Below are 57297 nucleotides of genomic sequence, written 5' to 3'. Positions count from 1 at the left end.
GGTGGTGGTGAACCAGAAGAACCGGTCCGCCGGGCCCAGGTCGTGGTGCAGGGCGAGCATCTTCAGGTGCTCCAGCAGGATGCCCCCGTGGCCGTGCACGATCGGCTTGGGCAGCCCGGTGGTGCCGGAGGAGTAGAGCACGTAGAGCGGGTGGTCGAACGGCACCGGGGTGAAGGCCAGCGGCTCGTCGGTCTCCGCCGCCAGCTCGGCCCAGGAGAGCGCCCCCTCCGGCGGCGTACCGGCCGGGTCGAGGTACGCGATGCCGACGGTGTGCGCCAGCGACGGCAGGGCGGCCCGGATCGCGGCCACCTCCCCGCGCCGGTCCACCGGCTTGTCGCCGTACCGGTAGCCGTCGACCGCGACCAGCACCTTCGGCTCGATCTGCTGCCAGCGGTCGGTGACGCTGCGGGTGCCGAACTCCGGCGCGCAGGAGGAGAAGATCGCGCCGAGGCTGGCGGTCGCCAGCAGCAGCACGTACGTCTCGGGGATGTTCGGCGCGTACGCCGCGACCCGGTCGCCGGGGCCGACGCCGAGCCGGCGCAGCCCGGCCGCCACCCGGCGGACCTGCTCGCGCAGCTCGGCCGCGGTCAGGGTGACCGCCGGGCGGGTCTGCCCGTGCGCGATCACCACCGGATCGTCGTCGCCCCGGCCGGGCATCCGCAGCACGTTCTCGGCGTAGTTGAGCGTGGCGCCGGGGAACCAACGGGTGCCGGGCATCGCCGGGTCGGTCAGCGTGGCGGTCGGCGCGGTGTGCGCGACCACCTCGAAGTAGTCCCAGATCGACCGCCAGAACGCCTCGAGGTCGGTGACCGACCACTGCCAGAGCGCGTCGTAGTCGGCGAACTCCAGCCCCCGGTGCTCGGCCAGCCACCGTAGGTAGTCACCGATCCGGGACCGCTCGCGCACATCGGCCGGCGGCGTCCACAGCACGTCACCCACTGCTCCACCCTCCCTGCGGCCCACACGACACTGTGACATGGGCCGTGCCGCCATCTTGCCCTACCTCGCAGCGCCATTCTCCGCACCGGGTGCCGCCCAGGGGGCATGGCCGGCCCACACGCCCGACCCGGCGGGTATGTGGACCGGCGTCAGCCGGCGCGGTGGGCCTGGATCGCCCGACGCTTGGCCAGCCGGTGCGCCCGGCGGATCTCCGCCTCCCGGAACCGCCGCTCGTCCTCCGGGGTCTCCGGCAGCACCGGCCGGACCGCCCGCGGCGCGCCGCCCACGTCCACCCCCACGAAGACCAGGTACGCGGTGGCCACCCGGACCGGCTCGTCCTCGGCCGAGTCCCAGCGCTCGGCGACCACGCGCACCCCCACCTCCATCGAGGTGTTGCCGGTCCAGTTCACCTGGGCGTGCGCGTGCACCAGGTCGCCCACCCGGACCGGCTCGGAGAAGACGATCTCGTCGATCGAGGCGGTGACCGCGGTGCCGCCGCTGTGCCGCGCCGCGGCCGCTCCGGCCACGTCGTCGACGAACTTCATCAGTACCCCACCGTGCACGGTCCCGTACAGATTGACATCGACCGCGGTCATGATGCGGCTGAGCGTGACCCGGGAGTACGACGTCGGCTTGCCCGCCGGCACGGTGGAGGGATGATCTGTCATGCCGAAAACGGTACGGTGCGCGGATGCGACATCTCTGGAGCTTCCTCGCCGGGTTGGTGGTGGCGCCCGTCACCTGGGGGCTGGTCACCCTCGGTCAGGACGGGTCTGGACGTACCGTGCACCGCTGGGTGGAGATCGGTACGTACAGCACGCCCAACCTGATCGAGCCGGCCGTCTACCTCGGCGTCGCCGGCATCCTGCTCGGCCTGCTCGGCACGCTGCGCTTCTCGCCGCTCGGTGCGCTCGTCGCCGGGCTGCTGCTGATCGCCCCGTACGTCGGGATGTTCATCGCGCCGTTCACGGTCCGTGACTGGATCCCTGACGGCTGGAAGGTGCTCGGCGACCCGCTGCCGCTGCGCCAGCCGGTGGAGAACGGCACGCTGTTCCTGATCGGCGTGCTGCTGCTGATGGCGGCGCTCAGCGTGCAGCGCTGGCGGCGGTGGCCGGCGGCGACGGCACCGGCCGAGGCGGAGCTGACCTCGGCCGCCAAGCCGGCCGAGAGCACCTTCGGCCTCAGCGACTGGCCGCCGTCCGGCGCCCGGGACACCACCCCGCCCACCCTCGGCTATCCCGACCCGACCCCCACCGAACCGCTGCCCCGCCGGAGCACCGGCGAGTCGCCGTGGTCCGCGCCACCGCGCGCCACCACCCGACCGGAGGGCACGACCGAGATCCGCTGACCGTCGCGGGCGGGCCGGTGACCCCGGCCCGCCCGCCCTAACGGTTCCGCCCGGTCAGCCCTTGAGCAGCTGGCGGGCCATGACGATGCGCTGCACCTGGTTGGTGCCCTCGTAGATCTGGGTGATCTTGGCGTCCCGCATCATCCGCTCGACCGGGTAGTCGCGGGTGTAGCCGTAGCCGCCGAGCAGCTGCACCGCGTCGGTGGTGATCTCCATGGCGGCGTCCGAGGCGAAGCACTTCGCGGCCGCGCCGAAGTAGGTCAGGTCCGCGTCACCGCGCTCGGACTTGCCGGCCGCCGTGTAGGTGAGCTGCCGGGCCGCCTCCAGCTTCATGCCCATGTCGGCGAGCATGAACTGGATGCCCTGGAACTCGGCGATCGCCTTGCCGAACTGCTTGCGCTCGCTCACGTACCCCTTGGCGTAGTCCAGCGCGCCCTGCGCGATGCCGACCGCCTGGGCGGCGATGGTGACCCGGGTGTGGTCCAGGGTCTTCATCGCGGTCGCGAAGCCGGTGCCGTCGGCGCCGATCATCCGGTCCGCCGGGATCCGGACGTTGTCGAGGTAGACCTCGCGGGTCGGGGAACCCTTGATGCCCAGCTTCTTCTCCGGCGCGCCGAAGCTGACCCCGGCGTCGGACTTCTCCACCACGAAGGCGGAGATGCCCCGCGAGCGGGCTGTGGGATCAGTCACAGCGAAGACCGTGTAGTACTCGGAGACCCCGGCGTTGGTGATCCACCGCTTCACGCCGTTGAGCACCCAGTGATCGCCGTCACGCACCGCACGGGTCGTCATCGACGCGGCGTCGCTGCCCGCCTCCGGCTCCGAGAGGCAGTACGAGAACATCGCGTCGCCCGCCGCCACCGGTGTCAGGTACTTCCGCTTGAGCTCCTCCGAACCGGCCAGGATCAGCGGCATCGTGCCCAGCTTGTTGACCGCCGGGATCAGCGAGGACGAGGCGCAGGCCCGGGCCACCTCCTCGATCACGATGGCCGTGGCCAGCGCGTCCGCTCCGGCGCCGCCGTACTCGACGGGGATGTGCGGGGCGTGGAAGTCGGCCGCCCGCAACGCGTCGTACGACGCCTTCGGGAACTCACCGGTCTCATCCGCCTCAGCCGCGTGCGGGGCCACCTTGGCCGCACAGACCTCACGGACCGCCTCCCGGATCGCCTCGTGCTCCTCCGGCAACCGGTAGACGTCGAACGACTGCTCTGCGGCCATGTTGGCCCCTCCCCTTCACCGCTATCATGCCCAGTCTGTAGCGCCTGAGAACCGCCGACCGCGCAAAGTGCAGGATAGCGACCGGGGTTCTGGTGCTCCCTACCGCCGCGTAGGCTCGTGCGTGACAGGCGTCGACGCCGACCGGCGACCACAGAACGTCCCCCCAAACCGGTGCCCGGCCAGGCGCCGCAGCCGAACGCGACGCAAGGAAGCGCCGCCAGTGCGAGCGGAGAAACAGGCGTGACGATCCCCTACCCGAACACCCAGCCGGTGCCGGCCATCGCCGCGGTGACCCCGCCATCCGGCGCGGCCCGGCCCCGGGTGACCTTTCTCGGCACCGGCTACCTCGGTGCGACGTACGCCATCTGCTACGCGGAGCTCGGCTACGAGGTGCTCGGCTTCGACGTCGACGCCGACAAGATCGCCAAGCTGAACGCCGGCGAGGTGCCGATCCACGAGCCCGGCCTGGACGAGCTGCTGCGGCGCAACCTCGCCGCCGGCCGGCTGCGGTTCAGCACCGACATCGCGGAGACCGCCGAGTTCGGCGACGTGCACTTCATCTGCGTGGGCACCCCGCAGCGCGCCGACGGCATGGGCGCCGACCTGTCGTACGTCGAGCAGTCGGTGACCAGCCTGGCCCAGCACCTGACCCGCAAGGCGCTGATCGTCGGCAAGTCCACCGTCCCGGTCGGCACCGCCGAGTGGGTCGAGCAGCTGGTCGGCAAGCACACCCCCGCCGACCTCGGCGTCGAGGTGGCGTGGAGCCCCGAGTTCCTCCAGGAGGGCTTCGCCGTCGACGACGTGCTGCGCCCCAACCGGATCGTGGTCGGCGTCAAGAGCGAGTGGGCCAACGGCATGCTCTACGCCGCCCACAAGGGCGTCTTCGACCTGGCCGCCACCGAGGACCGCGAGGTCCCCCTGGTGGTCACCGACTTCGCCACCGCCGAGCTGGTCAAGGTCGCCGCGAACGCCTTCCTGGCCACCAAGATCTCCTTCATCAACGCGATGGCCGAGGTCTGCGAGGCCGCCGGCGGCGACGTCACCCAGCTGGCCCGCTCGATCGGGTACGACCCCCGGATCGGCAACCGCTTCCTTCAGGCCGGTCTGGGCTTCGGCGGCGCCTGCCTGCCCAAGGACATCCGGGCCTTCCAGGCCCGCGCGCAGGAGCTCGGTGCCGGCGAGGCGCTGCGCTTCCTGCACGAGGTCGACCTGATCAACCTGCGCCGCCGGACCCGGGTGGTCCAGCTCGCCGCCGAGCTGCTCGGCCGCCGCTCCGGCCCGGCCGGGCCGGACCTCTCCGGCACCCGGATCGCCGTGCTCGGCGCCACCTTCAAGCCGAACACCGACGACGTCCGGGACGCCCCGGCGCTCGCGGTCGCCTCGCTGCTCGGCAAGGCCGGGGCCGACGTGCACGTCTTCGACCCGCAGGGCACCGAGAACGCCCGCCGGGCGGTGCCCGAGCTGACGTACGAGGAGGCCATCACCGACGCCGTCAGCGGCGCCGACCTGGTCTGCGTGCTCACCGAGTGGGCCGAGTTCCGCAACGCGGACCCGGTCGCCCTGGGCGAGCTGGTGCAGGGCCGGAAGGTGGTCGACGGGCGCAACTGTCTCGACTCCACACTGTGGACCCAGGCGGGTTGGGAGTACCGCGGCATGGGCCGCCCCTGACCCCGACCCGACGCGTACGGCCGGCCGTGGAGCTGCTCCACGGCCGGCCGCTTCTTTTTGTTGCCCCCGACGCGGCGGCAACTGTCGAAATCCGCGCCCGGTCAGGGCATGCTTCGACAGTGGAGGTCCACACTGCGGGCCGGCCGGACGGAGGGGTGTCGTGCAGACCTTCAGATGCGCCTCGTGCGGGCGGGAGATCAAGCCGGCCATCATCTGCCCGCACTGCGGGGCCGACCAGCCGCAGTGGGCCGAGCACCTGGCGGAGATCGAGCGCTCGATCGCGGAGATGAAGGCGCGGGACGCCGAGATCGCCCGCGAGCAACGGCAGATCGCCGCCAAGATGCAGGCCGCCCTCTTCCAGCGGGACATCCTCGCGCACGCCGGTGAGGAACGCATCAAGCAGGCCACCCGGCCCCGCCGGGTGCTGCGCCGCCGGACGGGCCGCCGCCCGCCGACGGCCGCCACCGGCGCGCCGCCCCGGGTGCCCCGGCAGGGCACCCCGCCACCCGGCCCGGACGACCTCCCACCGCCGCCGCCCCGGTCCACCGCGCACTGGCTCGACGTGGACGACCCGGAGCACCCGCCGGAGGCCTCCTCCCGCGAGGTGCAGAACATCCCCCTGGGGCTCGGCGCGCTGCTGCTCGGCGTGGCCGCGGTGGTCTTCGCCGCGGTCGCCACCAGCTCGATGGACGCGTTGGCCCGGCTGGGCGTGCTGCTGGTCGCGACGGTGCTGATGCTGCTCGCCCCGCCGGTGCTGGCGCGCCGCGGCCTCACCTCGACCGCCGAGACGATCGCCGCGGTCGGCCTGCTGCTGGTGCCGCTGGCCGGGTACGCGCTCTGGGCGGTCGACCGGATCGGCGGCGGCGCCTCGGGCGCGGTCTTCGCCGGGTCGATCTTCCTGGTGACCACCCTGGTGTCCTTCGGGTACGCCCGCGGGACCGGGCTGCGCGCGCCGCGCTTCGCCACCGTGCTCGCCGCCCAGCCGGTGCTGCCGCTGCTGGCGTACGACCGGATCACCGGGCCGACCGGCTGGGCGCTGGCGCTGACCGCGGTCGCCGTGGTCGACCTCGCCCTGGCCCGCTCGGCGGTGGTCGTCGAGCGGCCGGTCCGGCGCAACCTGCCCACCCCGCCACCGGCGACGCCACCCAGGCAGCGCGCCGCCGAGGGCCGCCCGGAGGGGGACCCCGAGGAGCCCGCCGAGGTGCTCGGCGCGGAGGCGCCGGATGCCCCGGCGCCCGGACCGGTCCGGCCGGTGCCCTGGCTGGGCGAGCTGACCTGGGTGCTGCACGGTGCGGCGGTCGCGGTCGCCCTGGCGTACGCGGTCACCGCGCTGCTGCGCGCCGACACGGTGCCGGTCGCCACCGGCACGGGCGCGGTGCTGCTGCTCGCCGCGCTGGTGGGGCTGGCCGGGACGCTGGTGCTGCGTCGAGCGCCGCTGCCGGACGTCGGCGCCGGCATCGTCACCCTCGCGGTGATCGGCGCGCTGGGCCGGATCGCCTCGGTCGCCTTCCCCGGCCGGTCGCTGCTGCTCATCGCGGCGGTGATCACGCTCACCGGGCTGGCCGTGCGGGCCGTACCGGAGGCGGCCCGGCGCGGGCCACAGCTCGCCTCGGCCGTGGCCCTCACGGTCAGCGGCCTGGTGGTGGCCGGCGGCGCGCTGCGGGCCGGGCTGGCGCCGGTCCGGGCGGCGCTGCCCGCCTGGGCGGCGGACCTGGACCGGTGGCACGCCACGCTGGCGGCGGCGGTCGGCCCGACCGGCTGGCAGCTCGCCGCGAGCGCCTTCCTGCTGACCGTCGCCGCGGTGGTCGCCCTGCCACCGGAGATCCGGCGCGAGTTCGCGGTGCTCGGGGCAGCGCTGACCGCGCTCGCCGTACCGGCCTCGCTCGGTCTGGGTTGGACGGCCGCGCCCTGGCCGATGCTGCTGACCGCGGTGGGCGTCGGCGTGCTGGGACTCTCCGCGGACAGCGGACGTTCCGCCGTGGTGCACGCGGTCACCGCGACCGGGTTGGGCCTGTTCGGCGCCGGGGCGGCGCTCTCCCGCCCGGCGCTGACCGCCGCCGCGCTGACCACGCTCTTCCTGACCGGCGCGCTGGTCTCGCTCGCGCCCCGGCTGAGTATCGCCCCGGCCGCGGCGGAGACGGTCTCCGGCTGGGCCGCCGGCGGGGCGGCGTTCGCGCTGCCGGGGGCGGTGGCCGCGTTCGTCGCCGCCACGGTGCCCACCGACCCGACGCCCACCCCGGCGAGCCTGCGCGAGGTCACCGTCCCGGTGCTCGCCGCGAGCTTCCTCGGCGTCTGCGTCACCCTCGGCTACGCCGCGATCCGCCAGGTGGCGCAGCGGCACCTCAGCCTGCCGCACGCCGTGGGGACCGGGCTCGGCGCGCTGGCGGTCGCCGCGGCCGCGTTCGGCGCGCCCGGCACTACCAGCGCCGACGCCTGGGTGGGCGCGCTGCTGCTCGTCGCCGCGGTGCTGCTCTTCCTCGCCCCGTCCATCGACCGGGGTCGCCGCCCCGACCTCTCGTTGGACGGGTCCGACCTGGCCGCCGCCGCGACCACCGTGGCGCTGATCGCCACCCTGGCCCGGATCGCCGCCGTGCTCGCGCCCGGTGGGCAGCTCGTGGTGGCGGCCGCGCTGGTGCTGGTGGTCGCCGTCGCGGCGCGGGCGATGCCCGAGGAGTGGCGGCGCGGACCGATCCTCGGCATCACCGTCGGCGGCACGCTGATCGGCCTGATCGCCGGCTGGACCGCGTTGCGCGGCGGGGTCGGCGTGCTGGCCACCCCGGGGCCGATCTGGGCCGGCGACCTGACCGGCTGGCCGGCCGCGCCGACCGGCGGGGCGACCTGGCAGGCGCCCGTCGCGCTGGCGCTGCTGGCCGTCGCCGCCGGCATCCTGCTGCCGACGCCCTGGAAATACGACGTGGCGGGCGTCGCCGTCGTGCTGGCCACCATCGGCACCCCGGCCGCCTTCGACCTGCCCTGGTGGTCGCCGGTGCTGGTGGGCGCCACGGTCGCCACGATCTTCGGCATGGCGGCGGTCGCGGCGATCGACCCACGGGCGGCGCTGTCCCGGGCCACGGTGGCCGGGGTCGTCGCCCTGCACGCGGCCGGCGCCGGGCTGGTCCGGCCGTGGACCACCGCGCTGGCGCTCGGCAGCATCGCGCTGATCGGCGTGGTGGTGGCCGCCCTGGCCCGGAGCCTCGCGCCGCCGCTGGTGGAGGACATCGAGACCGACGGGATGCCGCCGCACCTGGTGCAGGTGGGCGGCGCGGCGGCGGGCGCCGCCCTGCTCGCGCTCCCCGGCGCGGTGGCGGCCCTGGCCGCCGAGTTCGAGCATTCCCCGCAGGTGGTGGTCACCGCCGCGCTGGCCGCGTCCAGCCTCGGCCTGGCCGCGGTGGCGGTGGTCCGCCGGCAGGTCCCGCAGTACCTGCCGTACGTGAGCGTGGCCGTGGTCGGGGGCGCGACGGTCAGCGCGGTGGCCGCGATCGTCACCGGCCTGCCCTCCGGGGTGTACGCGGCCGCGGCGGCGCTGCTCGGCGTGCTCGCCGAACTGGTCCGGGCGGCCACCACCCCGCCGACCGGCTCGGCCCGGCCGGTACGCCGCTGGTCGGTGCTGCTGGACGGGGCGCTGCGCCGGTTGCCGGACGACGGGGCGGAGCGGCGCTGGCGGGTCAGCCCGGCGGCCGGGGCACTCGCCGCGGCGGTGCTGCCCACCACGCTGGCGCTGGTGACGCTCGCGCCGCCGCTGCTGGTAGCGCTGGTCGAGCCGTTCCGGTCGCTGTCCCGCGTCTGGCAGGGGCCGCCGCCGGAGCTGCTCACCCCGCCGGCGGACGCGATCGACCCGACACACGTGCTGACCGCGCTGCTGCTCACCGTGACCGCCGCGCTCGCCGCCACCGGGTTCAGCGGCGGCCGGCGGTCCCGGGCCGTGCCGGTGGTGCTGCCCGGCGCCGCGGTCACCCTGCTGATCACCCCGGTGGCGCTCGGCCACGGCTGGCCGGAGAGCGCGCTCGCCGGGCTGATGGTCTTCACCATCTCGATGCTCGGGCTGGCCCTGACCCCGCCACCGCCGCTGGTCGAGCCGGCGCGGTCGCTGCGGGTGGCCCGGGTGCTGGTCTTCGCGATCGGGCTGGCCGCCGGTGGCGCCGGGCTGGCCGGCAGCCTCGCCACCCGGGAGCTGACCCTCTTCACGCTGGGCGGGGCGGTCGGCGTCGGCGTGGTCGCCGCGCTCTTCGGCACCACGCAGCGGGCCCGCATCCTCGGCTGGCTCTTCGCCTCGCTGATGGCGCAGCTCTTCGTGCTCACCCTCGGCCTGGTGGTCGGGCTGGCCGCCGTCTGGTCCGCGTTCGGCGTGCTGGCGGTGGGGGCGGCGCTGCAGGTCTTCGCCGCCACGCTGCCCCGGCTGCGCCGCCCGGAGGCGTACCGGGAGGCGGCCACCGTGGAGTGGAGCGGGTACGCCGCCGCCCTCATCGCGCTGGCCCTGGCCTTCGACTCCCCCCGGCACATCGCGGCGCTGCTGGCCGCCTGGGGCGCCGTCCTCGGGGTGGCCGCGGGCCGGCCGGGCCGGCGGCCGGTGGAGCGGCGGATCCTGTTCTGGGCGGTGGTGGCCTGCGAGATCAGCGCCTGGTGGATCATGATGCGGGTGGCCGACGTGGCGCTGCCCGAGGCGTACACGCTGCCGTTCGCCGCGCTCGCCCTGGTGGTGGGGGTGATCGAACTGCGCCACCGGCCGGACCTGTCGAGCTGGATCGCGTACGGACCGGCGTTGGTGGGCGCGTTCGTGCCGACCCTGGCCATCGTGCTGGCCACCGATTCCAGCATGCTGCGGCAGGTGCTGCTCCTGCTCGGCGCGGTGGCGGTGCTGATCTTCGGCTCGACCAGCCGGCAGCAGGCGCCGGTGATCGTGGGCGCCACGGTCACCGCGATCGCGGCGGTGCACGCGTTGTTCAGCCTCGGGCCGTGGCTGGTGCTGATCCCGTTCGGCTTCGTGCTGCTGGTGCTCGGGGCGAGCAACGAACGCCGCCGCCGCGCCCAGGAGCGCCTGCAGACCGCCCTGCGCGGCATGCGATGAGTCGGAGGGCCATGCGGCGTGACTGCCGTGTTGCGCAGAGCGGGCTGGCCGGGACCGTGAGCGCGGCGGGCCGGCCGGGACCGTGAGCGCGGCGCGGCGGGCCGGCCGGGACCGTGAGCGCCGGCAGGGCGGTCCCGGGCACGGCGGTGGACCTGGCTGGGTGGGTCAGCCGAGGGAGGCGCGGAGCGCGGCGTCCTTCTCGGCGACCAGCTCCGCCAGGCCCGCCTGGTAAGCGGCCATCCGCTTCAGCAGCGCCGGGTCCGAGGCGGCCAGGATGCGCACGGCGAGCAGCCCGGCGTTGCGGGCGTTGCCGATCGACACGGTGGCCACGGGCACGCCAGCCGGCATCTGCACAATGGACAGGAGCGAGTCCATCCCGTCGAGATACTTGAGCGGCACCGGCACGCCGATCACCGGCAGCGGGGTGACCGAGGCGACCATGCCGGGCAGGGCGGCGGCGCCGCCCGCACCAGCGATGATCACCTTGAGGCCGCGGTCGGCGGCGTTCCGGCCGTACTCGATCATCTTGACCGGCGTGCGGTGCGCCGAGATCACCGCGACCTCGTACGGCACCTCGAACTCGTCCAGCACCTCGGCGGCGGCCTTCATGGTCGGCCAGTCGGAGTCGCTGCCCATGATCACTCCGACGGTGCTCACGCTGGCCTTCCTCTCGTTCGCGACTGCGGGGCTCGCAAGCTCACTCCTCGCGCTCACTGTGTCCCTCGCGCAGCCAGCGGGCGGCCCGCGCGGCCCGCGCCCGTACGTCGTCCAGGTCGTCCCCGAGCACCGTGACGTGCCCGATCTTGCGGCCGGGGCGCACCTGCTTGCCGTACAGGTGCACCTTGGCGCCCGGCTCGGCGGCGAAGAGGTGGTGCAGCCGCTCGTCGATGGAGATCCCGCCCGGCTCGCCGCCGAGCACGTTCGCCATCACCACCACCGGCGCGGTCAGCGAGGTGTCCCCCATCGGGTAGTCGAGCACCGCCCGCAGGTGCTGTTCGAACTGGGAGGTCCGGGCGCCCTCGATGGTCCAGTGCCCCGAGTTGTGCGGACGCATCGCCAGCTCGTTGACCACCAGCCCGGTGGGGGTCTCGAAGAGCTCCACCGCGAGCAGGCCGACCACGTCGAGCGCGGTGGCCAGGTCGATGGCGAGCTGCTGGGCGGCGACGGCCAGCTCCTCGGGCAGGTCCGGAGCGGGAGCCAGCACCTCCACGCAGATCCCGTCCCGCTGCACGGTCTCCACCACCGGGTACGCGGCCACCTGGCCGAACGGCGAGCGCGCGACCTGCACCGCCAACTCCCGGCGCAGCGCCACCCGCTCCTCGACGATCAGCGAGGTGCCCCCGGCCAGCAGGGTCGAGCCCAGCTCGGCGGCCTGCGCCGCGTCGTCGATCAGCCAGACGCCGCGTCCGTCGTAGCCGCCCCGGGCCGCCTTCAGCACCACCGGCCAGCCGACCTCGTCACCGAAGGCGACCAGGTCGGCCGGCTCGACGACCGGTCGCCAGGCCGGGTTCGGCGCGCCCAGCTCACCGAGGCGCTCACGCATCACCCGCTTGTCCTGCGCGTGCAGCAGCGCGTCGGCCGGGGGGAAGAGCTTCACCCCCTCGGCGGCGAGGGCGCGGATGTGCTCGGTCGGCACGTGTTCGTGGTCGAAGGTGACCACGTCGCAGCCCTTGGCGAAGGTGCGCAGCGCCGCGAGGTCGGTGTGGTCGCCGTACTGGACGTCGGCCGCTACCAGCGCGGCGCCGTCGTCGGGGGCGAGCGCCAGCACGCGCAGCGACTGGCCGAGGGCGATCGCGGCCTGGTGGGTCATCCGGGCCAGCTGACCGCCGCCCACCATGCCGACAACAGGCAGTCCGGTACGGGAATCCATAGCGCCGCCAGCCTATCGGGGCGGGCGCCGGGCCTGGCCCGGAGGGCGGGATCATCCCGCCGCGCGTACCACGACCCGGCGGGGGGCGCGGGCCAGCTCCCGGGCGGTACGCCGGGCGATCAGCACCGAGCCGATCGCTGTGGGCGCGAGCCAGGCGACCAGGTTGCCGTCGGTCATCTGCACGGCGAAGCCGGTCACGAAGGCGATCACGGTGCTGCCCATCAGGTTCAGGTGCCACACCCGCCAGCCCCGGCCGCCGAGGCCCCACGGCCGGCGGCGGGCGAACCAGAGCCCGCCGAGCAGCCACCCCAGGGTCAGCACGCCGAGGATCGCCAGCCCCCAGAGTCGGGCGGGGTCGAGGGCGAAGAGCCCCAGCGCGCTCAGGCTGAGACCGACGGCGGCCACCGCGTAGACGCGGCCGAGCAGGGTGTGCCGGCCGCGACGCTTGGGGGCGAGGAGGATCGGCAGCGCGAGCAGCAGCCCGGTGGTACCGCTGACCGCGTGGATGAGGACGAGAACGGTGTGCATGACCCCTCCCCGCGACCTCCCACTGTGGGAGGTCGATGGCTTCATCGTGCGACCTGACACAATGGGATGTCAAGCGAATACGCGAAGGAGCACACCCCCATGCCGGACCGGCCGTTGAACGCCACCGCCGCCTCCCTGCTGGGCTTCCTGCACGACGGCCCGATGACCGGCTGGGACCTGGTGACGGTCGCCGAACAGCGGATCGGCGCGTTCTGGTCACTCACCCAGAGCCAGGTCTACCGGGAGCTGAGCGCGATGGCCGCCGCCGGACTGGTCCGGGCCGGCGAGCGCGGCCGCCGCGACCGCCAGCCGTACGAGATCACCGAGGCCGGCCGGGCCGCCTTCGCCGAGTGGGCCGCGCGGCCGCCGGCCGAGGAGACCATCCGGTTCCCCCTGCTGCTCACCGTGCTCTTCGGCCGGCACCTGCCGGCGGACCGGATGGCGGCGTTCCTGGCGCAGCACCGGGCGGCGCACGCCGATCGGCTGGGCGGCTACGAGCAGGTCGCCGCCGCGCTCCCCGAGGACGCGGACACGGTCGACCCGTACTCGGTGGCCACCCTGCGCTTCGGGCTGGCGTACGAGCGGGCGGTGCTCGACTGGTTCGACGCGCTGCCGCCCGCGCTGCGCGACCCCGCCACCGAGCCGCGGAACACGCCCGGCACGGAAGGCCGCCCGACCGGCGACGCGGAGGATTGACGGCCACGCCGGGCTGGGATGATCAGCTCATGACGACCCGCGAGACGTTGCGCGCACTGCCCGTGCTGGCCCACCAGATGCCGTCCTTCGACCCGGCCGGCGCGCCGGCGGAGCCGATGACGCTCTTCGCCGACTGGCTCACCGAGGCCGTCGCCGCCGGCGTGGACGAGCCGCACGCGATGACCCTGTCGACCCTCGACGCCGACGGCGCTCCGGACGCCCGGGTGCTGATCCTCAAGGACCTCGACGCGACCGGCTGGCACTTCGCCACCAGCGCGATCAGCGCCAAGGGTCGCCAGCTCGCCGCCGACCCCCGGGTCGCGCTCACCTTCCACTGGCGGGAGCAGGGCCGCCAGGTCCGGGTCCGCGGCACCGCCCGCGCCGCCGACCCGGCCGTCTCCCGGCGGGACTTCCTGGCCCGGCCGGAGGGCTCCCGGATCGCCACCCTGGCCGGCCGGCAGAGCGCCGTCCTCGCCGACCGGGCCGAGCTGGACCGGGAGCTGGCCGACGTCCGCGCCCGGCTGGCCGCCGACCCCGAACTGGTCGCCGAGTCGCACACCGTCTACGCCGTCGTGCCGGCGTCGGCGGAGTTCTGGCAGGCCGACCGGGAACGCCGGCACGTCCGGCTGCGCTACCGCCGCGCCGAGGGCGGGTGGGAGCGCGAGCTGCTCTGGCCGTGACCGGCCGCCGGGTCAGCCCAGCTGGGCGACCAGGTCGTCGACCGAGGTGACCGGCCGGTCGCAGACGAAACCCCGGCAGACGTACGCGGTGGACCTGCCGTTCAGCGCCGGCCGGTCGGCGAGCAGCGGGACGCCCGGCTGGTCGGTGCGGCCGGCCACCGTCACCGCGCCGGGCGGGGCGTACCGGTGCGCCGCGGCGACCAGCGGGTCATCGGCCGGGTCGTCGGTGACCACCGCGATCTCGTACGGCCCGGAGAGCAGCGCCTCGCCGACGGTGGCCGCGTAGCCGGTGAACCGGGCGTGCCGGCCGACGATCGGCGCGACGGTCGACAGGGCCGCCTCGGCGGCCTCCCGGTACCGCACCTCACCGCTCAGCGCCGAGTACGCCACCAGCGCCGCGACGACCGCCGACCGCCCGGACGGGGTGGCGTTGTCGGTCGGGTCGGCCGGCCGGGTGACCAGCCGCTCGGCGTCGTCGGCGGTGTCGAAGAACCCGCCGTCGGGCGCGGCGAACCGGGCCAGCGCGACGTCGAGGAGCTGGCTGGCCAGCTCCAGCCAGCGCCCCTCGCCGGTGAGCTGGTGCATGGCGCAGAACGCCTCGGCCACGCAGCCGTAGTCCTCCAGCACGCCGGCCGGCTCGCCGACCACCCCGTTCCGGGAGACCCGGCGCAGCCGCCCGTCCACAAGGTGCACCTTCGCCAGGTGCTCGGCGGCGTCCCGCATCGCACCGTCGGCGACGATGGCGACCCCGTCCATCAGGTTCGCGTCCTCGTCGTCGGGGGACGCGTAGACGGCGGCGACCTGGAGGAACTCGGCGATCGCGGTGATCGCCAGGCCGTTCCAGGCGGCCACCACCTTGTCGTCGCGGGCCGGCTGCGGGCGGGCGTCCCGGGCGGCCAGCAGCCGCCCGACCACGCCCTGCCAGCGTGCGCGCACCGCCGGGTCGGCGTCGTCGACGTCCCGGGCCAGCCGCAGCACGCTCATGCCGTGCTCAAAGGTGCCCTCGTCGGTGACCGCGAAGAGGTCGGCGGCCCAGCGGCCGTCCTCCTCGCCGAGCGCCTCGACGAGCTGGGCCGCCGTCCAGGCGTAGGTGAGCCCCTCGACGCCCTCGGTGTCGGCGTCCAGGGCGGAGGCGAAGCCCTCCCCCGGCTTGTGCAGCTCGTCGGCGAGGAACCGGGCGGTGTCCCGGGCCACCCGTCGGGCCAGCCGGTCGCCGGTGAGCCGCCAGAGCTGGGTGTAGACCCGCAGCAGCAGCGCGTTGTCGTAGAGCATCTTCTCGAAGTGCGGCACGGTCCAGTGCGCGTCGACCGAGTAGCGGGCGAAGCCGCCGGCGAGCTGGTCGTTGATGCCGCCGCGGGCCATCGCCTCGCAGGTGTGCCGGACGATCTCCAGGCTCTGCGCGGAGCCGGTGCGCTGGTGGTGGCGGAGCAGGAAGAGCAGGTTCATGTGCGGCGGGAACTTCGGCGCCCCGCCGAAGCCGCCGTTGGTCCGGTCGTACTCGGAGGCGAGCTGCGCGGCGGCGGCGTCGAGCAGTTCGGCGGTGAACGGGGCGGTGAGGCCCCCGACGGCCTGGGCCCCGCCGATCGCCTCGACCACCGCCGCGCCCTGCTGGAGCACGGCCTCCCGCTGGTCCCGCCAGGCGGTGGCGACGGAGCCGAGCAGCCGGATGAAGTTCGCCCGGGGGAAGTAGGTGCCGCAGAAGAACGGCGTGCCGTCCGGGGTGGCGAAGACCGTCATCGGCCAGCCGCCCTGGCCGGTCATCGCCTGGGTGGCGGTCATGTAGACGGCGTCGACGTCCGGCCGCTCCTCCCGGTCCACCTTGATCGAGACGAAGTCGTCGTTCATGAGCTGGGCGACGCCCTCGTTCTCGAACGACTCGTGCGCCATCACGTGGCACCAGTGGCAGGCCGCATACCCGACCGAGATGAGCACCGGGACATCCCGCCGCTTCGCCTCGGCGAACGCTTCCTCGCACCACGGCCACCAGTCGACCGGGTTGTCGGCGTGCTGGAGGAGGTACGGCGAGGTGGCGTTGGCGAGTCGGTTCACCCGACGACCATATCCAGCGCGCTTCGGCGACGCTGCCGGAGCGGACCGGTCGAGCCGGGACCGCAGCCCCGGCCCGACCGGCTCCGGTCACTTGGTGAGGGTGACCGCCGAGGTGCCGCGCCGGGTGAACTCGCGGAGAGTCCCGAACGACCACGTCGGTGACCGCCTCGGCCGTGCCGCGCTCGAACCGGACGTCGGAGGGGTAGGAGCCGGCCGACCAGGGCACCTGCTGACCCGGGGCGCACGGGACGGAGGTGGACGACCCCGCCGGGGCGGTGCCGGTGAGTCAGGAGGCGCCGTCGGCGCGGAGCGGGAAGACGTTGCCGGGGGCGGTGTCGAGCAGCGACCCGAGGACGGCGTTGATCTTGTCCGCCGGCATCGGCTTGAAGAAGTGGTAGCCCTGCGCCGCCGTGCAGCCCAGCTCGGCCAGGGCGGTCCGCTGCTCGGCGGTCTCCACCCCCTCGGCGACCACCCGCAGCCCCAGCTCGTGGGCGAGCCCCACAGTGGTCCGGACGATCGCCGCCGCCTCCGGCGAGTCGGCCATCCGGATCACGAAGGAGCGGTCCACCTTCAGCTCGTCGACGGCGATCCGGGTGAGGAAGGTCAGCGACGAGAAGCCGGTGCCGAAGTCGTCGACGGCGAGCTGCACCCCCATCGACCGCAGCGTGGCGAGCACCTCGTCGATGACCTCCAGCTCGCTCATCACCACCGTCTCGGTGATCTCCAGGACCAGCCGGCGCGGCGGCACCTGGTGCCGGCGCAGCGCCTCGCCGATCTCCGCCGGCAGCCGGGGATCGAGCAGGCTGCGCGCCGACAGGTTCACCGAGATCGGCAGGTCCAGCCCCTCGCGGGCCCAGTCGGCGGCGACTGCGAGGGCCTTGTCCAGCACGTACCGGGTGAAGGCGCCGAGCTGCTCGCTGTTCTCCACGGGGCGGATGAAGTCGGACGGGCCGAGCCAGCCGCGGCGCGGGTGCCGCCAGCGGATCAGCGCCTCCACCCCGGTCGGCGCGCCGGTGGCCAGGTCCACCGCCGGCTGCAATGCCAGCACCAGCTGATCGTCGGCCGCAAGCGCCTCCCGCAGCTCCGCGAGGAGCGCCAGGTGGTCGGTGCTCGCGGCGTCCCGGGAGCTGTCGTACGCGGCGACGCTGCCGCCGCCCTCCTTCGCCTGGTACATCGCGATGTCGGCCCGGCGCAGCAGCTCGGTCAGATCGGCGGTGCCCGCGTCGGCGACCACCACGCCCACCGAGACCTCGACGGACATCCGTACGCCCGCCACCTCGGTCGGCGCGGCGAGCCGCTCGGCGATCTCCCGGGCCTGCCGCAGCGCGTACGCCATCGGCGCGGCGCGGTCGCCGACCACCGGGACCGCGGTCAGCAGCAGGGCGAACTCGTCCCCACCGAGCCGGCCGAGCAGGTCACCGGGGCGGGCGAGGGCCGCCAGCCGGTTGGCGGTCAGCCGCAGCAGCTGGTCGCCGGCCGCGTGCCCGAGCGTGTCGTTGACCTCTTTGAACTGGTTGATGTCGAGCAGCAGCAGCGCCACCGGGTGGTCGTGGGCGAGCTGGCGCAACGCCTGGTCGCCCTGGTCGAGCATGGCGGCCCGGTTGACCAGCCCGGTGAGCTGGTCGTGCGCCGCCGCGTACAAGGAACGCTCGGTGACCAGCCGCAGCTCACGGTGCGTCGCGGCGTCGTGCAGGGCGGCGGCCAGGGCGTCGCCGAAGGCGGCGACGGCGTCCCGCTCCCGGGCGCTGGGCGGGGCCGACCGGGCGAAGTGGACCCGCAGCTCCCCCACCCCGACGCTGCCCACGGTCAGCGGTCGGACCAGCTCGTGTTCGGCCGGCTCGGTGCTCCCCGGCGGGTCCACCTCGCGGTCGCGCAGCTGGCCACCGAGGTCCGCCCGGTACCGCCACCACCGGCCGTCGCCCCGGGCGACGTTCACGTCGACCAGTTCCGCACCGAAGAGGGTGAGCGCGCCGGACACCGCGGCGGTCGCCACGCCCCGCTCGTCGAGCTGGTTGAGGGCGGCGGTCGCCTCCGCGAACGCTTGCCAGGTGCGCCGCTCCTGGTCGGCCCGGAGCCGGTGGCGGTACGTCTGCTGGAGCAGCCAGAGCGGCGGCGGGAGCAGCAGCAGCCAGCGGGCGTCGAGCTCCAGCAGGGTGACGACCACCAGGCCGACGGCCACGTTGCCGACGAACATCAGCAGCTTGCCGCGGAGCGCGGCGAGCAGCGGCGGTCCGATCGGGACGCCGTGCCGCAGCGCCAGGGTCGCCCCGCCGAGCCAGCCGCTGGTGAGCAGGTAGGTCACCGAGCTGGCGGTGAGCGCGAGGGCGAGCGCCGGGGTCGGCGCGGCCAGCAGGGGCCGGCCCAGCGCGCTGGCGATCGCGACGGCGAGCGCGGTGGCGGCGGTCAGCGATCCGGTGATCCGGACGAGCTCCAGCGCCGGCCGGCGGTCGGTGAGCAGGGACATGGCCGTCCAGGCCGTCCCGGCGCCGAGCAGGGCCGCCGCCGGCAGCCAGCCGGCAGGTACGAGGTACAGGCAGACGATGAGGGCGGCCTCGCCCCAGGTGATGCTCACCATCCCGGCGGCGGTCCGGAACCGGAGCCGGGCGAGCTGGGCGACGGCGAACGCGGCGACGGCGATGCCGAAGCGGGCCGGGGCCGGTAGCGCGTCGTCCGACGGGAGGGACACCGGGACGGTCAGGCCGACGACGGCGGCGGCCAGTGCGGTGACCCCGACCGCGGCGGTCAGCAGGAGCACCCCGGTCGGCGTGCCGCGCAGGCCCAGCCGATCGGGAGGTTTGCCGTCCCGGCCCGAGGTCACGGACCCACCCCGTCCGCCGGCACACCGGGGGCACGGCGGGTGGCCGCCGCTTCGACGGTCATCGGCGCCCCCCTTCCGCGCACGGCTCGGGGACTTTCGGTCCCCCGGCGGAAGGCTAAGCCAAAGCCGGTGGTCGCAACAGGGGGCGACGACCGGCTTCGACGTGAATCACGCGTTGACTACCCGTTCCGGCGCTGCTGGGAGCCGTTGGGTGCGTCCGTGGGTGATTCCTGCGCCGCGGTCCCGTCTGTCGGATCGACGACTGTCCCGTCGGTCCGGCCGAGGTCCGCCGGACCGGCCTGCTCCGGGAACCGCTCGGGCAGGCGGCGCAGTCGGGCGTTCATGTTGCGGATCAGCAGGATGGTGACGGTGGCCAGCAGCACGATGAGGAAGAGGCCCATCGGCCCGGCCAGGCCACCCGTGCGGGTGTCACCGAAGTTGTTCTCCGCGAGCACCTGGGCAGTGGTCAGCATGGCGTTCCTCCGATGTGCGGCTCCCGTCCAGCGTAGCCCTCCGCCGGATCAGCGGGCATGGCACGTCTCGCGGACCCCGGCGAAGAGGTCCGACTCGGGCAGCGGGCTGTCCACCAGCGAGCGGGCGAGCTGGTAGTCCTCGGTCGGCCAGGCGCGCTGCTGGAGTTCCATCGGGACGTGGAACCAGAAGCCGTCGGGGTCGATCTGGGTGGCGTGGGCGCGCAGGGCGTCGTCGCGGACCGGGAAGTATTCGGCGCACTCGACCCGGGTGGTGATCCGGGGGCCCTTGTCGGGACGGTCCTCCCAGCGCTTGAGCCACTCCTCGTACGGCGACTCGAGGCCCGCGGCGAGCATGCCCTCGTGCAGCGCCATGATCTTGCCCTTGGAGAAGCCGATGTCGTAGTAGAGCTTCAGCGGCTGCCACGGCTCGCCCAGCTCCGGGTGGCGGTCGGGGTCACCGGCGGCCTCGAAGGCGGCCACCGTCACCTTGTGGGTCATGATGTGGTCCGGGTGGGGGTAGCCACCCTCCTCGTCGTACGTGGTGACCACGTGCGGCCGGAACTGCCGCATCAGGCGCACCAGCGGCGCCGCCGCGCCCTCCACGTCCTGGAGGGCGAAGCACCCCTCCGGCAGCGGCGGCAGCGGGTCGCCCTCGGGCAGCCCGGAGTCGACGAACCCGAGCCAGGCCTGCTCGATGCCGAGGATCGCGCGGGCGGCGTCCATCTCGGCGCGGCGGATGTCGGCGATGTTCGCCCAGACGTCCGGTCGGTCCATCTTCGGGTTGAGCACGCTGCCCCGCTCACCGCCCGTACAGGTCACAACCAGGACGTCCACCCCTTCGGCGACGTATTTCGCCGTGGTCGCGGCGCCCTTGCTCGACTCGTCGTCGGGATGGGCGTGCACGGCCATGAGACGCAGCTGCTCTGCCACCTTCGGCACTCCTCGTCTGTGCCCGTCGGGCGACCCGACCCCGGGTCACCCGGCTGACCTGCCGGAATCTCCCCCGCGCCCGGAAAACCCCCGGTGCTGGCCTGTCCGCGTCACCGCCGACCTGCCATCCTTGGGTCAGCGCCGGGCTGGGAAGATGGACTCTGCCATTCTTGCCGATGCCGCCGACAACAACGCCAGGAGATACCCGCCGGTGAGCGAGACGCACGCCACAATCACTCCGGGCTCGCCGGTCTTCCCGGCCGGCCGGTACGGCCGCCGCCGCGAACCGGGACGCCGGCGCCCGCTGCTTCCGGCGCTGCTGGCGGTCGTCCTGCTGGCGACCCTCGGCCTGGCCGCCACCAAGCTCTACCGCCAGTACGGCGATCCCCGGTACGACGCCCAGGTGATCACCTACACGGAGATCACCGACTCCCAGGTGGTGGTCGACTTCCGGGTCACCGTGCCGGCGGGCGGCTCGGCGACCTGTGTGCTCCGGGCCCGCTCCTCCGACGGCGCCGAGGTGGGGCGCGAGGAGGTCACGGTGACCGCGCAGCCGGGTGAACGCCAGGTCGACGCCCGGCACCGGCTGGCCACCAGCGCCCGGCCGTTCATCGGCGAGGTGCTGCGCTGCCGCCCGGCCGCCTGACCGCGTCCGGCCGGCCCGGCCGAACCGCGCCCACGGCCGGTCCGGCGGCCGGCACCCGGGGTGATCGGCGACACCCTGACGTGTCCCGCACTGGTAACTTGGTAGTTCACCTGTCAGCCAGTCCGCACCAACAAGGAGGACCGCCTGTGTCCACGAATGGCAACGAGGCGCCCGCCACCTGGCTGTCCCAGGACGCGTACGACCGCCTCCAGGCCGAGCTCGACGAGCACATCGCGAACCGGCCGGTGATCGCCGCCGAGATCAACGCGCGGCGCGAGGAGGGCGACCTCCGGGAGAACGGCGGCTACCACGCCGCCCGCGAGGAGCAGGGCAAGGCGGAGGGGCGCATCCTCTACCTGAAGGAGCTGCTCCGCACCGCCAAGGTCGGTGGGGCCCCGAGCGCCGACGCGGTGGCGCCCGGCATGGTCGTGACGATCTTCTTCGACGACGACACCGACGACACCGAGACGTTCCTGCTCGGCTCGCGGGAGATCTCGTCCAGCACCGACCTGACCGTCTACAGTCCCGAGTCCGCCCTCGGCAAGGCGATCCTGGGCGGCCGCGAGGGCCAGACCTGCACCTACACGGCCCCGAGCGGCGCCGACATCAAGGTGACCGTGGTCAAGTTCGAGCCCTTCTCCGGCTGACCGCCGCACCCGGACCCGCGCCGGCAGGCCCGGGCCCGACCCCGACCGGGGCTGACAGGCCGGTCGGACCCGACTGCCGCACCGCCCCGGCCGTACCCGGCCGGGGCGTTCGCGTCTGCGGCGCCCGGATCCACCAACCCGGCGGCCGGTGGCGCGGGGCGTCACGCCTCGGCGGCGAAGACCACCTGGTAGCCGCTGGCCCGCAGCGCGCTGATCAGCGTGTCGGAGTGCTCCACGCCCCGGGTCTCCACCGAGAGCGCCACCTCCACCTCGCCGAGGCGCAGGTGCGGGTTGGCCCGCTGGTGCTCCACGTCGACCACATTGGCCCGGTGCTCGGCGATCTCGCTGAGCAGCGAGGCGAGCTGGCCCGGCCGGTCCGAGCAGCGCACGGTGAACCGCAGGTACCGGCCGGCCGCCGCGAGGCCGTGCTCGATCACCCGCAGCATCAGCAGCGGGTCGATGTTGCCGCCGGAGAGCACGGCCACCACCGGCGCCTCCACCTCGACCACGCCGGCCAGCAACGCGGCCACGCCGACCGCGCCGGCCGGCTCCACCACCTGCTTGCCGCGCTCCAGCAGCATCAGCAGCGCCCGGGAGATGTCCTCCTCGGAGACCGTGACGATCTCGTCGACCAGCTTGCGGACGTGGGTGAAGGTCAGCTCGCCGGGCCGGCCGACCGCGATCCCGTCGGCGATCGTCGAGAACGACGGCAGCCGCACCGGCTCGCCGGCCCTCAGCGAGGGCGGGAAGGCGGCGGCCGTCGCGGCCTGCACCCCGATCACCCGTACGTCCGGACGCAGCGCCTTGGCCGCCACCGCGATGCCGGAGATCAGCCCGCCACCGCCGACCCCGGTGACGATGGTCTTCACGTCCGGGCACTGTTCGAGGATCTCCAGCGCCACCGTGCCCTGCCCGGCGATGACGTCCGGGTGGTCGAACGGGTGGATCAGCACCGCCCCGGTCCGCTCGGCGAAGGTCTGCGCCGCGACCAGCGACTCGTCCACCGTGTTGCCGACCAGCTCGATCTTGGCGCCGTACCCCTTCGTGGCGGCCACCTTCGGCAGCGGCGCGTTCACCGGCATGAAGACGGTGGCGTGGGTGCCGACCAGGCCGGCGGCGAGCGCCACCCCCTGCGCGTGGTTGCCGGCGCTGGCGGCGACCACGCCGCGTTCCCGCTCTTCGGCCGAGAGCCGGGAGATCCGCACGTACGCGCCGCGCACCTTGTACGACCCGGCGCGCTGCACGTTCTCGCACTTCAGCCACGCCGGCCCGCCGAGCGCGGCGCTGAGCGGCCGGGAGGGCTCCAGCGGGGTGGTGCGGGTGACGCCGGCGAGCAGTTCCCGCGCGGCCTGTACGTCGGCGAGACCGACCAGTTCCGTCATGCCCCGATCGTGCCACCAGCCGCTCCCGGCGCCGGTGGCGACACCGGGTTCCCGTCGGCGGAGACCGGCTGCGACGGCTCGGTCACCGGCTCGCCGGCCGGTCCGGGCCCGGCCGGGGCGGCGAGCCAGGCCGGGGCGCCCGGCCAGGCGGTGGTGCCGCGGGCGATCCGCGCCTGCTGGGCGGCGGAGATCCGCAGGATCAGCGCGATCAGCGACGCGCCTGCGACCAGGCAGGCCAGTGCCGGGACCAGGTTCCGCAGCGCCGCCTCCTGGTAGTGGTCGGCGTAGCGCTGGAAGTCCTGCGGGGTGCGCGGCTCGGGCAGCAGCAGTTGGCTCTTCGCGGTGTCGAGGCTGGTGAACACATCCGCGACGCTGAAGACCAGCCAGCCCGCCCACCAGAGAGCCACCAGCCCCCGGGTGCGGCCGAGGCTATCCCGGGCGATGTCGGCCATCACCTTGCAGGGGATCACGAGGCTGGCGAAGGGCACCCACCAGCCGGTGATCGCCCAGTGGGCGTTGAGATGCGGCCGGACACCGGGGAAGGCGTCGGTGTTCTTCCGGGCCCGGAACATCCAGATCATGACCAGTACCGCGGTGGTCAGGTAGACCAGCAGGTACGGCACGTTGAGGAGGCCCTCCAGCACCGTGGCGCTCCGGATCGGCTCCGCGTCGTCGGTCGTCCCGGCCCGCCGGGCCAGCACCGCGTCCACGGCCGGGAAGAGCGCCAGCAGCACGTACAGCAGCGTGGTCAGGCCCAGGCCGATCGCCGCGGCCAGCCCGAGCCCGCGTACGCCATAGGTGGCGATCCCCGGTGACAGGGCCGGACCGTCGAGCGGCGTAGCGCAGCGCTGGCAGTCGTCGAAGGCCGGGGACGTCTCGTCCCCGCAGGTCTGGCACCGCATCATGTCCCCCGGGTACGCGTCAAGGTGCGCACACGCTAGTCGATCATGCGGCGGCCGGCGACCCCGTCCCCACCCGCGGGTAGCCCGGGGCGTGCCGCTGCCACGGGGCCTGCATCTCGAACTGGCCGGCGACACCGAGCAGCAGCAGCTCCGAACCGGGCGGGCCGACCAGCTGCACGGCGACGGGCAGCCCGTCCGGTCGCCGGCCGACCGGCACCACGATGGCGGGCAGGCCGGCGATGTTCCACGGGGCGGCGTACGGGGCGTACCGGATGTTGGCCTTCATGTTCGCCATCCAGGAGCGGCCCGACCAGCCGGCGGCCTCCGGCGGCGGGCCGGCCAGCGCCGGGGTGAGCAGCAGGTCGATCGAGTGGTCGCCGAAGAAGCTCACCGAGCGCTCCCGCCAGGCGGCCCGGTCGGCCTCCCGGACGTACCCGCGCCGCTGCGCCCACTCGCCGAGTGCGACGTGCCGGCGGCTGCGCCGCTGGAGGTCCCGCCGCTCCACCCCGGCGGCCTGCACGTCGGCGGCCGCCGCGGCGAACCAGGTGGCGATCCCCTTGAGGCCGAGCGCGGTCGGGTAGACCGGGTCGGCCGGCACGGTGTCGTGCCCGGCGGCGGCGAGCAGCCGGCCTGCGGCGGCGACCGCGTCCCGGTTGGGCGCGTCCGGCGAGACGCCGCGGACCGGCGAGCGCAGCGAGACGCCGACCCGCAGGCGCGACGGCGGGACCAGCTTGTCGGGGCGGCGGCCGGCCAGCACCGAGAAGCCGACCACCGCGTCGGCGACCGTGCCGGTCAGCACGCCGTGCTCGGCGAGGCCGAACCAGTCGTCCGCGCCGAGCTGGTAGGGGATCACGCCGCGGCCGGGCTTGAGCCCGACCAGCCCGCAGCAGGCCGCCGGGATGCGGATCGAGCCGAGGCCGTCGTTGCCGTGCGCCATCGGCACCAGGCCCGCGGCGACCGCGGCGGCCGCGCCGCCGGAGGAGCCGCCGGGGGTACGCCGCGGGTCCCACGGGTTGCGGGTCACCCCGGTCTCGTCGTCGGTGAGCGCCCAGAGGCCGAGTTCCGGCATCCGGGTCACCCCGAGGATCACCGCCCCCGCGCCGCGCAGCCGCCGGACCACCTCGTGGTCGGCCTCCGCCACGCTGGTCCGCACCGCGGCCGACCCGTTCCAGGTGGGCAGGCCGGCGACCGGGGTGTTCTCCTTGACCGCGACCGGCACCCCGGCCAGCGGGAGGTTCGCCAGGTCCTCCTGCTCGTCGACCTTCTCCGCCTCGGTGACCGCCTCCCCGCCGCGTACCGTGCGGAACGCGGCGAGGTCGGCGTCGGCCCGGGCGATGTGGTCCAGGTGGTCGGCGACGACCTGGGTGGCGGAGACGTCGCCCCGGCGTACGCCCCGGGCGATCTGCTTGGCGGTCGCCCCCACCCAGGTCGGCATGATGTCCTGCACGGCCACCCTCCCCAGCGGTCAGCCCAGCGCCTGCTCCAGATCGGCGAGCAGGTCGTCGACCGTCTCGATGCCGACAGACAGTCGCACGAGATCGCCGGGAACTTCAAGCGGCGAGCCGGCAGCACTTGCGTGTGTCATCCGGCCCGGGTGCTCGATCAGGGATTCCACGCCGCCGAGCGACTCGGCGAGCACGAAGAGCTTCGCCCGGTTGCAGATCTCCACCGCGTGCTCCTCGCCGCCCGCGGCGCGGAACGAGATCATGCCGCCGAACCGGCTCATCTGCTTGGCGGCCACCTCGTGGCCCGGGTGCGACGGCAGGCCCGGGTAGATGACCTGGCCGACCTTCGCGTGCCCGTCCAGGTACGCGGCGATCCGCTCGGCGTTGTCGCAGTGCCGGTCCATCCGTACGCCGAGGGTCTTGATGCCGCGCAGGGTGAGCCAGGCGTCGAACGGGCCGTTGATCGCGCCCATCGCGTTCTGGTGGTAGCGCAGCCCGTCGCCGAGCCCGGCGTCGGCGGCGATCAGCGCGCCACCGACCACGTCGGAGTGGCCGCCGATGTACTTCGTGGTGGAGTGGACCACCACGTCCGCGCCGTGCGCGATCGGCTGCTGCAGGTACGGCGAGGCGAAGGTGTTGTCGACCACCAGCAGCGCGTTGGCGTCGTGCGCGACGGCGGCCAGGGTGGCGATGTCGGCGATGCCGAGCAACGGGTTGGTCGGCGTCTCCACCCAGATGATCCGGGTGGTGCCGGGGCGGATCGCGGCCCGCACCGCGTCCGGGTCGGAGACCCGGGCCGGCGTGAAGTCCAGTCCCCAGCGCTCGGCGACCTTGGCGAAGAGCCGGTACGTGCCGCCGTACGCGTCGTCCGGGATCACCACGTGGTCGCCCGGCTTGCAGACGGTGCGCAGCAGGGCGTCCTCGGCGGCCAGGCCGCTGGCGAAGGCGAGCCCGACGGGCCCGCCCTCCAGCGCGGCCAGGCACTCCTGGAGGGCGTCGCGGGTGGGGTTGCCGGAACGGCTGTATTCGTAGCCCTGACGGGGCGCCCCGACGGCGTCCTGGGCGTACGTGCTGGTCTGGTAGATCGGTGGGATCACCGCGCCGGTGCGGGCCTCCGGGTCCTGGCCGGCGTGGATGGCGAGCGTCTCAAAGCCGTGACTCATTCCCGAGACGTTAGTCCGCCCATGCGCCGGCCCGGGCGGAACCCGCCGGGCGCGACGTCGCCGGTCGCCCGCGCGGTCCGTCGCGGTCGCTGCAAACCCGATGACGCAGCTGACTCACCCCGCCACGCAACCGACGCCGGCCAGGGCCCCGGACTGAAGCATCACCCTGATTCATTCTCGTCATCAGCTTCGTAGCGCAGCACGAGCTCACCCCGGCCCACCGCCACGGCCGCGCCCGGAGGGCGGCCGCACGGTGCCGGTAATAGCCTGGCGCGATGAGCGGGTGCGTGTTCTGCGGGATCGTGGCGGGCGAGGTGCCCGCGTTCACCGTCGCGGACGAGCCGGACGGGGTGGCGTTCCTGGACACCCGGCCGGTGTTCAAGGGGCACGTGCTGGTGGTGCCGCGGGTCCACCTGGTCACCCTGACCGACCTGCCGGCGGAGGCGCTGGCCGGCTACTTCGGCCTCGTGCAGCGGTTGGCCCTGGCGGTGGAGACCGGTCTGGGGGCCGGTGGGACGTTCGTGGCGATGAACAACAAGGTTTCCCAGTCGGTGCCGCACCTGCACGCCCACGTGGTGCCCCGGGCCAAGGGGGACGGCCTGCGCGGCTTCTTCTGGCCCCGGACCCGCTACACCGACGACCCGGAGGCCCGGGAGTACGCCGGCCGGATCGCCGCCGCCGTCACCGGACATCGGGTCGGCTAGGGACAGCGTGACGGACTCCTGACGTCCGGTGATCGGCGGCAGGGCGGGTAAGGAAGCGGGGCCCGGTGGTGTTACAGGCTGGCAGAGGTACGAGAGGAGTCCCACCGTGTTCCTTCGCCGCATGAAGGCCGAGCTGCCCACCCCCGACCAGGCCCTGCCGGGCCGCCCGATCGCGATGCCGATCGGTGACCGGCACGAGGTGCTCCCGTCCTCGCTGAAGGGCCCGTTCCCCGAGGGCTCGCAGGTCACCGTCTTCGGAATGGGCTGTTTCTGGGGCGCCGAGCGACTGTTCTGGACCCTGCCCGGTGTGATCACCACGTCGGCCGGTTACGCGGGTGGCGTCACCCCGAACCCGACCTACGAGGAGGTCTGCTCGGGGATGACCGGGCACGTCGAGGCGGTCCAGGTGGTCTACGACCCCACCAAGATCAGCTACGAGGACCTGCTCAAGGTCTTCTGGGAGAACCACGACCCGACGCAGGGCATGCGCCAGGGCAACGACGTCGGTACGCAGTACCGGTCGGCGATCTACACCACCACCGAGGACCAGCTCGCCACCGCGCAGGCGTCCCGGGACGCGTTCGCGCCGATCGTGGCGCGGGCCGGCAAGGGTGAGATCACCACGGAGATCGCCCCGCTCGGCGACTACTACTTCGCCGAGGACTACCACCAGCAGTACCTGGCGCCCACGAAGAACCCGAACGGGTACTGCAACCACGGCCCCAACGGGCTGAGCTGCCCGGTCGGCGTGGCGCGTACCGCCGGCTGACCGACCTGATGTCCGTTTCCGGGCCTGCGGTGTTTGTCACACCGTGGGCCCGGTCCGATTCGGGCATCACGCCGACCCGGGACAGGATTCCCGGCACCCGCAAGCGGCCCGGCGAAGGGCGCGCGCACCTTAGCAAACGTGTAATGCAGGGGCATCAGCTCAACGGGCGAACCCCGGCAGCCTCTGGCAGCATGGCGTGGCATGTGCGGACTGGCTGGGGAGTTCCGTCGTGACGGCTCGCGTGCCGACGTCGCGGCGGTGGAGCGGATGGCGGCCACGATGAGTGACCGGGGACCGGACGACAGCGGGGTCTGGTCCCAGGGCCCGACGGCCCTCGGCCACCGCCGCCTGAAGATCATCGACCTCTCCGCGGCGAGCGGCCAGCCGCTGGTCGACGCCGCCTCGGGCCTGACCGGCGTCTTCAACGGCTGCATCTACAACTACCGCGAGCTGCACCAGGAGTTGCAGGCCAAGGGCCACCGCTTCTTCTCCGCCGGTGACAGCGAGGTCGTGATCAAGGCGTACGCCGAGTGGGGGCTCGACTTCGTCGACCACCTGATCGGCATGTTCGCCGTCGCGATCAGCGAGCGGGACACCGGCCGCCTCGTCCTGGCCCGGGACCGGCTCGGCATCAAGCCGCTCTACCTGGCCGAGACGCCCGGCGTGGTGCGCTTCGCCAGCACCCTGCCGGCGCTGCTGGCCGGGGGCGGGATCGACACCTCGATCGACCCGGTGGCGCTCGCCCACTACCTGAGCCTCCACAGCATCGTGCCGCCGCCGCGGACCATCCTGCGCGGCGTCGCCAAGCTGCCCCCGGCCACCGTCCGCGTCTACGAGCCCGACGGCTCCACCCGCGAGCGGGTCTACTGGGACCCGGCGTTCACCCGCGCCGCCGAGCGCGCCGACTGGTCCGAGCGGGACTGGCAGGACGCGCTGCGGGAGTCGCTGACCACCGCGGTGCGCCGCCGGATGGTCGCCGACGTGCCGGTCGGCGTGCTGCTCTCCGGCGGGCTCGACTCCAGCCTGGTGGTCGCCCTGCTCGCCGGCGAGGGGCAGTCCGGGCTCGCCACCTTCTCCATCGGGTTCGAGTCCGTCGGCGGCCGGGAGGGCGACGAGTTCGCCTACTCCGACCTGGTCGCGAAGACCTTCGGCACCGACCACCACCAGATCAAGGTGCCCACCGGCGACCTGCTGCCGCCGCTGGAGGCCGCCGTCGCGGCCATGAGCGAACCGATGGTCAGCCACGACTGCGTGGCGTTCTGGCTGCTCAGCCAGGAGGTCGCCCAGCACGTCAAGGTGGTCCAGTCCGGCCAGGGCGCGGACGAGATCCTGGGCGGCTACCACTGGTACCCGCCGCTCGCCGGCGTCGACCGGGAGCAGGCGCTGGAGACGTACGCGAAGGCGTTCTTCGACCGGGACGCGGCCGGGCTGGCGCGGGTGCTCAACCCGGCGTGGCTCGCCGACGGCGACCCGGCGCGGGAGTTCGTCGCCGGGCACCTGGGCCGGCCGGGCGCGCAGACCGCGGTCGACGCCGGCCTGCGGATCGACACCCAGGTCATGCTGACCGACGACCCGGTGAAGCGGGTCGACAACATGACGATGGCGCACGGGCTGGAGGCCCGGGTGCCCTTCCTCGACCACGAGTTCGTGGAGCTGGCGGCGAGCTGCCCGCCGGAGCTGAAGCTGGCCCAGGGCGGCAAGGGCGTACTGAAGGAGATCGGCCGCCGGGTCCTCCCGCACGAGGTGATCGACCGGCCCAAGGGCTACTTCCCGGTGCCGGGCCTCACCCACCTCGAGGGCAAGCTCCTCGACCGGGTACGCGACGCGCTCTCCGCGCCCGAGGCCCGCCGCCGCGACCTGTTCCGCGCCGACTACGTCGACGCGCTGCTGGCCGACCCGAACGCCGAACTGACCCCGTTGAACGGAAACAAGCTGTGGCAACTGGGACTCCTGGAAATGTGGCTCCAGAGCCACGGAATCGACTGACCGTGACCGACACCCTCGCCACCGGCACGGCGCGTACCGACCGGGAACGGGTGCTCGGCCGCCGCCGCGAGCGGACCGGTCCGGGCGGCGACCCGGTCGCCCCGGGCGCACCCGAGCCCACGCGGCAGCCCACCGACCCGGCGGGCGTGGTCCTGGACTGCGGCTGGGGCCGGCTGGTCTTCGGCCAGACCTTCGCCGACCAGGTTGATGTCGCCGACGTGCTGCGCTCCGAGGCGGTTGGCGCCCGGGACATCTGCATCTACCTGCGCGACCCGCACGTGCTGGTCTCCCGGCTGCCGGACGAGCTCTTCATCGACCCCTCGCTGACCTACCGGCTGCCGCTGGGCGACCGGCGGCCGGCCGCCACCGACTCCGGCGGGGAGATCCCGGGCCTGGTGATCCGTCCGCTGCGCGACGCCGCGGACGCCGACGCGGTGAACCGGATCTACGCCCGCAACGGCATGGTCACCGCGCCGGTCGAGGTGCTGGTCGAGAACGCCGGCACCGACCGGTTCCTGCACCTGATCGCCGAGGCGCCCACCGGCGAGATCGTCGGCACCATCACCGGCGTCGACCACGTGGCGGTCTTCGCCGACCCGGAGAACGGCGCCAGCCTCTGGTGCCTGACGGTGGACTTCAACCACGCGCCGCCCGGCACCGGCCAGGCGCTGCTGTCGGAGCTGGCCGACCGGCTCGACGAGCGGGGGCGGGCCTTCGTGGACCTCTCGGTGCTCGCCGAGAACTCGGGGGCGATCCGGCTCTACGAGCGGCTCGGCTTCCACCGCACCGGCACGCTCTGCGTGAAGCGGAAGAACCCGATCAACGAGCGGCTCTTCCTGCCCGCCACCCCGGAGGGGTACGACGAGCTCAACCCGTACGCGAAGATCGTCGCGGACGAGGCGATGCGGCGCGGCATCCGGGTGGAGGTCACCGACCCGCGCTGGGGCGAGCTGAAGCTGACCAACGGTGGCCGGGCCATCCACACCCGGGAGTCGCTCTCCGAGCTGACCTCGGCGGTGGCGATGAGCCGCTGCGACGACAAGCGGGTCACCCGGCGGATCCTCACCGAGGCCGGGCTGTCGGTGCCGCGCGGCCGGACCGCCACCGGCGAGCCGGACGACCTGGCCTTCCTGGCGGACGTCGGCCCGGTGGTGGTCAAGCCGGCCCGCGGCGAGCAGGGCAACGGCATCACCGTCGGCGTCCGGACCGCCGAGGCGCTCACCGCCGCGGTGGAGCTGGCCCGGCGGTTCTGCCCGGACGTGCTGATCGAGGAGCTGCGCGACGGTGCGGACCTGCGGGTGATCGTCATCGACCACGAGGTGGTGGCCGCCGCGGTCCGCCGCCCCGCCCAGATCACCGGGGACGGGGTGCACGACGTCACCGAGCTGATCGAGCGGCACAGCCGGCGCCGGGCCGCCGCCACCGGCGGCGAATCCCGCATTCCGATCGACGGCATGACCCGCGAGGTGGTGGCGGCGGCCGGCCACCGGATGCACGACGTGCTCCCCGAGGGCCAGGTGCTCGCGGTACGCCGGACCGCCAACCTGCACACCGGCGGCACCATCCACGACGTCACCGCCGAGCTGCACCCGGCCATCGCCGAGGCGTGCGTGGCGGCCAGCCGGGCGCTGGACATCCCGGTCACCGGGCTGGACCTGCTGGTGCCCACCCCGGACCGGCCGGAGCACGTCTTCATCGAGGCGAACGAGCGGCCCGGCCTGGCCAACCACGAGCCGCAGCCGACCGCCGAGCGCTTCGTGGACCTGCTCTTCCCCGGTACCCGGGCGCCGCAGCGGCTCTGGTCGCCGGCCGGGGCGGGGGGTGCCGCGTGAGTCCGAAACCGCTGGAGCTCGACCTCGACTACCTCCGCCAGGTGCTGGTGGAGCTGCTGGAGATCCCCAGTCCGTCGGGGCGTACCGACCACATCCAGCAGTACGTCGGCGAGCGGCTCTCCGCGTTCGGCGTCTCCTCCACGCTGACCCGGCGCGGCGCGCTGAGCGCCAGCCTGCCCGGCCCGCGGGAGACCGGCGCCGACCGGGCGGTCGTGGTGCACACCGACACGATCGGCGGCATGGTGAAGCGGCTGAAGGAGAACGGCCGGCTGGAGCTGAAGACCATCGGCACGCACAGCTCCCGGTTCGCGGAGGGCGCCCACCTGCGGATCTTCACCGACGACCTGGACCGGGTGATCACCGGCCAGGTGCTCCCGCTGAAGGCGAGCGGGCACCGCTACAACGACGACGTCGACCTGCAGGGCGTCGGCTGGGAGCACGTCGAGGTGCGGGTCGACGAGCCGGTCGAGGACATCGCCGGGCTGCGGGCGCTCGGCATCGACGCCGGCGACTTCGTCGCGTTCCTGCCCAACCCGATGATCACCCCCAGCGGGTACGTGAAGTCCCGACACCTGGACGACAAGGCGGGCGTGGCGGCGGTGCTCACCGCGTTCAAGGCGATGGTCGACGCGGGGATCACCCCGGCGGTCACCGCGCACCTGCTGGTCACGGTCACCGAGGAGATCGGCCACGGGGCCAGCCACGGCCTGGACCCGGACGTCGCGGAGATCGTCTCGGTGGACGCCGCGGTGGTCGCCCCCGGGCAGCAGTCGCGGGAGGACGCGGCGACCCTGGCGATGGGCGACGGGGTGGGCCCGTTCGACTACCACCTGACCCGGAACCTGGCCGCCATCGCCAAGGAGCACGGCGTCGACCTGGTCCGGGACGTCTTCGACTACTACCGCTCGGACGTGGCGGCGGCGGTCGAGGCGGGCGCGCACGCCCGGGTGGCGCTGCTCGGCTTCGGCGTCGACGCCACTCACGGCCACGAGCGCACCCACCTCGACGGGCTGCGCCACCTCACCCAGATGCTCTGCCTCTACCTCCAGAGCGACCTGGTTTTTCCCGAGTGGGACGCCGAGCCGGAGGGCGACCTGGCCGACTTCCCGTCGCTGGCCGTCCAGCCGGCGTCCGAGGAGGGCCCCCGCGAGGGCCCAATCGGCGTCGCCGAACCGGCCTCGCAGGGCCCGGCGTAAGCCCACCCGGGGCTACGAAGCTGATGTCGTGGATGAATCACCCCGGCGGCCCGGGCGCTAATCCATTCACGTCATCAGCTTCGTAGCGACCCGCCGCACCCGCCGTCAGCGGAACTGGGCGAAGAAGGCGCGCAGATCGGCGGCGAAGGCGTACGGCTCGTCCATCGCCACGAAGTGGCTGCCCGGGTTCCCCTCCGGCCAGTGCGTGATCCGGTTGTGCCGCTCCGCGAGCCGGCGGATCCCGGGGGTGCCGGAGTACACGCCGGTCGGAACCAGGTTTTGCCCCTGCGGCCAGGCGAAGGCGGTGTTGTCGTACATGAACCAGGACGACGAGCCGGAGGTGCCGGTGAACCACCAGAGGCTCACGTTTGTCAGCAGCAGATCGCGGTCGATCGCCTTCTCCGGGATGTCCACCGTCCAGGTGAACTCCTTGAACTTGTGGATCATCCAAGCAAGCAGCCCGACCGGGGAGTCCTGCCACGCGTAGCTGAACGTCTGCGGGGCGGCCCGCAGCAGGCCGTGGTGGTCCACCCCGACGCCGGCCCACTCCCGCATCTGGTGGTAGAACGCCCGCTCGGGTTCGGTCAGCTCCGGCAGGTCCGCCTCGGTGGGCATGCCGAGCCCGCCGGTGACGTACGCGCCGACCACCCGCTCCGGCGCGGCCCGGGCCACCTCCGGTGCGACGTACGCCCCGAGATCGCCGCCCTGGACGCCGTACCGGTCGTACCCGAGCCGGCGCATCAGCTCGGCGAACATCCGCCCGACCCGAGCGACGGAGAAACCGGCCTCCGCCGGCGGGGCGGAGAACCCGAAGCCGGGCACCGACGGCACCACCACGTGGAACGCCTGCCCGGGGTCGCCACCGTGGGCGCGCGGATCGGTGAGCGGCCCGATCAGCTCGGCGAACTCGACGAACGAGTTCGGCCAGCCGTGGGTGAGCAGCAGCGGCAGCGCGTCCGGTTCCGTCGAGCGGACGTGCAGGAAGTGCACGTCGAGGCCGTCGATCTCGGTGACGAACTGCGGGAACGCGTTCAACCGCGCCTCCTGTGCCCGCCAGTCGTACCCGGTGCGCCAGTGCCCGGCCAGCTCGCGCAGGTGGTCGACCGGCACGCCGCGCTGCCAGTCCTGGCCGGGGAGCTGGCGCGGCCACCGGGTGGCGTCCAGCCGGCGGTGCAGGTCCGCCAGGTCGAACTCGGGGACGTCGATGCGGAAGTTCCTGATCTCGTCGGTCATGCTGAGGACGGTAACCACGATCTAGGTCAGTTCCCGTCCTCGTTCCCTGGCATGCTGGAAATCGTGACGGACACCCCCGGTCGACTACTCCGACTGCTCTCGCTGCTCCAGACCCCGCGCGAGTGGCCCGGCAGCGAACTGGCCGAGCGCCTGGCGGTCAGCCCTCGCACCATCCGCCGGGACGTCGACCGGCTGCGCGACCTCGGCTACCCGGTGGCGGCCAGCCTCGGCGTGACCGGCGGCTACCGGCTGGTCGCCGGGGCCGCCCTGCCACCGCTGCTGCTCGACGACGAGGAGGCGGTGGCCGTCGCGGTCGGCCTGCGGACCGCCGCCCGGCAGGCAGTGACCGGGATCGAGGAGGCCGCGCTGCGGGCGCTGACCAAGCTCGACCAGGTGCTGCCGTCCCGGCTGCGGTACCGGGTCCGCAACCTCACCGCGGCCACCGTGCCGATGGCGCCGATCGGTGCGCCCGATCCCGTCGACCCCGACCTGCTCACCACGCTCGCCGCCGCGATCACCGGCCGGCAGCGGGTCCGGTTCGGCTACCGGAGCCACGACGGCACCGGGAGCCGCCGGCACGTGGACCCGTACCGGCTGGTCGCCGCCGGGCACCGCTGGTACCTGGTCGGGTACGACAACGACCGCGACGACTGGCGGATCTACCGGGTGGACCGGCTCGCCGACGCCGCCGCCACCGGGGTCCGCGCCGTGCCCAGGGACCTGCCGGCCGCGGACGCGGCCGCGTACGTGCACGAGAAGTTGTACGCGCTCGCGCCCACGTACCGGGCGGTGGCCACCCTGCACGCCCCGGTCGCCGAGGTACGGGGCCGGGTCGGCGACGGCGAGCTGACGCCGGTCGACGAGCGGACCTGCCGGCTCGTCTCGCACGTCGACACCCTGGACTGGCTCGCGTTCCGGCTCACCACGCTCGGCAGTGAGGTCGAGGTGCACGAGCCCCCCGAACTCCGCAACCACCTGCGCGACCTCGCGGGCCGGGCGCTGCGGGCGTCCACCGGACATTCCCGGCCGGGCCTGTGATCGAAATCCGTTGCCGGGGCCGCCGGAGAGTCGATAGCGTGGCGGTACACGGGAAAGGAGGTGGTCCAGACTTGTATAGCAATCGGACTCGTGAGGTGGCTGTCCGCTAGCCGCTGTCCTCGACAGTGAAATCTCGTCCGCCGCGAGGCGGGCAAAAATTGCACCATCGTCGAGACCGTGTGGCAGCGGTGCGGCGAAACCACGACAGCCACCCGACCCCCGGGGTGCCGGCCCAGTCCAGCCGGCCTGCGCGTGAGCGCGGAAGCCCCGGGGGTCGCTTCATGTCCGGCGTTGCCGGACCGGTCACTCAGCCGCCGGAGGTCAGGACCGTGTCGATGCGCGAGCTGGCGGTGCTCGGGACGGCCAGCCAGGCGCCCACCCGGTACCGCAACCACAACGGCTACCTGCTGCGCTGGGACGACGAGGTGCTCCTCTTCGACCCGGGCGAGGGCAGCCAGCGGCAGATGCTGCACACCGGGATCTCCGCCACCGACCTCACCCGGATCTGCGTCACCCACTTCCACGGCGACCACTGCCTGGGGCTGCCCGGCATGATCCAGCGGCTCTCCCTGGACCGGGTGCCGCACCCGGTGACCGTGCACTTCCCGGCCGGCGGCGCCGAGTACTTCGCCCGGCTGCGCCACGCCAGCTCCTTCTACGAGACCGCCGAGCTGCGCGTCGAGCCGATCGACGCCGACGGGCAGCGGATCACGCTGGGCATCGGCACGCTGGAGGCCCGCCGGCTGCGGCACCCGATCGAGACGTACGGCTACCGGCTGGTCGAGCCGGACGGCTGCCGGATGCTGCCGGAAAAGCTGTCCGCGTACGGCATCGCGGGCCCGGCGGTCGGCGAGCTGCAGCGCGTCGGCCACCTCGACCTGGACGGGCGCCGCGTCACCCGGGACGAGGTGAGCGTGACCCGCCCGGGGCAGCGATTCGCCTTTGTGATGGACACCGGGCTCTGCGACGGGGTGTACGCCCTCGCCGAGCTCGCCGATCTGCTGGTCATCGAGTCGACCTTCCTGGATTCGGAGGCCGCGCTCGCCGCCGAGGTCGGCCACCTCACCGCGGCGCAGGCCGCCCGGGTGGCGGCCGAGTCGGGGGTACAAACGCTGCTGCTCACTCACTTCTCCCAGCGGTACGCCGACCCGCGCCGCTTCGCCGACGAGGCCCGCGAGCACTTCGACGGGGACCTGATCGTCGCCGAGGACCTGATGACCGTGCCGGTCCCGCCCCGGCGGGTAGCCTCGGCCGGATGACGGTCACCCTGCGCCCCGCCACCGAGGCCGACCTGATGCCGGTGGGCGCCCTGCACCAGCGGTCGCGGGTCGCGGCGTACTCGTCGTTCCTGCCGGCGGAGGCGCTGGCCGACCCGACGCCGGAGGCGATGGGGCGGTACTGGGTGGAGCGGTGGACCTGGGAGCGCGACGACCACCGGATGACCGTCGCGGAGCGGGACGGCCGGCTGGTCGGCTTCAGCTACCTGGGCCCCGACGACGAGGACGACCCGGCGACCGGCCTGCTCAACGCGATCCACCTGGAACCGGAGGAGCGCGGCCGGGGCAACGGTCGCGTGCTGATGGTCGACGCCCTGGCCGCCATGCGGGCGCGCGGCTGGTCCCGGGCGGTGCTCTGGGTGCTCCGGGAGAACACCCCCGCCCGCGCCTTCTACGAACGCGGCGGCTGGACGCCCACCGGCGCGCGGCGCGACGAGCACATCGGCGCCACCCTCGTCCCCCAACTGCGGTACGAACGCCCGCTCTGACCGCCTCAAGCGTCCCGACCGCCGTTCGCTCTCAGCGGATCGGGGCATGCCGGTCGATGCGACCGCGTTGCCGGATGCATGGACACGGATCACGGCGAGCGGGCGGAGGAGACCGCCCTGGACGCGTACTCCCGGGTGGTGACCGGCGTGGCGGCACGGGTGCTGCCCAGCGTCGCCGCCCTGTCGGTGCGGACCCCGCGCGGGGCCGGCGCCGGCTCGGCCGTCACCATCGACGGCGAGGGCCTGCTGTTGACCAGCGCCCACGTCGTGCAGGGTGCCGGCGGCGGCTCGGCCGCCTTCGGCGACGGCACCGAGACCCGGTTCCGGGTGGTCGGCGCCGACCCGCTGTCGGACCTGGCCGTGCTGCGGGCCGAGGAGCCGGCGGTGCCGCCGGTGGAGCTGGGCGACGCGGACGGCCTGCGGATCGGACAGCTCGTGGTGGCGGTCGGCAACCCGATGGGGTTGGCCGGCTCGGTCACCGCCGGGGTGGTCTCCGGGCTGGGCCGGTCGCTGCCGGCCCGGGACGGGCGGCTGGTCCGGCTGATCGAGGACGTCATCCAGACCGACGCCGCGCTCAACCCGGGCAACTCCGGCGGCGCGCTGGCCGACTCCGCCGGCCGGGTGGTCGGGGTGAACACCGCGGTCGCCGGGTACGGCCTCGGGCTGGCCGTACCGATCAACGCCACCACCCGGCAGATCATCGCCGACCTGACCACCGACGGTCGGGTCCGGCGGGCCTGGCTGGGTGTCGCCGGGGTGCCGGTGCCGCTCCCCCCGGAGCTCACCGAACGCACCGGGCAGCGGCGCGGCCTGCGGGTGGTCGAGGTCGTCCCGGGCAGCCCCGCCGGGGTGGCCGGGCTCTACCTGGGGGACGTCATCGTCTCGGCCGGCGGCCGGTCGGTGCAGGACGGCCAGGGCCTGCAACGGCTGATGCTCGGCCCGGCCATCGGCGCCCGCCTCCCGGTCACCGTGCTGCGCAAGGGCGCCTTCGTCGACGTGGTCGCCGTCCCCACCGAACTGGGCCGCTGACGACGACAGGGCCGCTCCCCAGCGGGAGCGGCCCTGTCGACCTGGGTCAGCGGGCGCCGAGGTGGGCGAGGAGGTCCTGGCGGGTGAGCACGCCCTTGGGCTTGCCGTCGACCAGCACCAGCGCCGCGTCGGACTTCTCCAGCAGGCCGACCGCCTCGCTCACCGGCTGGCCGCCGCCGATCATCGGCAGCGGCTCGGCCATGTGCCGCTCGATCATGTCGTGCAGGTGCGCCTGGCCGGTGAAGAGCGCGTCGAGCAGGTCCTTCTCGGCGATCGAGCCGGCCACCTCGCCGGTCACCACCGGCGGCTCGGCCTTGAGCACCGGAAGCTGGGAGACGCCGTACTCGCGCATGTAGTCGATGGCGTCGCGGACCGTCTCGGTCGGGTGCACGTGCACCAGCTCGGGCAGGCCGCCCGGCTTGCCGGCGAGGGCGTCGGCGACGGTCGGCTCGGTGCCCGAGTTGTCCAGGAAACCGTACCGGGCCATCCACTTGTCGTTGAAGATCTTCGACAGGTAGCCCTTACCGCTGTCCGGCAGCAGTACCACGATCACGTCGTCCGGGCCGGCCTTGCGGGCCACCTCCAGCGCCGCCACCACGGCCATCCCGCAGGAGCCGCCGACCAGCAGCCCCTCCTCGCGGGCCAGCCGCCGGGTCATCTCGAAGGACTCCTTGTCGGAGACCTCCACGATCTCGTCGGCCACACCCCGGTCGTACGTCTCCGGCCAGAAGTCCTCACCGACGCCCTCGACCAGGTACGGCCGGCCGGTGCCGCCGGAGTAGACCGAGCCCTCCGGGTCGGCGCCGATGACCTTCACCCGGCCCTCGGAGGCCTCCTTGAGGTAGCGGCCGATGCCGGAGATGGTGCCGCCGGTGCCGACGCCCGCGACGAAGTGGGTGATCTCCCCCTCCGTCTGCTTCCACAGCTCCGGGCCGGTGGTCTCGTAGTGCGAGCGCGGGTTGGCCGGGTTGCTGTACTGGTCGGGCTTCCAGGCGCCGGGGATCTCCCGGGCCAGCCGGTCGGAGACGTTGTAGTAGGAGCGCGGGTCCTCCGGCGCGACGGCGGTCGGGCAGACCACCACCTCGGCGCCGTACGCGCGCAGCACGTCCTGCTTGTCCTGGCTGACCTTGTCCGGGCAGACGAAGACGCACTTGTAGCCCTTGAGCTGGGCCACCAGGGCCAGCCCGACGCCGGTGTTGCCACTGGTCGGCTCGACGATGGTGCCGCCGGGCCCGAGGATGCCCGCGGCCTCGGCGTCCTCCACCATCCGCAGCGCGATCCGGTCCTTCACCGAACCGCCCGGGTTGAGGTACTCCACCTTCGCCAGCACGGTCGCCTGGATGCCCTCGGTGACGTTGCGTAGCCGTACCAGCGGGGTGTTGCCGATCAGCTCGACGACGTTGTCGTAGTACTGCACCTCGTTGTGCCCTTCGTTGCGGCGCCGGCGACGGCGGCCGGGCAGACGTATTTCTCGACGCCCAGGGTACGTGCCGTCAGGGCGTCACATGTCCGGGGATGACGGAGCTGCGACGTGCCTCCCATTCCAGGAAGCGCTCGGTCTCCGACAGCACGCTGCCGGCCAGCCAGGTGACCATCACCGCGTCGTCCACCAGCCCGAAGACGGTCAGGAACAGCTCCGGGACCACGTCGACCGGGGAGACCACGTACGCCGTCGCCGCCGTCATCATCGCCAGTCGCAGACCGCCGTCGTACTCCCCCCGGGCGGTCGCCCTGATCATCCGGGGCAGCGCGGCCAGCCGCTCGCCCAGCGACGGCCCGCCCCGCGAGCCCGCCATGAGTGCCCGCGCCAGCGCGGTGAACGCCGCGCTCCGCTTCAACGTCTTCCCCATCGTCTGAGCCCCTTTCCGCTCGACCAGCGTGCCTCCCGGGCGCAAGCCCGCTCCGCCCGCCGACCGGACCGTCGGTCGGCGGCCCTGCCGGAACAGGTACCCAGAACGGTCGGCTCCCAGCCGCGAACCAGCCGTCGCGCGGAGAGCGGGGTGTCGGGCCAGCGCGATAATGTCGCCTCATGGGGGACGCTGGTTCCGTCGTACCGACCGGCTGGCAGCGCGCCCGGCGGATCGCCCGGGTGGCGGCGATCGGCACGGGCGCCACGGTGGCGGCCACCGTCGCGACGGGTGGGGTGCTGCTCGGCCAGGCCCGTCAGGCCCGGCGGACCATCCCGATGGCCGAGGCTCCCCCGCCGCGCTGCGACGGGACGTACGGCGCGAAGTTCCCCGGCCCGCCGATGACCATGGTGATCCTCGGCGACTCCTCCGCCGCCGGCTACGGCGTGCACCGCCGCCGGGAGACCCCCGGCGCGCTGCTGGCCACCGGGCTGTCCCGCCGGCTGCACCGGCCGGTGCGGCTGCACCGGTACGCGGTGGTCGGCTCCCTCTCGGCCGGGCTCAAGCCGCAGGTCGAGTCGGCCCTGGAGGTCGAACCGGACATCGCGGTGATCCTGATCGGCGGCAACGACGTCACCAACCGGACCCCGCCGGCGCTGGCCGTGCGCTACCTGGTCGACGCGGTCCGCACGCTGCAGGAGGCCGGCTGCGAGGTGGTCGTCGGCACCTGCCCCGACCTGGGCGCGATCCGGCCCATCCAGCCGCCGCTGCGCTGGCTGGCCCGGCGCTGGAGCCGGCAGCTGGCCGCCGCCCAGACGGTGGCGGTGGTCGAGGCGGGCGGCTGGACGGTCTCCCTGGGCGACATGCTGGGTCCCCGGTTCGCCGCCGAGCCGGCCCGGATGTTCGCCTGGGACCGGTTCCACCCGTCCGCCGAGGGGTACGCGGTGGCCGCGGCGGCGCTCCTGCCCACCGTGCTCTCCGCGCTCGGCGCGGGCCAGGAACGCCGGGCGGCGGTCGCCCGGGGCGAAGGCGTACGGTCGCTGCCGGAGGCGGCCCACGAGGCGGCCCGGCACGCCGGCACCGAGGTCAGCGGCGTCCAGGTCCGGGGCCGCGACCGGGGGCCGGGCGGCCGCTGGGCGCAGCTGCGGCGGCGGGCCTTCTTCGGCGTCGGCGCGGTGCCGCAACCCGGCCCCGCCGCCGACTCACCCACACTGGAGGGACTGGCATGAGCGAGCTGACCGGCACGGGTGCCGTCGACCGCAGGGAGGTGACGGCATGACCGAGCACCACGAGCTCGCGTTCCGGCTGGGTCGGGCCGCGGCGCTCTCGCTCGTCGCCGGCACGGTGGGCGGGGCCGCCGTCCTCGCCGGCCAGGCCATCGCCGCCCGTAACCGCCGGTACGCCCAGCCGGAGCTGGGCCTCGCCCTGCGCGCCACGGTCGGCCGCGCGGGCGCGCCACCGCTGCGCCTGGTGCTGCTCGGCGACTCCTCGGCGCTCGGCGTCGGGGTGGAACGCTTCGAGGAGACCGTCGGCGGGCAGCTGGCCCACCTGCTCGCCGAGGGCCCGACCGGCTGGCAGGTGCACCTCTCCAGCGTCGGCGTCGCCGGCTCCCGCTCGACGGACCTGGCCACCCAGGTGGCCCGGGCGCTGCTGGGCGAGCGCCCCGACGTGGCGTTGATCCTGGTCGGCGCCAACGACGCCACCACGATGACCCGGCCGGCCGACGCGGCGGCCTACCTCGCCGCGGCGGTGCGCCGGCTGCGCGAGGCGCACGTCGAGGTGGTCGTGGGCACCTGCCCCGACCTCGGCGCGGTCCGCGCGGTGGCCTCCCCGCTGCGGCAGGTGCTCGGCTGGTCCGGGCGGCGGGTCGCCCGGACCCAGACGACGGCCGTGCTGGACGCGGGCGGCAGCGTGGTCGACCTGGCCACCGAGACCGGGCCCGTGTTCCGGGCCGACGCGGGAACGCTCTGCCACGACGGCTACCACCCCTCCGCCGACGGCTACCGGGTCTGGGCGCACGCCCTCCTGCCGGCCGTCTCCGCCGCCGCGGCGGTCGCCTCCCGCCACCACTGACCGCCCCGGCGGGGGTGACATTTCCCGCCGGGCGGGCTTCTTCCGCGTCAAGTTACTCGCGGGTTAACGTTGGTTCATGCCGATTGAGTCGTCCCGCGACGCCGTCATCGTCGCCACCGCCCGGTCCCCCATCGGCCGCGCGTTCAAGGGTTCGCTCCGTGACGTCCGCTCGGACGACCTCGCCGCGACCATCGTCCAGGCCGCCCTGGCCAAGGTTCCCGGGCTCGACCCGGCCGAGATCGACGACCTCTACCTGGGCTGCGGCCTACCCGGCGGCGAGCAGGGCTTCAACATGGCCCGGGTGGTCGCCACCCTGATGGGCCTCGACGGCCTGCCGGGCGCCACCCTGACCCGCTACTGCGCCTCCTCGCTGCAGACCACCCGGATGGCGATGCACGCGATCCGAGCCGGCGAGGGCGACGTCTTCATCTCCGCCGGCGTCGAGATGGTCTCCCGGTACGCCCGGGGCAACTCCGACACCCTGCCGCCGGAGGCGCAGGCGCTGGTCGGCGGCGGTTGGGAGAACCCGCGCTTCGCGGCGGCCCACGAGCGGTCGAAGGCCCGCGCGCAGGGTGGCGCCGAGGTGTGGACCGACCCGCGGGAGGACGGCCAGCTCCCCGACATCTACCTGACCATGGGGCAGACCGCGGAGAACCTCGCCCAGGTGTACGACGTCACCCGCGAGGACATGGACGCCTTCGGCGTCCGCAGCCAGAACCTGGCCGAGAAGGCGATCGCCGACGGCTTCTGGGCCCGTGAGATCACCCCGGTCACCACGCCGGACGGCACCGTCGTCAGCGGCGACGACGGGCCGCGCCCCGGGGTGACCCTGGAGGCGGTCTCCGGCCTGAAGCCGGTCTTCCGCCCGGACGGCCGGATCACCGCCGGCAACTGCTGCCCGCTCAACGACGGCGCCGCCGCCGTGGTGATCATGAGCGCCCAGCGGGCGCAGGACCTCGGGCTCACCCCGCTGGCCCGGATCGTGTCGACCGGCGTCACCGCGCTGTCGCCGGAGATCATGGGCCTGGGCCCGGTCGAGGCCTCCAAGCAGGCCCTGAAGCGGGCCGGGATGACCATCGACGACGTCGACCTGGTCGAGATCAACGAGGCGTTCGCCGCCCAGGTGATCCCCTCCTACCGGCAGCTCGGCATCCCCGAGGAGAAGCTGAACGTGATGGGCGGCGCGATCGCCGTCGGGCACCCGTTCGGCATGACCGGCGCCCGGATCACCGGCACCCTGCTCAACGCCCTGGAGTGGCACGACAAGACCATCGGTCTGGAGACCATGTGCGTCGGTGGCGGCCAGGGCATGGCGATGGTGCTCGAACGGCTGTGCTGAGGCCCGATTCGGCGCTCCCGTGTCCGGGTACCGATCCCTCATGGCGACGGTGGTGGAACGGGAGCGCAAGTACTCCGCGGACGAGGGATTCCGGCTGCCGGACCTGACGGGGTGCGGTGGCGTCACGACCACGTCGGACGCCACCGCCTTCGACCTCGACGCGGTCTACCTGGACACCGCCGACCTCCGGCTGGCCCGCGGCGGGTTCGCGCTGCGCCGGCGTACCGGCGGGCACGACGCGGGCTGGCACCTGAAGGTCGGCTCGGCCGGCGGCGACCGGACCGAGTACCAGTTCCCCGCCGGGGCGGACGACGACGCCCCGCCGGCGGAGCTGGTCGCGCTCTTCCGGGCCGCGTCCCGGGGGCAGCCGGTGGCCCCGGCGGCGCGAATCACCACCCGACGGATCGAGCGCCGGCTGCTCGACGGGCGGGGCCGGGTGCTGGCCGAGGTCGCCGAGGACACCGTCGAGGGACGTGACCTGGTCACCGGCGAGCGGCAGGCCTGGCGGGAGATCGAGGTCGAACTGGTCGACGGCGACGACGCGCTGCTCGACGCGGTGGACGACCGGCTGCGCGCGGCCGGCGCCCGCCCGGTGCCGGTCTCCAAGTCGCACCGGGCGCTGGCCACCCGGCTCGCCGTCCCGGCGACCGCCCCCGAACCCGGCGCCGCGCCCGTCCTCGACTACGCCCTCGCCCAACGCGACGTGCTGATCGCCAACCACCCCGGCGCGATCGGCGGCGTCGAGGACGCGGTGCACGACATGCGGGTCGCCGTCCGCCGGCTGCGGTCCACCCTGCGGACCTTCCGCGGGCTGTGGGACCGCCGGGAGAGCGAGTGGGTGCGGGCCGAGCTGCGCTGGCTCGGCGCCCAGCTCGGGCCGGTCCGTGACACCCAGGTGATGGCGGCCCGGCTCACCGACGCGGTCCACGCCGAACCCGCCGACCTGGTGCTCGGCCCGGTCGCGGCGCGGATCTCCGCCCGGTTCGCCGCCGACCTGGCAACCGCCCTGGACGAGCTGCGCGCGGCGCTCGGCTCCGACCGGTACACCGGCCTGCTGGCCCGGCTGGACGCGCTGCTGGAGGGGCCGACCGCGCGGACGGTCGACGCGCGGTGGGTCGCCCGGCGGGTCCGCCGGGCGGTGACCCGGGCGGACGACCGGCTGGACCAAGCCCTCGCCGGCGACCACCCGACCGGCGCGGCCGAGGACGTCGCGCTGCACGAGGCGCGGAAGGCGGACAAGACGGCCCGGTACGCCGTCGAGGTCCGCGAGCCGGCGGTCGGGAAGCCGGCCGGCAGGCTGGTGGACCGGCTCAAGGACCTGCAGGACCTGCTCGGCACGCACCAGGACTCGGTGGTCACCCGCGAGGTGCTGCGGCGGCAGGCGCTGCGCGCGTACGCCGACGGCGAGAACACCTTCACGTACGGCATCCTGCATGCGCGGCAGGCCGCGGCGGCCGGCCGGGACGTGCGGGCCGCCGCCCGGGCCCGCGACCGGGCCCGGCGGCGGAAGGTGCGGCGCTGGCTCAAGCGCTGAGCCGCCGCGCGCGTCGCGCCGCCGTCAGAGCGCCGAGCGGGTCGCGGTGACCGCCTCGGCGGCCCGGGTGAGCACCGCCTCCGGCGGGCCGGCCGCCAGCAGATCGGCCGCGACCACCCGGAGCTGGTCGGGCAGCACCAGGTCGTTGGCCAACCGGGGTACGTCCCGCCGCGGCTCTCCCTCCGCGTCCGCCGCCAGGTTGGCGATCTCCTGCACCAGCTTGTGCACCAGGGCGGCCCGGGACACGTTGCCGCCCTCGGCCGCCGCCGACCACCGGGGCTGCTGCCAGTGACCGACCTGACGGACCAGCAGCTCCACCGCCCGGTCCAACTCCGCTGCGCTCATCGCCGCCGAGTCTACGAGGGGCCGCGGGTCACCGGCGCAGGTAGCTGAGCAGGCGCAGGATCTGCCAGTACAGGAAGATCAACCCGACCAGCAGGCCGAACGCGCAGAACCAGGCGTACCGGCGGGGCAGGCCGGCGCGGACCGATCGCTCGACCAGGTCGAAGTCGAGGATGAAGCTGAACGCCCCGGCGATGATCGCCACCCCGGAGATGACGTACGGCAGCCAGCCGACCTCGGCGGTGAGGCTGTACGCCTCCAGCCCCTGCCGGCCGGTGAGCAGGTAGGCCACCAGGTTGACCAGGCTGAGCGCGACGATGCCGAGCAGCGCCCCGACGACCAGCCGGGCCAGCCGCGGGGTGGCCCGGATCAGCCGGGCCCGGTAGAGCAGTGCCATGCCAAGGAAGACGCCGAACGTGCCGACCACCGCCTGCACCACGATGCCGGGGTAGATCAGTTCGAAGGCCCGGCTGGCCACGCCGAGCAGCAGGCCCTGGAGCACCGCGTACGCCGCGATGGGCAGCGGGTTGGTGATCTGCTTCAGCGAGATGACCAGCACCAGCACCAGCCCGGCGAGCGCGCTCCCGGCCAGCGCCGCCGGGAGCCACACCGCCTGCGGGAACACCACCCAGGCGACCGCCGCGGTGACGCCGGTGAGCAGCAGCAGGCCGGTCGTCCGGGTGACCACGTCGTCCACGGTCATCGCCTCGGCGGCACCGACCCCGAGCACCTGGCGTTCGGTCCGGCCGACGTCGTCCAGTCGGGTCAGCACCGGATTGGCACTCCGCACCGCGACCTCCTCGCCGACGTACCCCCGGGTCCCACTCTGCCCCGGGCGGCCCGGCGGCGGCGGGAAAACGACGGCGCCCGCCGCCGCTGTCGCGGAGGCGGGCGCCGAGCTCGTGCGGCGGGCGCGGTCAGTCGTCGCCCTGGAAGTAGCTGAGCAGCCGCAGGATCTCCAGGTAGAGCCAGACCAGGCTGACCAGGATGCCGAAGGCGGCGGTCCAGGAGTAGCGCTGGGGCAGCCCCATCCGGACGCCCTCCTCGACCTCGTGGAAGCTGAGCACGAAGCTCAGCGAGGCGACCACGATGCAGACCAGGCTGAAGCCGATGGCCAGCGGGCTGCCGTCGCGCAGCCCGGTGTTGACGCCGAAGAGCGCCAGCACCAGGTTGATCAGCATCACCGCGAAGAGGCCGGCCATCACGGCGATCATGCCCTTGACGAACTTCGGGGTGGCCCGGATGACGCGCGCCTTGTAGAGCACGGCCATCAGGAAGAAGACGCCGAAGGTGGCGGTCACCGCCTGGAGCACGATGCCGTCGTAGAGCGACTCGAACGCCTTGCTGACCATGCCGACGAAGACGCCCTCGACGATCGAGTACGCCACGACCAGCGCCGGGTTCGCCATCCGGGAGAACGAGATGATCAGGCCGAGCACCAGGCCGACGACGGCGGCGCCGATCCAGGCGACACCGACCAGGGCGTCGGGCACGAGCACCCACGCCGCCGCGGCGGAGGCGCCGAGGATGCCGAGCAGCATGACCGTCTTGACCACGACGTCGTCGAGGGTCATCGGGGTCACGGTGGGCGGCGCCGCCGGGTAGGCGTTCGGCGCCGGGTACTGCGGCGGCGCGTAGCCGCCGGTGGGGTACTGCTGGGGGTAACCGGGCTGTCCGTACGGCCCGGGCTGGGCGTACCCGGCCGCCCGCTCACGCTCGGCCGCCTGGCCGAGCCGGGCGAGCACCGGGTTCGAGGTCTTCACTTCTCAGGCCTCCCTCAGGGGGTCAGTGCACGTGAACGTGCACCCTCAAGGGTAAACGGGGCTCGCAGCCCGCGCCGGGCGCAAAGCTGTGGGAAAGCTGAGAGTCTGGGTGCCCGGGGCGGGGGTCGAACCCGCACGCCTTGCGGCAGCCGCTTTTAAGGCGGCCGTGTCTGCCGTTCCACCACCCGGGCGGGTGACACCGGCGCGTCGACACGCGGCGGTGCAGTCTCACCGTAGTCGTTGCGCCCCAACCCGGCGTACCCCGTGGTGGTCGCGCCACTATGGTCGAGGCCGTGACCAGCGCAGCCCGTACGGCCCCCGGGCCCGACCCCGGCCAGGCTGTAGGCCTCGAACCGGAGGTCGCCCGCCGGTCCCGGTCCGCCCAGCTGCTGGCCACCGCTATCCGCCACCGCGCGGACCTGCTGGCCGGGCTGCTCTTCGTGCTGCTGGCGGCCTGGCTCACCCACGGCCTGTGGCCCGCGCCCGGGCAGCGGATGCTCGCGCTCAACCCCGAGGACCAGACCCTCTACGAGTGGTTCCTGGCTGTCGACTCGCGGGCCCTGCTCGGCGACTTCAGCCTGCTCACCGACCGGCTCAACGCGCCGGACGGGGTCAACCTGATGACCAACACCACGGTCATCGCGCTCGGGGTGCTGCTCGCCCCGGTCACCCTGCTGCTCGGCGCGCCGGTCACCTTCGCGCTGCTGGCCGCAGGGAACCTGGTCGGCACGGCGGCCGCCTGGTACCTGCTGTTCACCCGGACCCTGCGAGCCCGCCGGCTCGCCGCCGGGCTCGGTGCCGCACTGTGCGGCTTCGGTCCGGGGATGATCTCGCAGAGCAACAGTCACCTGCACATGACCGCGCAGTGGCTGGTCCCGGTGATCGTCTGGCTGGTGGTCCGGCTGCTCCGGGCCGCCGACCCGGCCGGCACCCTGGACGGGCCGGACCACCGCCGGGTGGTCAGCTCGGCGGTCGGGCTGGCCGCGGCGGTCACCGTCCAGGTCTTCATCGGCGAGGAGGTGCTCTTCCTCGCCGCGGTCACCCTGCTGGTGATGACCGTCGTGTACGCGGTGATCGACCGGCCGCTGCTCCGGCGGACCCTGCCCACGTTCGGCGGCGGGTTGCTGCTCGCCGCCGGCCTGGCGCTGCTGGTGCTCGCGTACCCGCTCTGGTACCAGTTCACCGGGCCGCAGGGGGTCGCCGACGGGATGTTCAGCCCGCACTACTTCTCCGCCGACCTGAGCAGCTGGTGGACGATCTCCCCGCTCTCGGTGCTGGGCAGCGACACCTCGTCCCGACTGACCACCGGGCCGGCCGAGTACAACACCTTCCTCGGCTGGCCGCTGCTGCTGGTCACCGCCGCGTGCGCGGTCTGGCTGGGCCGCCGGCCGGTGGTCGTCGCCTGCGTCGCCGGGGCGCTGGTGATGGGCGTACTGTCGCTCGGCCCGGAGCTGGTGATCTCCGGCGCACGGACCGCGCTGCCCGGCCCGTACGCCCTGCTGGCCGGCCTGCCGGTGGTGGACGGCGCGCTGCCGATGCGGTTCGGCCTCGCCCTGCTGCCGCTGACCGGCACCCTGCTGACGCTCGCGGTGGACCGCGCCCTGCGCGAGCGGGGCCCGGCCCGGCGGCTGGTCCCCCTCGCGGTCGGCGCGGCCCTGCTCAGCGTCTTCCCGACGCCGCTGCCGACCACCGACCGGCCGGCGCTGCCCGAGTTCGTCACCGCCGGACACTGGCGGCAGTGCGTACGCCCCGGCGGGGTGCTGGTCCCCGTCCCGCCGGCCACCCCGAAGGACCCCTGGCCGATGCGCTGGGCAACCGCGGCGGACGCGCAGTTCGGCATGCCCGAGGGCTTCTTCATCGGCCCGTACGGCCGGGGTGGCTCGGCCACCATGGGCACCTACAAGCGACCCACCTCGGCGCTGCTGGCCGACGTGGCCAAGCGGGGCGTCCCGGCGGCCGTCGGCGACGAGCAGCGCCAGCAGGCCGCCCGGGACATCAGCTTCTGGGGGGCGTCGTGCGTGGCGCTCACCGACGACGCCCCGCACGCGGAGCCCCTGCGCCGGACGCTGGAGCAGCTCTTCGGCCCCGGCACCCGGATCGCCGACGCCTGGACCTGGCGCTTCTGAGCACCGCTGGCCGCCGGCCGTCTGACCCCTGTCGCTGACCGATCCGGCGGAGTGCGTGACTCACGGTGACCTCGGGCCGAGGCCGGGACGCGCCGGGTGACCGGGCCGGGACGCGAGAAGGGCCCGTCGCCACGACAGACGTGGCGACGGGCCCTTTCAGTACGAAAACTCAGCGGCGCAGCGCGCCGACCGGCTGGGAGGCCTCGGCGAACTCCTCGCGCGGGTCGTGCAGCTGGCCCAGGGCGACCACCTCACGCTTGAGGAAGAAGGCCAGCGACCAGTCGACCACGACCCGGACCTTGCGGTTGAACGACGGGATCCGCGACATGTGGTACGTCCGGTGCATGAACCACGCCGGCCAGCCGGTCATCTTGATCCCGTAGACCTGCGCCACGCCCTTGTGCAGGCCGAGGCTGGCCACGCTGCCCACATGCTTGTGCTTGTAGTTGACCGGCTCGCGACCGCGGATCACGTTCGCGATGTTGTCGGCCATCCGGGCGGCCTGCCGGACCGCGTGCTGCGCGCTCGGCGAGCAGAAGTTGCCCGGCTCCTTGGTCAGGTCCGGCACCGCGGCGCAGTCGCCGGCGCTCCAGGCGCCCTCGACGACCCGGTCGCCGTCCACGATCTGGAGGGTGGGCAGGCAGGTGACCCGCCGGCGCTCGTCACGCGGGAAATCCGTCGCGTCCAGCATCGGCGACGGCTTCACGCCGGCCGTCCAGACGATGGTGTCGGAGCGGAAGCTGTCGCCGTCGGAGAGCTTGACCACCCCGTCGACGCAGGACTCCAGCCGGGTGTCCAGCCGGATGTCCATGTTCCGCTTGAGCAGCTGCTGCACCGTGTAGGCGCCCATGTCCCGATCGACCTCGGGCAGCACCCGCTGGGTGGCCTCGACCAGGACCCAGCGCATCTCCTCCGGCTTGAGCTCCGGGTAGTAGCGCATCGCGTCCCGGGCCATGTCCTCCATCTCGGCCAGCGCCTCGATGCCGGCGTAGCCACCACCGACGAAGGTGAAGGTCAGCGCGGAACGGCGGACGTCCGGGTCGGTCGTGGCGGCCGCCACGTCCAGCCGGTCCAGCACGTGATTGCGCAGGTAGATGGCCTCGCCGATGGTCTTGAACCCGATGCCGTGCTCGTGCAGGCCCGGAATCGGCAGCGTCCGGGACACCGAGCCGGGGGCGACGACCACGTGGTCGTACTGGATCTCCCGGGTCGGGCCGCTGATCGGCTGCACGATCGCCGTCTTCCGGTCGTGGTCGATCCGGGTCACCGTGCCGGCCACGACCTTGCACTTACGCAACTCGCGCCGCAGCGGCACCACGGAGTGCCGGGGCGAGATGTTGCCGGCCGCCGCCTCGGGGAGGAACGGCTGGTAGGTCATGTGCGGCTGCGGGTCGACGACCACGACCTCGGCCTCACGGGAGCTCAGCTTCTTGGACAGGCGCAGAGCAGCGTACAGGCCGACGTGCCCGGCACCCACGACAAGGATCCGCTTCGGATTCACGCCATCTATCTTTCCCCGGGCGGCTCGGCTAATCCCGTCCGAGACCCCCTTCTGTGACGGAGCACAACACCTGTGACCTGCACAACGTCCTGCACCATCCCGCTATCTGCGACGCAACAGCCACCCGAGCAACGCGCTGAGGGCCACCGCGACCAGCAGCCCGACCACCGTGGCCGCCTGGTAACCCCGGTCCGCCCCCATTCCGCCGAGCCCGGCCAGCAGGATGCCGAGCACCGCGCTGGCGAGCACCACCCCGCCGGCCCGGGTCAACCACCGCAGGATCAGGTCCGGGTCGACAATCCCGTCGAAGGGCAGCAGCGCGGCGAGCGCGCAGAGGGTGTGCGCCAGGTAGAGCAGCGTCGCCACCGCGAGCAGCCGCCACAGCGCGATCGGCCGGTCGAAGCCGGCCGCGGCCAGCAGCCACCCGCCGACCGTGACCAGCGCCGCGAAGGTCGGCCAGACCCGGCGCGGCCCGATCGCCGGCAGCACCGCCACCACCGTCAGGGCCAGCAGCGCCCGCGCCGCGAAGATCTGCACGGGGTACGCCAGCAGGAAGCCGACCAGCACGGTCAGGAAGATGCCGACCCGGACCAGCAGCGGGGCGAGGCTGACCCGGGTTGCCGCGTACCGCACGGCGCGGACCCGTTCGTTCAGGGCGTCCAGCATGTCGTTCACCTGTGCCCGCCTTCGTTCGCGACTGCGGGACTCCGCTGCGCTGCGTTCCTCGCGCTCACCTGTGCCCGCCTTCGTTCGCGGCTGCGGGACTCCGCTGCGCTGCGTTCCGCGCGCTCACCGGGTACCCACCCGGGGGGCGGTCGCCAGTCGGGACACGTCCCGGAGCACCTGGTCCAGGCTGCCCGCGCCGGCCCACCGCACCACCGGCACACCGTGCTCACGGAGCTGGCCGATCATGGTGTCCCGGTCCAGCCGCCACAGCCGGTACGCCACCTCGGCCCAGCCCCGGTCCTTCGGCGGCGGCAGGTCGGCCGGCAGGGTGTCCACCGCGACCACGAACCGACCGCCCCGGGCGAGCCGGGCCAGCATCTGCGCCGACCGCTCGTCCAGCAGCGGGGTGAGCACCACCACCAGCGCGTCGGCGGAGAGCACCTGCGGCCCGAAGACCTGGTCGTACGGCTCGTGCGGGGAGGACTCGGCGTGCACGTCGAGCAGCCACTCCAGCACGGTCAGGTACTGCCGGCGACCGGTGGCCGGGCGCAGCCGGCGGGCGGCCGGACCGTACTCCAGCATCGCCACCCGGTCGCCCCGGTGCAGGTAGTGCTCACCGATCGCGGCCGCCGCCCGGACCGTGGTGTCCAGCACCGAGGCGGGACCGTTGACGCCCCCCGAGCGGCCCGCCTCGGCCAGCACGTCGAGCAGCACCACCACCTCGGCGTCCCGGTCGGAGAGGGTGGCCGCGACGTGCAGCTGGCGGGCCCGCAGCGAGACCCGCCAGTCGATCCGGCGCAGCCGGTCACCGGGAGCGAAGACCCGCACCCCGGCCAGCTCGCCGCCCTCCCCCGGCCGCCGGGAGTGGTGCGCGCCGACCAGCCCGGCCGCGCGGGGCATCGCCTCCACCGCCTCGAACGGCTCGGTCCGCGGATAGACCCGCATCCGCACCGGGTCGGTGATCACGGCCCGGGAGACCAGCAGCCCGTCCGCGGTGGCGACCCGGGCGCCGGCCGGACCGATCGGGTGCCGGCCCCAGCGCAGCGCCGTCCCGGACAGCGCCAGGTCGACCGCCCTACCCGTCGGCACCGAGGTGACGAAGGGCCGGTCGGCGCCCCCGGAGCGGGCCACCTCCACGCCCGCCCCGCCGAAGCCGACCCTCTCCACCCGCAGCCACGGCGACATCCGGGTCCGCACCACCGCCACGTCGTACGACACGGTGTCCGGGTTGCCGATGGCGACCGTGGCGGCCATCGGGCCGCCCTCGACCAGGTGCGCGTCCCCGGCGCTGATCTCCAGCTCGGGGCCGGCGGTGGGCCGTCGGCGCAGCGCGTACGCGGTGCCGAGGGCGAACGGCGTGGCCAGCACGACCAGGTCGACCCGGCCGAACAGCACCGCCGCGATCAGCAGCAGCCCGGTGAGCAGCACGGCCCGGCCGAGCGCCCAGGTGGGCGCCCAGCCCGTCGCCGGCTCCGGCTCGTCACGACTGGCCATCAGCGCCCGGGCCGCCCGGCCGCGTAGCTGGGCAGCGCGCCGCTGGCCGGGGCGGGCGTCTGCTCGAGGACCTCGCCGACAACGAAGGAGGGGTCGACCCGGCGCAGCCACATCTCCGGGCGCAGCGTGATCCGGTGGGCCAGCGCGGGCACCGCCACCTCCTTGACGTCCTCCGGCACCACGTAGTCCCGGCCGGCGAAGACGGCCCGGACCCGGGCCAGCAGCAGCAGCGCCAGCGAGCCGCGCGGCGAGGCACCGACCAGCGCGGACGGATGCTCCCGGGTGGCCGCGGTCAGCGCCACGATGTAGCGGCCGATCGAGTCCTCGACGACCACGTCCTCCAGCGCGGCCTGCATGGCGCGCAGGGTGGCCGCGTCGACCACCGGCTTGATCTCGGCCTCCTCGCGGCGGCGGGCCATCCGCCGGCGCAGCACCTCCCACTCCTCCTCATGGTTCGGGTAGCCGAACGACACCCGGAGCAGGAACCGGTCGAGCTGCGCCTCCGGCAGCGGGTACGTCCCCTCGTACTCGATCGGGTTGGCGGTGGCGAGCACGTGGAACGGCTCATCCAGCCGGTAGGTGACGCCCTCGACGGAGACCTGCTTCTCCTGCATCGCCTCCAGCAGCGCCGACTGGGTCTTCGGCGGGGTCCGGTTGATCTCGTCGGCGAGCAGCAGGTTGGTGAAGACCGGGCCGGCCCGGAACGAGAAGTCGCCGCTGCGCTGGTCGTACAGGAACGAGCCGGTCACGTCGGCGGGCAGCAGGTCTGGGGTGAACTGGAGCCGGCGGAAGTCCAGCCCGAGGGCCTGCGCGAAGGAGCGCGCGGTCAGCGTCTTGCCCAGCCCCGGCAGGTCCTCCAGCAGCACGTGCCCACCGGCGAGGATGCCGGCGAGGACGAGTTCCAACGCCTCCCGCTTGCCGACCACGACCGTGCCGACCGCGTCCAGCACCGCCCGGGCCAGCTGGCCCACCTCGGCGGGGGGCATGCTCCGGTCCACGTCGTTCATCAGAACTCCTTCGAGGAGACCTCGCCCTTCAGGGCGGGGAGGAATCGAACTCCTGCGGAGCAGGGCAGGGATAGCCGGTTCGCCGGCAAGGCGGACTGGTGGCCTCTCCCGAGAGCCCGCAGATTGTCACAGGGCGATGCGATAGTTCGGTAGCCATGAAGACCACGCGCGTGAAGCGGGCATTCAAGTACCGCTTCTATCCGACCGAGGCGCAGGCAGCCGAGCTGTCGCGCACGTTCGGATGCGTGCGGAAGGTTTACAACCTCGCGTTGGCGGCCCGTACGGAGGCGTGGACGCTCCGGCAGGAACGCGTCAGCTACAACGCCACGTCGGCGATGCTGACCGCGTGGAAGAAGACCGGGGAACTGGCCTACCTCAACGAGGTCTCCTCGGTTCCGCTTCAGCAGGCCCTGCGGCACCTTCAGACGGCCTTCACAAACTTCTTCGCTAAACGCGCGCAGTACCCGCGTTTCAAGTCGCGGAAGAGATCGCGGAAGTCGGCGGAGTACACCACCAGCGCTTTCCGCTTCCGCGACGGCACGCTGACGCTGGCGAAGATGGGGGAGCCGCTGCACATCGTGTGGTCGCGCCCTCTCCCGGAGGGTGCGAAGCCGTCGACGGTGACCGTGTCCCAGGACAGCGCGGGCCGCTGGTTCGTGTCCCTGCTGTGCGAGGACCAGACCCTGCAGCCGCTGCCCCCGACCACCGCGGCGATCGGGATAGACGCCGGGCTTGACCACCTGCTGACCCTGTCGACCGGGGAAAAGATCACCAATCCTCGGCATGGGCAGCGCGACCGTGTCCGGCTTGCCCGCGCCCAGCGGGAGCTGTCGCGGAAGGCCAAGGGCTCGGCGAACCGGGACAACGCGCGCCGCAAGGTCGCCAAGGTTTACGCTCGCATCGCCGACCGGCGACGCGACCATCTGCACAAGATCACCACTCGGCTCGTTCGTGACAACCAAACGATCGTGATCGAGGACCTTACCGTTCGGAACCTGCTGAAAACCCACACACTCGCCCGCGCCATCAGCGACGCGGCGTGGCGCGCGTTCCGCAGCATGCTGGAATACAAGGCCCAGTGGTACGGCCGTAAGGTGATCGCGGTCGACCGCTGGTTCCCCTCCTCCAAACTGTGCTCGTCCTGCGGAACCGTACGGGTCACGATGCCGCTGCACGTCCGGACCTGGACGTGCGACTGCGGCGCCATCCACGACCGTGACGTGAACGCCGCGCGGAACATTCTGGCCGCCGGGCTGGCGGTGTCTGCCTGTGGAGCTGGTGTAAGACCTCAACGGGAGCCCTCCCGGACAAGGCGGTCGGTGACGAAGCAGGAAACCTCACGGGCGACCGTGGGAATCCCGGTCCTTCAGGGCCGGGAAGATGTCAACACAGCTTCTCCAGTTCGGTGACGATCGCCGCGAGGTCGCGCGGCGACGGGGGGTGGCGGGGGGGCGTGCTGAGGAACGTCCACAGCGGCTCCCCCAGCAGGGTGCGGGCACGGGCCGGGTCGGACTCGCGGGTCAGGCCGTGCTTCTGGCGCAGCCGCTCGTCGGCCAGCTCGCCGATCCGGGGCAGGATCCGCTCGGTGAACCGCTGCCGGTTGCCCCCGCACCAGTCCAGCGGGCGTTCCCACCCGTTGATGGCGGCGCGCAGCGCGTCCCGGGCGGCCCAGTTCCAGATGCCCGGCTCCTCACCGGCGGGCGCCCGGTAACCGGCCCGGGGCGGCGGCGGGGGCGACAGCGCGGCGGTGACCCGCCGGACGGCGAGCAACGCGAGCACCCCGGCGACGATGATCCACAAGGAGACCTGGAGGCCGACCGTCCGCAGGCCCGCCACGACGACCGCCACGATCGCCGCGGTGACCGCGAGGGTCCGCAGCACCAGGCGTACCCGGCCGCCGCGGGAACCTACGGCCGGTCCGGCCGGTTCCTCCTCGAACGACAGCAGGTCGTCGATGCTGGTACTCACGGCGTCAGCCTGGCTCGCGACTGCGGGGCTCGCAAGACCGGCTCACTCCTCGCGCTCACGGCGCCACTCCGGGGGCGGAGGCGGCGAGGTTGGCCAACTCGCCGCGCAGTCGGCGCAGGGCCGCCCGGGCCTGGTCGCGCATCCGCTCGTCGACGGTGTGTGTGGCGTACCGGGCCTCGCGGTAGACGTGCGCGAACCCGTCCAGCACGTCGGCGCTGGCGATCGCCGGGACGCCGGCGGCCGGCTCGCCGCGCAGCAACCGGCTGACCAGGTCGGTCGGGGTGTCCCCGGCGAGCCGGGGCACGCCGGCCTCCTCGGCGGCCTCCTCCAGCCGGACCCAGCAGGCGATCACCGCGGTCCGCGGGTCGGTGTCCCGGTCGTCCAGCTCCACCAGGCCCGCGTCGAGCGCGGCGACCACCTCCCGCGCGGTGCCCTCGGCGGTACGCCGGGCCCGCTGCACCGGGATCGCCCGGGTGGTACGCCGAAGGGCGCCACCGAACAGCGTCCAGCCGACGTACCCGATGGCGAGCAGGACCGCCAGGCCGAGCACGACCATCACGGTGGTGGCGATCCAGGAAGGAATCTGCGCCTGGGTGGCCTCGGCGGCGTCCCGGGGCTCGACGGCGATCGAGGGCGCGGGCGCGGCGGAGGGGTAGTCCGGCACGTAGGGGATGTTGTCCGCGGCGGGCGGGATCCGGCTGGCCCCGATCGAGGAGTGCCCGGCCGCGAACACGGCGACGGCCAGCAGGACCGTCACCGCCGCGACCGGCCACCACCTGCGCAGCACGCCGAGGTCCATCCCACCGCCCCACGCATTCCTCAGTCCACCCCGGCCAACTGCTTCGCCCGGGCGAACACGTCGTCCAGCATCCCTGGTGTCAGCCGCCCGGTGAAGGTGTTCTGCTGGCTGACGTGATAGCAGCCGAGCAGCGCCGGTGCGGAACTGTCGGACCAGTGTGCCCCATGGCCGAAGGCCGGTCGCGGACTGGGCGGCCGAACCCCGTACACGTCCCGGAGCACCGGCCACCACGCGGCCCAGGCGAAGGCACCCAGCGCGACCACGACGCGCAGGGTGGGCCGGATCAGCGCGACCTCCCGGTGCAGCCACGGCGCGCAGGTGTCCCGCTCCGTTGGGGTGGGCTTGTTGTCCGGCGGCGCGCAGCGCACCGCGGCGAAGATGCGGGTGTCCCGCAGGATCAGGCCGTCGTCGGCGGCGACGCTGGTCGGCTGGTTGGCCAGGCCGGCGCGGTGCAGGGCGGCGAACAGCACGTCGCCGGAGCGGTCGCCGGTGAAGATCCGGCCGGTGCGGTTGCCGCCGTGCGCGGCCGGCGCCAGGCCGAGGATGGCGATCCGCGCGTCCGAGGCGCCGAAGCCGGGCACCGGGCGGCCCCAGTACCGCTGGTCGCGGAAGGCCGCCCGCTTCACCCGGGCGACCTCCTCCCGCCAGGCGACCAGGCGCGGGCAGGCGAAGCAGTTGCTCACCGCGCCGTCGAGGTCGGCGAGGTCGGTCGCCCGCGCGGCGCGGGCGACCACCTCGTCGGGGGTACGCGGCTCAGCCAAGCTTGGCCCGGAAGAGTTCCAGGGTGCGGGCCCAGGCGGTGGCGGCGGCCCGCTGGTC

General features: G+C 73.9%; 50 protein-coding genes and 1 tRNA gene (2 of these 51 cut by a window edge). 22 read left to right on the top strand and 29 right to left on the bottom strand.

Features of this window, described 5'->3' with window-relative positions; all coding sequences use genetic code 11:
- Together EV384_RS08770 and EV384_RS08765 are read right to left on the bottom strand one after the other, a co-directional pair.
- Positions 1–939, bottom strand: partial view of an acetoacetate--CoA ligase gene (locus tag EV384_RS08770; RefSeq protein WP_130331827.1) — the 5' portion only. 1050 nt of this gene lie to the left of the window's left edge; the window shows 939 of its 1989 coding nt (coding positions 1–939); it begins with the start codon at positions 937–939; the stop codon falls past the left edge of the window.
- A gap of 149 nt (positions 940–1088) precedes the next feature.
- Positions 1089–1607: an acyl-CoA thioesterase gene (locus tag EV384_RS08765; protein ID WP_130331825.1), complete on the bottom strand. Its 519-nt coding sequence runs from the start codon at positions 1605–1607 to the stop codon at positions 1089–1091.
- A 23-nt stretch (positions 1608–1630) separates the two neighbouring features.
- Between EV384_RS08765 and EV384_RS08760 the strand changes: the two genes are divergently transcribed.
- A complete protein-coding gene (locus tag EV384_RS08760; RefSeq protein ID WP_130331823.1) occupies positions 1631–2287 on the top strand; it encodes a hypothetical protein in 657 nt (218 codons plus the stop codon).
- A gap of 54 nt (positions 2288–2341) precedes the next feature.
- Here the strand turns inward: EV384_RS08760 and EV384_RS08755 are convergent, their stop codons facing one another.
- On the bottom strand, positions 2342–3505 hold the full coding sequence (locus EV384_RS08755; RefSeq protein ID WP_130331821.1) for an acyl-CoA dehydrogenase family protein: 1164 nt from the start codon (positions 3503–3505) through the stop codon (positions 2342–2344).
- A 240-nt stretch (positions 3506–3745) separates the two neighbouring features.
- Between EV384_RS08755 and EV384_RS08750 the strand changes: the two genes are divergently transcribed.
- Entirely contained in the window at positions 3746–5173 is a 1428-nt protein-coding gene (locus EV384_RS08750; protein WP_130331819.1) for a UDP-glucose dehydrogenase family protein, read from the top strand.
- A 160-nt stretch (positions 5174–5333) separates the two neighbouring features.
- Positions 5334–10238, top strand: a complete 4905-nt coding sequence (locus EV384_RS08745; RefSeq protein WP_130331817.1) for an SCO7613 C-terminal domain-containing membrane protein — start codon at positions 5334–5336, stop codon at positions 10236–10238.
- Positions 10239–10403: 165 nt separating this feature from the next.
- Here the strand turns inward: EV384_RS08745 and purE are convergent, their stop codons facing one another.
- Genes purE through EV384_RS08730 form a run of 3 tightly spaced genes read right to left on the bottom strand, consistent with a single transcriptional unit; the run spans position 10404 to position 12636 of the window.
- The gene (purE, locus tag EV384_RS08740) at positions 10404–10895 is read right to left on the bottom strand and encodes a 5-(carboxyamino)imidazole ribonucleotide mutase (protein ID WP_130331815.1); all 492 of its coding nucleotides are present in this window, start codon (positions 10893–10895) and stop codon (positions 10404–10406) included.
- Positions 10896–10935: 40 nt separating this feature from the next.
- Positions 10936–12108 (bottom strand): 5-(carboxyamino)imidazole ribonucleotide synthase, encoded by a 1173-nt coding sequence (locus EV384_RS08735; RefSeq protein ID WP_130331813.1) that lies wholly within the window; start codon positions 12106–12108, stop codon positions 10936–10938.
- Positions 12109–12159: 51 nt separating this feature from the next.
- A complete protein-coding gene (locus tag EV384_RS08730; protein WP_130331811.1) occupies positions 12160–12636 on the bottom strand; it encodes a hypothetical protein in 477 nt (158 codons plus the stop codon).
- A gap of 66 nt (positions 12637–12702) precedes the next feature.
- Between EV384_RS08730 and EV384_RS08725 the strand changes: the two genes are divergently transcribed.
- Positions 12703–13332 carry a PadR family transcriptional regulator gene (locus tag EV384_RS08725; RefSeq protein WP_207232268.1) on the top strand — a complete coding sequence of 210 codons (630 nt, stop codon included), beginning with the start codon at positions 12703–12705 and terminating at the stop codon, positions 13330–13332.
- Positions 13333–13361: 29 nt separating this feature from the next.
- Positions 13362–14012 carry a pyridoxine/pyridoxamine 5'-phosphate oxidase gene (locus EV384_RS08720; RefSeq protein ID WP_130331809.1) on the top strand — a complete coding sequence of 217 codons (651 nt, stop codon included), beginning with the start codon at positions 13362–13364 and terminating at the stop codon, positions 14010–14012.
- Between the two features lie 12 nt (positions 14013–14024).
- Here the strand turns inward: EV384_RS08720 and EV384_RS08715 are convergent, their stop codons facing one another.
- From EV384_RS08715 to mca, 4 genes are all read right to left on the bottom strand, one after another.
- Positions 14025–16061, bottom strand: coding sequence for a thioredoxin domain-containing protein (locus EV384_RS08715; protein WP_130331807.1), 2037 nt, complete (start codon positions 16059–16061; stop codon positions 14025–14027).
- Positions 16062–16347: 286 nt separating this feature from the next.
- Positions 16348–18843, bottom strand: coding sequence for a putative bifunctional diguanylate cyclase/phosphodiesterase (locus tag EV384_RS08710; protein WP_242624448.1), 2496 nt, complete (start codon positions 18841–18843; stop codon positions 16348–16350).
- 215 nt (positions 18844–19058) lie between these two features.
- Complete coding sequence (locus tag EV384_RS08705; protein WP_130331803.1) at positions 19059–19352, bottom strand: hypothetical protein; 294 nt, start codon at positions 19350–19352, stop codon at positions 19059–19061.
- 48 nt (positions 19353–19400) lie between these two features.
- On the bottom strand, positions 19401–20282 hold the full coding sequence (gene mca / locus EV384_RS08700; RefSeq protein WP_130331801.1) for a mycothiol conjugate amidase Mca: 882 nt from the start codon (positions 20280–20282) through the stop codon (positions 19401–19403).
- Between the two features lie 211 nt (positions 20283–20493).
- On the opposite strand from mca, the gene EV384_RS08695 reads away from it, so the two are divergent.
- Positions 20494–20928: a DUF4307 domain-containing protein gene (locus tag EV384_RS08695; protein WP_130331799.1), complete on the top strand. Its 435-nt coding sequence runs from the start codon at positions 20494–20496 to the stop codon at positions 20926–20928.
- 146 nt (positions 20929–21074) lie between these two features.
- Positions 21075–21575: a transcription elongation factor GreA gene (greA, locus tag EV384_RS08690; protein ID WP_130331797.1), complete on the top strand. Its 501-nt coding sequence runs from the start codon at positions 21075–21077 to the stop codon at positions 21573–21575.
- Positions 21576–21736: 161 nt separating this feature from the next.
- Here the strand turns inward: greA and ilvA are convergent, their stop codons facing one another.
- Genes ilvA through EV384_RS08670 form a run of 4 tightly spaced genes read right to left on the bottom strand, consistent with a single transcriptional unit; the run spans position 21737 to position 26467 of the window.
- Positions 21737–22957, bottom strand: a complete 1221-nt coding sequence (ilvA, locus tag EV384_RS08685; protein WP_130331795.1) for a threonine ammonia-lyase — start codon at positions 22955–22957, stop codon at positions 21737–21739.
- Positions 22954–23862 (bottom strand): DUF4328 domain-containing protein, encoded by a 909-nt coding sequence (locus tag EV384_RS08680; protein ID WP_130331793.1) that lies wholly within the window; start codon positions 23860–23862, stop codon positions 22954–22956. The genes ilvA and EV384_RS08680 overlap by 4 nt, the downstream gene beginning before the upstream one ends.
- Positions 23863–23902: 40 nt before the next feature.
- Positions 23903–25312 (bottom strand): amidase, encoded by a 1410-nt coding sequence (locus EV384_RS08675; RefSeq protein ID WP_130331790.1) that lies wholly within the window; start codon positions 25310–25312, stop codon positions 23903–23905.
- 12 nt (positions 25313–25324) lie between these two features.
- A complete protein-coding gene (locus EV384_RS08670) occupies positions 25325–26467 on the bottom strand; it encodes a cystathionine gamma-synthase (protein WP_130331788.1) in 1143 nt (380 codons plus the stop codon).
- Between the two features lie 275 nt (positions 26468–26742).
- On the opposite strand from EV384_RS08670, the gene EV384_RS08665 reads away from it, so the two are divergent.
- The 5 genes from EV384_RS08665 to EV384_RS08645 all read left to right on the top strand — a co-directional run bounded on the left by EV384_RS08665 (position 26743) and on the right by EV384_RS08645 (position 32954).
- Complete coding sequence (locus EV384_RS08665) at positions 26743–27171, top strand: HIT family protein (protein ID WP_130331786.1); 429 nt, start codon at positions 26743–26745, stop codon at positions 27169–27171.
- A 106-nt stretch (positions 27172–27277) separates the two neighbouring features.
- Positions 27278–27940, top strand: coding sequence for a peptide-methionine (S)-S-oxide reductase MsrA (msrA, locus tag EV384_RS08660; protein WP_130331784.1), 663 nt, complete (start codon positions 27278–27280; stop codon positions 27938–27940).
- 201 nt (positions 27941–28141) lie between these two features.
- Positions 28142–29926, top strand: a complete 1785-nt coding sequence (locus EV384_RS08655; protein ID WP_130331782.1) for an N-acetylglutaminylglutamine amidotransferase — start codon at positions 28142–28144, stop codon at positions 29924–29926.
- Between the two features lie 2 nt (positions 29927–29928).
- A complete protein-coding gene (gene ngg, locus EV384_RS08650) occupies positions 29929–31758 on the top strand; it encodes an N-acetylglutaminylglutamine synthetase (protein WP_130331780.1) in 1830 nt (609 codons plus the stop codon).
- Positions 31755–32954 carry an osmoprotectant NAGGN system M42 family peptidase gene (locus tag EV384_RS08645; RefSeq protein WP_130331778.1) on the top strand — a complete coding sequence of 400 codons (1200 nt, stop codon included), beginning with the start codon at positions 31755–31757 and terminating at the stop codon, positions 32952–32954. Before ngg ends, EV384_RS08645 begins: the two co-directional genes overlap by 4 nt.
- 105 nt (positions 32955–33059) lie before the next feature.
- Here the strand turns inward: EV384_RS08645 and EV384_RS08640 are convergent, their stop codons facing one another.
- Positions 33060–34187: an epoxide hydrolase family protein gene (locus tag EV384_RS08640; protein WP_130331776.1), complete on the bottom strand. Its 1128-nt coding sequence runs from the start codon at positions 34185–34187 to the stop codon at positions 33060–33062.
- A gap of 63 nt (positions 34188–34250) precedes the next feature.
- Here EV384_RS08640 and EV384_RS08635 point away from each other — a divergent pair, with 63 nt between their 5' ends.
- The 4 genes from EV384_RS08635 (at position 34251) to EV384_RS08620 (ending at position 38019) form a co-directional block, all read left to right on the top strand.
- Positions 34251–35225 carry a helix-turn-helix transcriptional regulator gene (locus tag EV384_RS08635; protein ID WP_207232267.1) on the top strand — a complete coding sequence of 325 codons (975 nt, stop codon included), beginning with the start codon at positions 34251–34253 and terminating at the stop codon, positions 35223–35225.
- Positions 35226–35554: 329 nt separating this feature from the next.
- Positions 35555–36484, top strand: a complete 930-nt coding sequence (locus EV384_RS08630; RefSeq protein ID WP_130331772.1) for a ribonuclease Z — start codon at positions 35555–35557, stop codon at positions 36482–36484.
- Positions 36481–36990 carry a GNAT family N-acetyltransferase gene (locus tag EV384_RS08625; RefSeq protein ID WP_130331770.1) on the top strand — a complete coding sequence of 170 codons (510 nt, stop codon included), beginning with the start codon at positions 36481–36483 and terminating at the stop codon, positions 36988–36990. The genes EV384_RS08630 and EV384_RS08625 overlap by 4 nt, the downstream gene beginning before the upstream one ends.
- 78 nt (positions 36991–37068) lie before the next feature.
- The gene (locus tag EV384_RS08620; RefSeq protein WP_130331768.1) at positions 37069–38019 is read left to right on the top strand and encodes a S1C family serine protease; all 951 of its coding nucleotides are present in this window, start codon (positions 37069–37071) and stop codon (positions 38017–38019) included.
- Between the two features lie 46 nt (positions 38020–38065).
- Here the strand turns inward: EV384_RS08620 and EV384_RS08615 are convergent, their stop codons facing one another.
- Positions 38066–39436, bottom strand: coding sequence for a cystathionine beta-synthase (locus EV384_RS08615; RefSeq protein ID WP_130331766.1), 1371 nt, complete (start codon positions 39434–39436; stop codon positions 38066–38068).
- A gap of 76 nt (positions 39437–39512) precedes the next feature.
- Positions 39513–39869: a YkvA family protein gene (locus tag EV384_RS08610; RefSeq protein ID WP_130331764.1), complete on the bottom strand. Its 357-nt coding sequence runs from the start codon at positions 39867–39869 to the stop codon at positions 39513–39515.
- Positions 39870–40048: 179 nt separating this feature from the next.
- Here EV384_RS08610 and EV384_RS08605 point away from each other — a divergent pair, with 179 nt between their 5' ends.
- The 4 genes from EV384_RS08605 (at position 40049) to EV384_RS08590 (ending at position 44812) form a co-directional block, all read left to right on the top strand.
- Positions 40049–41095 (top strand): SGNH/GDSL hydrolase family protein, encoded by a 1047-nt coding sequence (locus tag EV384_RS08605; protein ID WP_130331762.1) that lies wholly within the window; start codon positions 40049–40051, stop codon positions 41093–41095.
- Between the two features lie 46 nt (positions 41096–41141).
- Positions 41142–41939 carry an SGNH/GDSL hydrolase family protein gene (locus tag EV384_RS08600; RefSeq protein WP_130331760.1) on the top strand — a complete coding sequence of 266 codons (798 nt, stop codon included), beginning with the start codon at positions 41142–41144 and terminating at the stop codon, positions 41937–41939.
- A gap of 76 nt (positions 41940–42015) precedes the next feature.
- On the top strand, positions 42016–43278 hold the full coding sequence (locus EV384_RS08595; protein WP_130331758.1) for an acetyl-CoA C-acetyltransferase: 1263 nt from the start codon (positions 42016–42018) through the stop codon (positions 43276–43278).
- A 40-nt stretch (positions 43279–43318) separates the two neighbouring features.
- Positions 43319–44812: a CYTH and CHAD domain-containing protein gene (locus tag EV384_RS08590; protein WP_130331756.1), complete on the top strand. Its 1494-nt coding sequence runs from the start codon at positions 43319–43321 to the stop codon at positions 44810–44812.
- Positions 44813–44836: 24 nt separating this feature from the next.
- On the opposite strand, the gene EV384_RS08585 is transcribed toward EV384_RS08590, so the two are convergent.
- From EV384_RS08585 to EV384_RS08570, 4 genes are all read right to left on the bottom strand, one after another.
- Positions 44837–45157 (bottom strand): hypothetical protein, encoded by a 321-nt coding sequence (locus EV384_RS08585; protein WP_130331754.1) that lies wholly within the window; start codon positions 45155–45157, stop codon positions 44837–44839.
- Positions 45158–45185: 28 nt separating this feature from the next.
- Entirely contained in the window at positions 45186–45944 is a 759-nt protein-coding gene (locus tag EV384_RS08580; protein WP_130331752.1) for a Bax inhibitor-1/YccA family protein, read from the bottom strand.
- A gap of 127 nt (positions 45945–46071) precedes the next feature.
- Complete coding sequence (locus EV384_RS08575) at positions 46072–46917, bottom strand: Bax inhibitor-1/YccA family protein (protein WP_130331750.1); 846 nt, start codon at positions 46915–46917, stop codon at positions 46072–46074.
- A gap of 110 nt (positions 46918–47027) precedes the next feature.
- A tRNA-Leu gene (locus EV384_RS08570) sits at positions 47028–47108 on the bottom strand.
- A gap of 102 nt (positions 47109–47210) precedes the next feature.
- Between EV384_RS08570 and EV384_RS08565 the strand changes: the two genes are divergently transcribed.
- On the top strand, positions 47211–49043 hold the full coding sequence (locus tag EV384_RS08565; RefSeq protein WP_242623987.1) for a hypothetical protein: 1833 nt from the start codon (positions 47211–47213) through the stop codon (positions 49041–49043).
- A gap of 169 nt (positions 49044–49212) precedes the next feature.
- Here EV384_RS08565 and EV384_RS08560 read toward each other — a convergent pair whose 3' ends face one another.
- From EV384_RS08560 to EV384_RS08545, 4 genes are all read right to left on the bottom strand, one after another.
- Positions 49213–50544 (bottom strand): NAD(P)/FAD-dependent oxidoreductase, encoded by a 1332-nt coding sequence (locus EV384_RS08560; RefSeq protein ID WP_130331746.1) that lies wholly within the window; start codon positions 50542–50544, stop codon positions 49213–49215.
- Positions 50545–50646: 102 nt separating this feature from the next.
- A complete protein-coding gene (locus EV384_RS08555; RefSeq protein ID WP_423202947.1) occupies positions 50647–51207 on the bottom strand; it encodes a hypothetical protein in 561 nt (186 codons plus the stop codon).
- Positions 51208–51333: 126 nt separating this feature from the next.
- On the bottom strand, positions 51334–52704 hold the full coding sequence (locus tag EV384_RS08550) for a DUF58 domain-containing protein (RefSeq protein WP_130331742.1): 1371 nt from the start codon (positions 52702–52704) through the stop codon (positions 51334–51336).
- Positions 52704–53711 carry an AAA family ATPase gene (locus tag EV384_RS08545; protein ID WP_130331740.1) on the bottom strand — a complete coding sequence of 336 codons (1008 nt, stop codon included), beginning with the start codon at positions 53709–53711 and terminating at the stop codon, positions 52704–52706. Before EV384_RS08545 ends, EV384_RS08550 begins: the two co-directional genes overlap by 1 nt.
- Positions 53712–53866: 155 nt before the next feature.
- On the opposite strand from EV384_RS08545, the gene EV384_RS08540 reads away from it, so the two are divergent.
- Positions 53867–55120: an RNA-guided endonuclease InsQ/TnpB family protein gene (locus EV384_RS08540; RefSeq protein ID WP_207232266.1), complete on the top strand. Its 1254-nt coding sequence runs from the start codon at positions 53867–53869 to the stop codon at positions 55118–55120.
- On the opposite strand, the gene EV384_RS08535 is transcribed toward EV384_RS08540, so the two are convergent.
- The 4 genes in view from EV384_RS08535 to EV384_RS08520 are tightly spaced (at most 55 nt apart) and all read right to left on the bottom strand, a layout consistent with a single transcriptional unit that may run on beyond the window.
- Entirely contained in the window at positions 55095–55679 is a 585-nt protein-coding gene (locus EV384_RS08535; protein WP_130331738.1) for a hypothetical protein, read from the bottom strand. The genes EV384_RS08540 and EV384_RS08535 overlap by 26 nt on opposite strands.
- 55 nt (positions 55680–55734) lie before the next feature.
- Positions 55735–56478 carry a DUF4129 domain-containing protein gene (locus EV384_RS08530; RefSeq protein ID WP_130331736.1) on the bottom strand — a complete coding sequence of 248 codons (744 nt, stop codon included), beginning with the start codon at positions 56476–56478 and terminating at the stop codon, positions 55735–55737.
- Between the two features lie 20 nt (positions 56479–56498).
- The gene (locus tag EV384_RS08525) at positions 56499–57212 is read right to left on the bottom strand and encodes a uracil-DNA glycosylase (RefSeq protein ID WP_130340368.1); all 714 of its coding nucleotides are present in this window, start codon (positions 57210–57212) and stop codon (positions 56499–56501) included.
- A 19-nt stretch (positions 57213–57231) separates the two neighbouring features.
- Positions 57232–57297: the end of a dienelactone hydrolase family protein gene (locus EV384_RS08520; RefSeq protein WP_130331734.1), read on the bottom strand. Its footprint extends 621 nt past the window's final position; the window shows 66 of its 687 coding nt (coding positions 622–687); the start codon falls outside the window, past its right edge; its stop codon occupies positions 57232–57234.

Source organism: Micromonospora kangleipakensis (assembly GCF_004217615.1).
GTDB lineage: Bacteria > Actinomycetota > Actinomycetes > Mycobacteriales > Micromonosporaceae > Micromonospora > Micromonospora kangleipakensis.
Note: the sequence above shows the minus strand (reverse complement) of the source record. Positions and strands in the feature narration are given on the sequence as shown.

Excerpts from the sequence above, each read along its gene's own strand:
- EV384_RS08540 (WP_207232266.1), top strand. The coding sequence starts at position 53,867 with ATGAAGACCACGCGCGTGAAGCGGGCATTCAAGTACCGCTTCTATCCG.
- EV384_RS08705 (WP_130331803.1), bottom strand. The coding sequence starts at position 19,352 with ATGCTGACCACTGCCCAGGTGCTCGCGGAGAACAACTTCGGTGACACC.
- EV384_RS08680 (WP_130331793.1), bottom strand. The coding sequence starts at position 23,862 with ATGATGCGGTGCCAGACCTGCGGGGACGAGACGTCCCCGGCCTTCGAC.
- EV384_RS08530 (WP_130331736.1), bottom strand. The coding sequence starts at position 56,478 with ATGGACCTCGGCGTGCTGCGCAGGTGGTGGCCGGTCGCGGCGGTGACG.
- EV384_RS08545 (WP_130331740.1), bottom strand. The coding sequence starts at position 53,711 with ATGAACGACGTGGACCGGAGCATGCCCCCCGCCGAGGTGGGCCAGCTG.
- EV384_RS08600 (WP_130331760.1), top strand. The coding sequence starts at position 41,142 with ATGACCGAGCACCACGAGCTCGCGTTCCGGCTGGGTCGGGCCGCGGCG.
- EV384_RS08620 (WP_130331768.1), top strand. The coding sequence starts at position 37,069 with ATGGACACGGATCACGGCGAGCGGGCGGAGGAGACCGCCCTGGACGCG.
- EV384_RS08610 (WP_130331764.1), bottom strand. The coding sequence starts at position 39,869 with ATGGGGAAGACGTTGAAGCGGAGCGCGGCGTTCACCGCGCTGGCGCGG.
- EV384_RS08585 (WP_130331754.1), bottom strand. The coding sequence starts at position 45,157 with ATGAGCGCAGCGGAGTTGGACCGGGCGGTGGAGCTGCTGGTCCGTCAG.
- EV384_RS08665 (WP_130331786.1), top strand. The coding sequence starts at position 26,743 with ATGAGCGGGTGCGTGTTCTGCGGGATCGTGGCGGGCGAGGTGCCCGCG.
- EV384_RS08720 (WP_130331809.1), top strand. The coding sequence starts at position 13,362 with ATGACGACCCGCGAGACGTTGCGCGCACTGCCCGTGCTGGCCCACCAG.
- EV384_RS08670 (WP_130331788.1), bottom strand. The coding sequence starts at position 26,467 with ATGAGTCACGGCTTTGAGACGCTCGCCATCCACGCCGGCCAGGACCCG.
- EV384_RS08655 (WP_130331782.1), top strand. The coding sequence starts at position 28,142 with ATGTGCGGACTGGCTGGGGAGTTCCGTCGTGACGGCTCGCGTGCCGAC.
- EV384_RS08765 (WP_130331825.1), bottom strand. The coding sequence starts at position 1,607 with ATGACAGATCATCCCTCCACCGTGCCGGCGGGCAAGCCGACGTCGTAC.
- EV384_RS08640 (WP_130331776.1), bottom strand. The coding sequence starts at position 34,187 with ATGACCGACGAGATCAGGAACTTCCGCATCGACGTCCCCGAGTTCGAC.
- ilvA (WP_130331795.1), bottom strand. The coding sequence starts at position 22,957 with ATGACGGAACTGGTCGGTCTCGCCGACGTACAGGCCGCGCGGGAACTG.
- EV384_RS08755 (WP_130331821.1), bottom strand. The coding sequence starts at position 3,505 with ATGGCCGCAGAGCAGTCGTTCGACGTCTACCGGTTGCCGGAGGAGCAC.
- EV384_RS08730 (WP_130331811.1), bottom strand. The coding sequence starts at position 12,636 with ATGCACACCGTTCTCGTCCTCATCCACGCGGTCAGCGGTACCACCGGG.
- EV384_RS08760 (WP_130331823.1), top strand. The coding sequence starts at position 1,631 with ATGCGACATCTCTGGAGCTTCCTCGCCGGGTTGGTGGTGGCGCCCGTC.
- EV384_RS08735 (WP_130331813.1), bottom strand. The coding sequence starts at position 12,108 with ATGGATTCCCGTACCGGACTGCCTGTTGTCGGCATGGTGGGCGGCGGT.
- EV384_RS08625 (WP_130331770.1), top strand. The coding sequence starts at position 36,481 with ATGACGGTCACCCTGCGCCCCGCCACCGAGGCCGACCTGATGCCGGTG.
- EV384_RS08550 (WP_130331742.1), bottom strand. The coding sequence starts at position 52,704 with ATGGCCAGTCGTGACGAGCCGGAGCCGGCGACGGGCTGGGCGCCCACC.
- EV384_RS08590 (WP_130331756.1), top strand. The coding sequence starts at position 43,319 with ATGGCGACGGTGGTGGAACGGGAGCGCAAGTACTCCGCGGACGAGGGA.
- EV384_RS08725 (WP_207232268.1), top strand. The coding sequence starts at position 12,703 with ATGTCAAGCGAATACGCGAAGGAGCACACCCCCATGCCGGACCGGCCG.
- EV384_RS08595 (WP_130331758.1), top strand. The coding sequence starts at position 42,016 with ATGCCGATTGAGTCGTCCCGCGACGCCGTCATCGTCGCCACCGCCCGG.
- EV384_RS08605 (WP_130331762.1), top strand. The coding sequence starts at position 40,049 with ATGGGGGACGCTGGTTCCGTCGTACCGACCGGCTGGCAGCGCGCCCGG.